The organism is Bacillus sp. BHET2 (genome assembly GCF_005938125.1).
Lineage (GTDB): Bacteria > Bacillota > Bacilli > Bacillales > Bacillaceae_B > Rossellomorea.
On sequence record NZ_VCQN01000004.1, the window covers coordinates 1 to 57,671 of the forward strand.

The 57,671-nt window shown below is 41.3% G+C and carries 46 protein-coding genes, 1 rRNA gene, 1 pseudogene and 2 riboswitches; of the genes and pseudogenes, 39 read left to right on the plus strand and 9 right to left on the minus strand.

Annotation, left to right across the window (positions count from 1 at the left end):
- The 4 genes from rrf to FGG79_RS15225 all read left to right on the plus strand — a co-directional run bounded on the left by rrf (position 1) and on the right by FGG79_RS15225 (position 3,049).
- Positions 1–116 (plus strand): 5S ribosomal RNA (gene rrf / locus FGG79_RS15210).
- 801 nt (positions 117–917) lie between these two features.
- A complete protein-coding gene (locus tag FGG79_RS15215; RefSeq protein WP_171050966.1) occupies positions 918–1,748 on the plus strand; it encodes a tyrosine-type recombinase/integrase in 831 nt (276 codons plus the stop codon).
- A 37-nt stretch (positions 1,749–1,785) separates the two neighbouring features.
- Complete coding sequence (locus tag FGG79_RS15220) at positions 1,786–1,986, plus strand: hypothetical protein (RefSeq protein ID WP_138779854.1); 201 nt, start codon at positions 1,786–1,788, stop codon at positions 1,984–1,986.
- 226 nt (positions 1,987–2,212) lie between these two features.
- Complete coding sequence (locus FGG79_RS15225; protein ID WP_138779856.1) at positions 2,213–3,049, plus strand: SGNH/GDSL hydrolase family protein; 837 nt, start codon at positions 2,213–2,215, stop codon at positions 3,047–3,049.
- A 65-nt stretch (positions 3,050–3,114) separates the two neighbouring features.
- On the opposite strand, the gene FGG79_RS22290 is transcribed toward FGG79_RS15225, so the two are convergent.
- Entirely contained in the window at positions 3,115–3,240 is a 126-nt protein-coding gene (locus FGG79_RS22290; protein WP_276607967.1) for a hypothetical protein, read from the minus strand.
- Positions 3,241–3,798: 558 nt separating this feature from the next.
- Here FGG79_RS22290 and FGG79_RS15230 point away from each other — a divergent pair.
- Both FGG79_RS15230 and FGG79_RS15235 read left to right on the plus strand, forming a co-directional pair.
- Positions 3,799–4,104, plus strand: coding sequence for a hypothetical protein (locus FGG79_RS15230; protein ID WP_138779858.1), 306 nt, complete (start codon positions 3,799–3,801; stop codon positions 4,102–4,104).
- Between the two features lie 105 nt (positions 4,105–4,209).
- Positions 4,210–4,758 carry a serine O-acetyltransferase gene (locus FGG79_RS15235; RefSeq protein WP_138779860.1) on the plus strand — a complete coding sequence of 183 codons (549 nt, stop codon included), beginning with the start codon at positions 4,210–4,212 and terminating at the stop codon, positions 4,756–4,758.
- A gap of 335 nt (positions 4,759–5,093) precedes the next feature.
- On the opposite strand, the gene FGG79_RS15240 is transcribed toward FGG79_RS15235, so the two are convergent.
- Together FGG79_RS15240 and galU are read right to left on the minus strand one after the other, a co-directional pair.
- Positions 5,094–6,428 (minus strand): UDP-glucose dehydrogenase family protein, encoded by a 1,335-nt coding sequence (locus FGG79_RS15240; RefSeq protein WP_138779862.1) that lies wholly within the window; start codon positions 6,426–6,428, stop codon positions 5,094–5,096.
- Positions 6,429–6,432: 4 nt separating this feature from the next.
- Positions 6,433–7,341 carry a UTP--glucose-1-phosphate uridylyltransferase GalU gene (gene galU, locus FGG79_RS15245; protein WP_138779864.1) on the minus strand — a complete coding sequence of 303 codons (909 nt, stop codon included), beginning with the start codon at positions 7,339–7,341 and terminating at the stop codon, positions 6,433–6,435.
- Between the two features lie 337 nt (positions 7,342–7,678).
- Here galU and FGG79_RS15250 point away from each other — a divergent pair, with 337 nt between their 5' ends.
- From FGG79_RS15250 to FGG79_RS15270, 5 genes are all read left to right on the plus strand, one after another.
- Positions 7,679–8,326 (plus strand): TasA family protein, encoded by a 648-nt coding sequence (locus FGG79_RS15250; RefSeq protein ID WP_138779866.1) that lies wholly within the window; start codon positions 7,679–7,681, stop codon positions 8,324–8,326.
- A gap of 99 nt (positions 8,327–8,425) precedes the next feature.
- Positions 8,426–9,286: an amyloid fiber anchoring/assembly protein TapA gene (tapA, locus tag FGG79_RS15255; protein WP_171050967.1), complete on the plus strand. Its 861-nt coding sequence runs from the start codon at positions 8,426–8,428 to the stop codon at positions 9,284–9,286.
- Positions 9,270–9,857: a signal peptidase I SipW gene (gene sipW, locus FGG79_RS15260; protein WP_138779870.1), complete on the plus strand. Its 588-nt coding sequence runs from the start codon at positions 9,270–9,272 to the stop codon at positions 9,855–9,857. The genes tapA and sipW overlap by 17 nt, the downstream gene beginning before the upstream one ends.
- 26 nt (positions 9,858–9,883) lie before the next feature.
- Entirely contained in the window at positions 9,884–10,510 is a 627-nt protein-coding gene (locus tag FGG79_RS15265) for a TasA family protein (RefSeq protein WP_138779872.1), read from the plus strand.
- Between the two features lie 99 nt (positions 10,511–10,609).
- A complete protein-coding gene (locus FGG79_RS15270) occupies positions 10,610–10,912 on the plus strand; it encodes a DUF5658 family protein (RefSeq protein ID WP_138779874.1) in 303 nt (100 codons plus the stop codon).
- A gap of 81 nt (positions 10,913–10,993) precedes the next feature.
- Here FGG79_RS15270 and FGG79_RS15275 read toward each other — a convergent pair whose 3' ends face one another.
- A complete protein-coding gene (locus FGG79_RS15275) occupies positions 10,994–12,358 on the minus strand; it encodes an FAD-binding oxidoreductase (protein ID WP_346764079.1) in 1,365 nt (454 codons plus the stop codon).
- 169 nt (positions 12,359–12,527) lie between these two features.
- Between FGG79_RS15275 and FGG79_RS15280 the strand changes: the two genes are divergently transcribed.
- From FGG79_RS15280 to FGG79_RS15330, 11 genes are all read left to right on the plus strand, one after another.
- Complete coding sequence (locus FGG79_RS15280; protein ID WP_138779876.1) at positions 12,528–13,196, plus strand: GntR family transcriptional regulator; 669 nt, start codon at positions 12,528–12,530, stop codon at positions 13,194–13,196.
- Entirely contained in the window at positions 13,193–14,203 is a 1,011-nt protein-coding gene (locus FGG79_RS15285) for a TRAP transporter substrate-binding protein (protein ID WP_138779878.1), read from the plus strand. Before FGG79_RS15280 ends, FGG79_RS15285 begins: the two co-directional genes overlap by 4 nt.
- A 61-nt stretch (positions 14,204–14,264) precedes the next feature.
- Positions 14,265–14,744 (plus strand): TRAP transporter small permease, encoded by a 480-nt coding sequence (locus FGG79_RS15290; RefSeq protein ID WP_138779880.1) that lies wholly within the window; start codon positions 14,265–14,267, stop codon positions 14,742–14,744.
- Positions 14,741–16,024 (plus strand): TRAP transporter large permease, encoded by a 1,284-nt coding sequence (locus tag FGG79_RS15295; RefSeq protein ID WP_138779882.1) that lies wholly within the window; start codon positions 14,741–14,743, stop codon positions 16,022–16,024. Before FGG79_RS15290 ends, FGG79_RS15295 begins: the two co-directional genes overlap by 4 nt.
- 25 nt (positions 16,025–16,049) lie before the next feature.
- The gene (locus FGG79_RS15300; RefSeq protein WP_138779884.1) at positions 16,050–17,225 is read left to right on the plus strand and encodes an aminotransferase class I/II-fold pyridoxal phosphate-dependent enzyme; all 1,176 of its coding nucleotides are present in this window, start codon (positions 16,050–16,052) and stop codon (positions 17,223–17,225) included.
- Positions 17,222–18,862 (plus strand): M20/M25/M40 family metallo-hydrolase, encoded by a 1,641-nt coding sequence (locus tag FGG79_RS15305; RefSeq protein ID WP_138779886.1) that lies wholly within the window; start codon positions 17,222–17,224, stop codon positions 18,860–18,862. Before FGG79_RS15300 ends, FGG79_RS15305 begins: the two co-directional genes overlap by 4 nt.
- 594 nt (positions 18,863–19,456) lie before the next feature.
- Positions 19,457–20,026: a competence protein ComK gene (locus FGG79_RS15310; protein WP_171050968.1), complete on the plus strand. Its 570-nt coding sequence runs from the start codon at positions 19,457–19,459 to the stop codon at positions 20,024–20,026.
- Between the two features lie 222 nt (positions 20,027–20,248).
- Entirely contained in the window at positions 20,249–21,148 is a 900-nt protein-coding gene (murQ, locus tag FGG79_RS15315; RefSeq protein ID WP_138779889.1) for an N-acetylmuramic acid 6-phosphate etherase, read from the plus strand.
- A 51-nt stretch (positions 21,149–21,199) separates the two neighbouring features.
- Positions 21,200–22,579, plus strand: coding sequence for a PTS transporter subunit EIIC (locus FGG79_RS15320; RefSeq protein WP_138780537.1), 1,380 nt, complete (start codon positions 21,200–21,202; stop codon positions 22,577–22,579).
- On the plus strand, positions 22,576–23,601 hold the full coding sequence (locus FGG79_RS15325; RefSeq protein ID WP_138779891.1) for a MupG family TIM beta-alpha barrel fold protein: 1,026 nt from the start codon (positions 22,576–22,578) through the stop codon (positions 23,599–23,601). Before FGG79_RS15320 ends, FGG79_RS15325 begins: the two co-directional genes overlap by 4 nt.
- A gap of 436 nt (positions 23,602–24,037) precedes the next feature.
- A riboswitch (cyclic di-GMP riboswitch) is annotated at positions 24,038–24,123 on the plus strand.
- Between the two features lie 475 nt (positions 24,124–24,598).
- Positions 24,599–25,723 (plus strand): sensor histidine kinase, encoded by a 1,125-nt coding sequence (locus FGG79_RS15330; RefSeq protein WP_138779893.1) that lies wholly within the window; start codon positions 24,599–24,601, stop codon positions 25,721–25,723.
- An 80-nt stretch (positions 25,724–25,803) separates the two neighbouring features.
- Here FGG79_RS15330 and FGG79_RS15335 read toward each other — a convergent pair whose 3' ends face one another.
- Positions 25,804–28,209: a putative bifunctional diguanylate cyclase/phosphodiesterase gene (locus FGG79_RS15335; RefSeq protein WP_138779895.1), complete on the minus strand. Its 2,406-nt coding sequence runs from the start codon at positions 28,207–28,209 to the stop codon at positions 25,804–25,806.
- Positions 28,210–28,621: 412 nt separating this feature from the next.
- Here FGG79_RS15335 and FGG79_RS15340 point away from each other — a divergent pair, with 412 nt between their 5' ends.
- The 8 genes from FGG79_RS15340 to FGG79_RS15375 all read left to right on the plus strand — a co-directional run bounded on the left by FGG79_RS15340 (position 28,622) and on the right by FGG79_RS15375 (position 36,922).
- Positions 28,622–30,001, plus strand: a complete 1,380-nt coding sequence (locus FGG79_RS15340; protein ID WP_138779897.1) for a Glu/Leu/Phe/Val family dehydrogenase — start codon at positions 28,622–28,624, stop codon at positions 29,999–30,001.
- Between the two features lie 150 nt (positions 30,002–30,151).
- Positions 30,152–30,724 carry a TetR/AcrR family transcriptional regulator gene (locus FGG79_RS15345; RefSeq protein WP_138779899.1) on the plus strand — a complete coding sequence of 191 codons (573 nt, stop codon included), beginning with the start codon at positions 30,152–30,154 and terminating at the stop codon, positions 30,722–30,724.
- A 72-nt stretch (positions 30,725–30,796) separates the two neighbouring features.
- A complete protein-coding gene (locus tag FGG79_RS15350) occupies positions 30,797–33,355 on the plus strand; it encodes a YhgE/Pip domain-containing protein (RefSeq protein WP_138779901.1) in 2,559 nt (852 codons plus the stop codon).
- Positions 33,356–33,454: 99 nt separating this feature from the next.
- Entirely contained in the window at positions 33,455–33,673 is a 219-nt protein-coding gene (locus FGG79_RS15355; RefSeq protein ID WP_138779903.1) for a DUF1659 domain-containing protein, read from the plus strand.
- A gap of 41 nt (positions 33,674–33,714) precedes the next feature.
- Entirely contained in the window at positions 33,715–33,933 is a 219-nt protein-coding gene (locus FGG79_RS15360; protein WP_138779905.1) for a DUF2922 domain-containing protein, read from the plus strand.
- 306 nt (positions 33,934–34,239) lie between these two features.
- A riboswitch (SAM riboswitch) is annotated at positions 34,240–34,345 on the plus strand.
- 71 nt (positions 34,346–34,416) lie between these two features.
- Complete coding sequence (locus FGG79_RS15365; protein ID WP_138779907.1) at positions 34,417–35,430, plus strand: methionine ABC transporter ATP-binding protein; 1,014 nt, start codon at positions 34,417–34,419, stop codon at positions 35,428–35,430.
- Entirely contained in the window at positions 35,420–36,085 is a 666-nt protein-coding gene (locus FGG79_RS15370; protein WP_138779909.1) for a methionine ABC transporter permease, read from the plus strand. The genes FGG79_RS15365 and FGG79_RS15370 overlap by 11 nt, the downstream gene beginning before the upstream one ends.
- Before the next feature lie 21 nt (positions 36,086–36,106).
- The gene (locus FGG79_RS15375; RefSeq protein WP_481747289.1) at positions 36,107–36,922 is read left to right on the plus strand and encodes a MetQ/NlpA family ABC transporter substrate-binding protein; all 816 of its coding nucleotides are present in this window, start codon (positions 36,107–36,109) and stop codon (positions 36,920–36,922) included.
- 105 nt (positions 36,923–37,027) lie between these two features.
- Here the strand turns inward: FGG79_RS15375 and FGG79_RS22295 are convergent, their stop codons facing one another.
- Entirely contained in the window at positions 37,028–38,185 is a 1,158-nt protein-coding gene (locus tag FGG79_RS22295) for an SEC-C metal-binding domain-containing protein (protein ID WP_276607968.1), read from the minus strand.
- Between the two features lie 234 nt (positions 38,186–38,419).
- Between FGG79_RS22295 and FGG79_RS15385 the strand changes: the two genes are divergently transcribed.
- A complete protein-coding gene (locus FGG79_RS15385) occupies positions 38,420–38,857 on the plus strand; it encodes a VanZ family protein (protein ID WP_171050969.1) in 438 nt (145 codons plus the stop codon).
- Positions 38,858–39,281: 424 nt separating this feature from the next.
- Positions 39,282–44,531: a 5'-nucleotidase C-terminal domain-containing protein gene (locus FGG79_RS15390; protein WP_240794317.1), complete on the plus strand. Its 5,250-nt coding sequence runs from the start codon at positions 39,282–39,284 to the stop codon at positions 44,529–44,531.
- Between the two features lie 62 nt (positions 44,532–44,593).
- Here the strand turns inward: FGG79_RS15390 and trhO are convergent, their stop codons facing one another.
- Entirely contained in the window at positions 44,594–45,559 is a 966-nt protein-coding gene (gene trhO / locus FGG79_RS15395; protein ID WP_138779918.1) for an oxygen-dependent tRNA uridine(34) hydroxylase TrhO, read from the minus strand.
- Between the two features lie 399 nt (positions 45,560–45,958).
- Between trhO and FGG79_RS15400 the strand changes: the two genes are divergently transcribed.
- From FGG79_RS15400 to FGG79_RS15415, 4 genes are read left to right on the plus strand one after another with little or no spacing between them, the layout of a single operon-like run.
- Positions 45,959–47,161: a M20 metallopeptidase family protein gene (locus tag FGG79_RS15400; RefSeq protein ID WP_138779920.1), complete on the plus strand. Its 1,203-nt coding sequence runs from the start codon at positions 45,959–45,961 to the stop codon at positions 47,159–47,161.
- A complete protein-coding gene (locus FGG79_RS15405) occupies positions 47,158–48,480 on the plus strand; it encodes an amidohydrolase (protein WP_138779922.1) in 1,323 nt (440 codons plus the stop codon). Before FGG79_RS15400 ends, FGG79_RS15405 begins: the two co-directional genes overlap by 4 nt.
- The gene (locus FGG79_RS15410) at positions 48,477–49,709 is read left to right on the plus strand and encodes a M20 family metallo-hydrolase (RefSeq protein ID WP_138779924.1); all 1,233 of its coding nucleotides are present in this window, start codon (positions 48,477–48,479) and stop codon (positions 49,707–49,709) included. Before FGG79_RS15405 ends, FGG79_RS15410 begins: the two co-directional genes overlap by 4 nt.
- 3 nt (positions 49,710–49,712) lie before the next feature.
- Positions 49,713–51,020, plus strand: a complete 1,308-nt coding sequence (locus FGG79_RS15415; RefSeq protein ID WP_138779926.1) for a hypothetical protein — start codon at positions 49,713–49,715, stop codon at positions 51,018–51,020.
- 55 nt (positions 51,021–51,075) lie between these two features.
- Here the strand turns inward: FGG79_RS15415 and FGG79_RS15420 are convergent.
- Positions 51,076–51,948: pseudogene (locus FGG79_RS15420) on the minus strand (IS3 family transposase); the annotation flags it as partial.
- Positions 51,906–52,469 (minus strand): helix-turn-helix domain-containing protein, encoded by a 564-nt coding sequence (locus tag FGG79_RS15425; RefSeq protein ID WP_060673416.1) that lies wholly within the window; start codon positions 52,467–52,469, stop codon positions 51,906–51,908. The gene FGG79_RS15425 and the pseudogene FGG79_RS15420, both read right to left, overlap by 43 nt.
- Positions 52,470–52,694: 225 nt before the next feature.
- On the opposite strand from FGG79_RS15425, the gene FGG79_RS15430 reads away from it, so the two are divergent.
- The 3 genes from FGG79_RS15430 (at position 52,695) to FGG79_RS15440 (ending at position 57,602) form a co-directional block, all read left to right on the plus strand.
- Positions 52,695–54,224 (plus strand): AbgT family transporter, encoded by a 1,530-nt coding sequence (locus tag FGG79_RS15430; RefSeq protein WP_138779930.1) that lies wholly within the window; start codon positions 52,695–52,697, stop codon positions 54,222–54,224.
- 169 nt (positions 54,225–54,393) lie between these two features.
- Positions 54,394–56,400 carry a penicillin-binding transpeptidase domain-containing protein gene (locus FGG79_RS15435; protein ID WP_171050970.1) on the plus strand — a complete coding sequence of 669 codons (2,007 nt, stop codon included), beginning with the start codon at positions 54,394–54,396 and terminating at the stop codon, positions 56,398–56,400.
- Between the two features lie 134 nt (positions 56,401–56,534).
- The gene (locus FGG79_RS15440) at positions 56,535–57,602 is read left to right on the plus strand and encodes an SDR family oxidoreductase (protein WP_138779934.1); all 1,068 of its coding nucleotides are present in this window, start codon (positions 56,535–56,537) and stop codon (positions 57,600–57,602) included.
- The last annotated feature ends 69 nt before the right edge of the window (positions 57,603–57,671 follow it).

Below are 57,671 nucleotides of genomic sequence, written 5' to 3' on the forward strand. Positions count from 1 at the left end.
CTGGTGATTATGGCGAAGAGGTCACACCCGTTCCCATGCCGAACACGGAAGTTAAGCTCTTCAGCGCCAATGGTAGTTGGGGGATCTCCCCCTGTGAGAGTAGGACGTCGCCAGGCAATATGTGAAAAGAGTAGCCCGCTTGGGTTACTCTTTTTTTTATTTTGTATATTGGATTTTTCGGATCGGTGCTGGGGAAAAAGGCGTGGTGCGGACTGGTTGGGGAATGACGCATAAAATGAAAAAATGACGCATAAACGGTTAAAAGTGACGCAATAAATCGTAAAATGACGCAAAAATGTTAAAAGTGACGCAAATAAGTCCCAAAACGACGCAATAATTTAAGATGGCCCGTTTTATTCTATGAATACAGCGAACCGTTCTATGAATCATTCCTTTCCCATACACATTTCCAATGAAAATCGCCTCTGAAAGCTCAATCTAAAGAAAAAAACAACGTATTCCATCGAAACACGAATAGGAATCAATCTAACAATTAGTAGAGTTACATAAACCAGAAGTATGTTCACTATTTCACAATTGAAAGGCAACCATTTCAAACACCTACCGCATATCATTCCAACTCCAAACCATCCTCCCACCCTTTACTTAGTTTTAAAGAAAAAGTCTCAATTAATTAATTAATTGTCTCCTACAAATTACAAAAGATCACACATAACAGGTTGCACTTTTCATCTCGATCGGTGCTTCCCGCCAATCAATAAGAAAAGACCAGTCCACTAAAACTACTCTTATCGTAAGATTATTATCTTCTCCATGAATAACCAAACCCTCGCAACAATCATAAGTCCTACAATAAATACATAAAAACCATATTACATATTCGGAGAAGTTGACTTCTTCATCTATAAGTTCTACGATATTACTAAATAGAGGTTTGATTCGAAAGGGTGGTACTCTTGCAAGGTTCTTCTAGTACTACGATTGATCAGTTTTTAACATGGCTTGAACATGAAGGAAAATCATCAAATACCATCTCGACATACCATCAAGAGCTAAACAAATTCGAGAAATGGCTACAGGATCATCATCATGAACTAGTAGACATTACTCAGAAGGATGTTCAGGACTATATAGAATTTTTAGAGGGAAATGGTAAGAGTCCTACTACGACGGACAAAGTTCTGGGAGTGATTCGAACATTTGCTAAATATTTAAAGAAACCTGATATTACATTTGATATAAAAATCATACATGGAAACAAAAAGGATGAAATTGAAACACTTTCTAAACAGGAGTGTGAAATCGTTTTATCGGAAGTGAGAGAAAGTGAAAATGAAAGAAACATAGCGATTGTATATATGCTGCTTCACACGGGAATTCGGGTATCAGAACTTTGTGCCCTGAATGTATCTGATATAGATTTTCAAACGAAACAGGTAAGCATTTTGGATACTCAAGGAGATAGACGGTTAATCCCTTTATCAGAGGAACTAAACGTTTATCTTTCTGACTATATGGAAGGCATTCAACCAAAAGAAGCTGTGTTCGTTTCAAAAACAAATGAACGTTTAACCGAGCGATCGGTGCAATATATGCTTAAGAAGTTTCAAATTAGTGCTCAAAAGCTGCGTCATACATTTTGTCAACATCTTATCGATCAGGGTGCCGGCATTGAAATCGTATCTAAGTTGGCAGGACATAGGGATATCAATGTAACAAAAAGGTATGCGAAGTCACGAGTACCAAAAACGGAATTTGAGAATGCGATTCGAAGAACTTTTTCTTAAAGTTCAAAGGAATATGTAATTAGAAGAGGTGCGAATGATGAATAAAGATGAAATAGCCTATAGAAGATGGATGGCCATACCTGTTCACACTCGGAAGAAACTAGAGGGAAACGTCTTTTGTCGAAACTGTGGTGTCACAACAATCGTTGATTATATTGTGGATTCTGAAAATCATAAAATCGTTTTGGTAGGCAAATGTGAAAAGTGTGGAGGAAGAGTGGCTAGGTTAATTGATTGATGAATGAATGGTAGAACCCCTTTATCTGATAAGAGATAAAGGGGTTTTTTGAAAAACTAAAAGAATAAATTTGAATCATGATCAGTTAGCATCCCTACTCTTTATAGGCAGTTCCTTACTTATTTTGTCGGAACTTTTGGGACAGTCATCTACATATTTATACAAAATATATAAGCCTGCTTCTGTATCATAGAGTTACTAAATGATAGGTTATGGGGGAGTCCAGGTGAAAAAGTTTCTGTTAATCGTTCTAGCCGTTATGACCATTTCTACCGTAATAGGAGGAAAATACCACTGGAATCAAAAGGTTAGTGCTGTTCAAACGAAGGTAAATGTAACGGAAGAAAAGAGTGATGAAGGTATAGTAGAAGAATCGAAATCTATAGAAAGTCAGAAGGTGGAAGCAGAGCCGGACAAAGATAGATTGGTAAAGCTTGATAAGGTGAATTTTTTACCAAAGGAACTGCAGCCTATCTTTCAAAAGGCAATAGAAGAACAGCGGCCTGTAAATCTTATGATCACCGGTTCTTCCTCCACTTCACACAAGGACGGAGCATGGCCTCAACTACTGGAAAGTAAATTACTCGATACATATGGGGATTCATTAATCCATGTAACGATTAAGGAAATCGGCGGCAAAACATCGCAACAAGTGGTGAAGGAGAGTATATATAAAAAAATGGTGAATATGAAACCTGACATTCTTTTGCTGGAACCTTTTTTACTCTATGACAATGGAGAAATCAGAATGTCTGAGAGACTTAAAAACATTTCAAAGATTATCAAGTCTTTCAAAAAAGCGAATCCGGACATGACGATCTTGATTCAGCCAGCGAATCCCATTTATGGAGCCTATTACTATACAGATGAAGAGAATGATTTAGAACGATATGCTAAACAAAATAACTATACTTATTTGGATCATTGGAAAGCATGGCCAGATTATAATAAGAGCGAGATTGAAGATTATCTTACTGAAGGAAATGTACCAAATGATAAAGGGAATGAGACTTGGGCTAAGTACTTGAAGGAGTATTTTGTAAGGGATGACGAAAAAGAGTAGTAACATAAATCTATAAATTTGTTAAGTCCTCATAGAATTGAGGGCTTTTTTAAAAATGCACCTTTTTAGGCTGTAAATTTAGATTCATGAAATTTTAGTTTCTTTTTTAATTGTTCCTTCATTTTTTCATCCAGACAACTTTGAATAAGGGTGAAGTAATAAGTAGCAAGAAGCTTATGAACCATTTTCATGACGTACCTCCATTCTTTATGATTATCATTCAAAGGGCAACGTTTGTTGGATGATTGTACTGGGAGTTACCCCCTATTCTCTCCTATATACTCTTCAAATTATATAGGGAATCGTATGTATCTTTCTTACAAAATTCGCCCGCTTTTTCTTTGCAATGATTCGGTTAAGAAGACTAACCATTTCTAATGGATTATTCGTTGGTTGTCATTTAAGAATAGAATGGGAGAATGGTAATGACACAGGGGGTAACGGTTGTCACAAAATGTCGAGGGATAATTAAGTTGAAAAGATGAGGTAGATGCCATTTTTTTTAATCAAACGTTTGTTTAAAGGAAAAATAATTACTAATAAACGATTGCATCTGGTTAAACGAATGTTTAATGCGTATAAAATTCCTACAAAAAGAACTTATTTCATCATTTTATTGTTAATCTTGAGGTATATATTCACATAATGTGCAAGGAGGGACATTTTGAGAAAGAAACATAAGAAGCTCTTAGTCATTACCAATAGACAGAATACAGTAAATTCTTGAACAGTATGAACAAGAATGGATTATGAGCGAGAAAACGATGAAAGTGAGTCAGGATTCTTTAGACTCTATCACATTTGAACTGAAGAAAGAGAGGAAGCTGATCATTGAGTTGACTTATGAGGAAACGTATAGGCAAAACGCAAAGGATTTCTTAAGAATGATGCTTGAGAATAATATAGAGTTAGAAGAGGAAGTTCATGCACTAAGGGCCTCTCCTTTTCATTCCTACAGGACACTTAACAGACAAATGGGAAATATTCATATGGGATTTATTCAAAGCTTTGGATTCCTCATTTCTTTTTATGAAGAATATTTAAAAGTGATGTGATTAATGTTTGTAATCAAAGATTTACAAAACCCTAATCTCCCTGAATTTATCAATTAATATCCCTCTAGTAAACTACGGAAAAGAATCCAGTTCAGGGGGAGAATTATGTTTACATTAATTAAGTCTGATTACAAAGCATATGGGTTATCATTTAAAGGATTAATCATGAGTATCTTTAATTTTTCTACATTTTGGCTGGTAGTTCTTTATCGAGTCTCGCATTACCTTCATAAAAAAAAGGTTCCCATTTTGCCTCGCGTATTCAGGTCGATTGGTGTTATTTTCTACGGTGCAGAGATTTCTCAAGGAGCCGAGATTGGTCCAGGTTTCAGGATTGCGCATTCCGTTGGAGTGGTGATTGGGACCCATGTGAAGGCGGGTGCACATTTAGAAGTGTTTCAAAATGTGACGATAGGTGGAAGGGATCAAGAACGTAATGGTCAGATCAAACCGATTATTGGAGATAATGTTACGATTTTTACCGGCGCAGTGGTTGCCGGTCCAGTTACCATTTGCGATAATGTGTCGGTGGGAGCGAATGCCGTTGTAACCGAGGACATTGCTTCCAACCTGGTGGTAGCAGGAGTTCCGGCAAAGGTTGTTGGTGAGGTACGCACTCCACATTCGCTGCGAAGTATGAATCGAGTTATTTAATCTGTTCTATTTAAGGAATAGACGGGGGCATAACTAAATCACTCCCTTCTTAAGGCGAACAATATTTGGATAAATAATCGTATTGAAATCTGTTAGTACACCATTGTTGATTTCCGTGCAATACTCCGCTTTCCTCGGGCGCCCGTGAGCCTCATCGTCACTGGCGCTCCTGCTTAGGTCTCACCTATACCGCTTTTCCCGCAGGAGTCTTCGTCTTACACTCCAATCAACAGCTAGAACAAGCTAAAAACAAATTAAAAATCCGAACGAATTCTAATGAAAGAATTCGTTCGGATTTTTCTTCGACTAAAATTCTTTTGTACCAGCCTCTATTTTTACACGTTTTTCTTTTCGATACAATGATTCACGACAGCAGGTCTTCCAATTGAGTAATAGTTCACTGTTGTCTTATTCGCTTCATCAAGAGAGAAACAATTACGTCCATCGAACACATTCGGTGTTTTCATCAGTTTGGCAATGGTAGAAAGTCTTAGGACTTTAAATTCTTCCCATTCGGTTGCGATGAAGAGCATTTCTTGATCTTCAATCGCTGCAAAGCAATCTTCAGAGTAGGTCACGGTATTGCCTAATATATGTTTTACTTTATCTTGAGCTACTGGGTCATATACTGTGACTTGAACTCCAATTTTCAGCAGGGCATGTATGATTTCTATGGAGGCGGCTTCACGAATATCATCTGTATTCGGTTTGAAGGAAAGCCCGAGTATTCCGGCTTTTTTTCCTTTCATCTCTTTTATATGCTCTTTGGCGAATTCAACAAGTTTCACCTGTTGCCTTGCATTGACGTGAATGACCGATTCAAGTAAGTCGAATTGGTGGTGGAGATTGCCCGCCATTTGAACAAGGGCATTGGTGTCTTTCGGAAAGCACGATCCACCATAACCAATCCCGGCATTGAGAAATTGGTGACCGATCCGTTTATCCATGCCCATCCCTTTCGCTACATCTTCCACATTTGCGCCAAGTTTCTCACAGAGATTCGCTATTTCATTAATAAAACTTATTTTAGTGGCTAAGAAAGCATTGGAGGAGTATTTGATCATTTCTGCACTTTCGATAGACGTCTGGAGAAATGGAACCCCGAATGGTGTAAGCATTTCTTGCAGTTTTAATGCGGCCTTATTATCCTCGGTTCCAAGAACGATTCGATCCCCATTGAACGTATCGTGTATAGCTGAACCTTCCCTGAGAAATTCAGGATTGGAAGCAATCATGAAGGGCACATTTTGTTTCAAATGGCTTGATATCCATACCTTAATCTTCTTATTTGTCCCAACAGGAATCGTGCTTTTAGTAACAATGATCGTATCCTCGTTCTGGATGAATGAACCTATTTTTTCGGAGGACTCTTGAATTGCAGAAAGATTGGCAGATCCGTCAGCACTGGGTGGAGTTCCTACAGCGATGATGATCACTTCAGCTTCTTTACAGGCAGTTTCGTAACATGTTGTAAAGGAAATGGCTTGATTTGCAAGATTGTGTTGCAGCATGTTTTTCAACCCAGGTTCATAGATTGGAGAAATTCCTTGTTTCAACTGATCTATTTTTTTATGATCGATATCCAGGCACATCACGTGGTGCCCAATTTCTGCAAGACATACACCTGTCACGAGTCCTACATATCCAACACCGATTACGGAAATCTTCATTGTTTCACTCCTTATTCAGTAGATGATTAAGATAATGAGTTACGTCCTGTTGAAGTTCAGGTCTTTTCATGGCAAATTCAATGGTGGCTTTAATAAATCCGAGTTTATCTCCTATATCATATCGAAGTCCATCAAAAACTTGTGCATAAACGGGGAATTCCTGACTGTACTGGTTGAGCGCATCTGTCAGTTGGTATTCTCCGCCTGCACCGACTTTTAACTGTTCTAAATGTGAAAAAATATCAGGAGTCAGGATATATCTTCCCATGATCGCTAAACGGGAGGGAGCTTCATCTTGATGCGGTTTTTCAACAAGTCCTGCAATAGGTGATGTGGGCTGATCTGCTTCTTCGTTTAGACCTGGACTTACAATTCCATACTTTGATACGTCTTCTGGATTTACTTCTTGTACACCAATAATCGGTGCTTTATAATAGTCAAATGCTTGAATCAATTGCTTCAAGCAAGGTACATCCGAATCGATGACATCGTCCCCCAACATAACAGCGAAGGGATCCTCCCCTATAAAGGCACGTGCACATAGTATGGCATGCCCTAATCCAAGAGGTTCCTTCTGTCTGATATAATGAATATTTGCGAGATTGGCAATCGATTGAACCTCTTCTAATGCCGTCCATTTTTGTTTTTTCTCCAATGTGGCTTCTAATTCGTAGGATTTATCAAAATGATCTTCAATACTTCGCTTTCCCCGTCCTGTAATAATGATAATATCCGTAATCCCGGATTGAACAGCCTCTTCAATAATATATTGGATGGTAGGTTTATCGACAATGGGAAGCATTTCCTTCGGTTGAGCTTTCGTTGCCGGAAGGAATCGTGTTCCTAGTCCTGCTGCTGGAATGATGGCTTTTTTCACCTGTTTCTGATTGTTTGAAAATACAAAATTCGTCATTCTATCAGCCTCCAAAATGTACATAGATTTATTTTATCAGAATACATCGTCAGATATTATGATGGATGTAGGAATTTACGCAGATTTAACATTGAGAAAGCACATGAATGAACGTTCTTAATAAAGATATTGTTCTCCTTGATAAAAAACAAAAGAATAAGAAATAGGAAGATAATTCGAGATAAAGAACAATAAATGTTCTTTTTAATGTAAAAACGACCATTTTTAACCATTTCCAAGCTGGGTATTCTATCATATACTTCGAATGTAGAGTTCGTTAAAAAGAACAAATGCTTTGATGCGAACTACATAGTTGAAAACGAGGAGGAATTTTTGGATGGGTATTAAACAAAAATTAGGTTTAGGTGTAGCTTCAGCGGTTTTAGGTGTATCACTAATTGGTGGAGGTACATATGCGTACTTTAGTGACACAGCCGTTCAAACGAATACTTTTGCGTCAGGGACGTTGGATTTAAGTGTTGATCCGACAGTGAATGTTCAGGTTGCAAACTTAAAACCAGGAGATTGGACAAATAAGACGTTTGATTTGAAAAATGATGGGACCCTAGATATTAAAAAAGTCCTTCTTCATACAGCGTATACGGTAACTAAAAATGATAATTCTTCAGTCACAAATGCATTAGCCAATCAATATGCAGATGCATTGGAAGTTGAATTTTTAGTTAACACTGGAGAATCCGGAATCCCTAATAACGTGGTTGTCTATAAAAAGTCATTATTAGAATTAAGAAATATGACTCCGGACGATCTTGCAAAGGAACTTGAGTTGGTAAAGGTAAGACATAGCTGGAAGTTAGCTTTAGTAGATGGTATTGAAGCGGGTGAAGGTCAAAATGCTACAGATGAATTTAAAGTGAAATTCAAATTCAAAGATTCCGGAGAGGCTCAAAACGAACTTCAAGATTTAAAATTAAATCTTCAATGGACATTTGAAGGTATTCAAGAGGATGGCGAAGAACGCTAAATGTTTTATGGGAGGGTGGAGAGTATTATGCCACCCTTTCTTTTAAATAAAACTAGATACATAGATTAATACATTGTTAATTGCAATGAAAAAAAGGATGTGATTCCCATTCGATTTAAGAGGCAGAGAAAGTTTAGGAACAACAAGAATATTAAGCTAGTGTTGGAACTCGTAGGTATCATATATCTATCGTTATTTACATTATCTTATTTGACCTCTCAAACGGGTGCATACTTTAATGATCAAGAACAATCAACTATTTTCATCAGCAGTGGGAAGTGGTTAGAGGAGTGGGATAAAAGTTCTCTTACTTTTACAAATAAACAATCTACACAAAAGGTAAGTGGATGTGGAAAAATAGAAATTTCAACAATAATAAAAAACGGTTCAAAAAACGATATGAAAGGTACTTCTGAATATGAAGTTTACTTCAGTCAAACAGGTAATCCTAAGGATGGAAAAAAAGTAGCTGAAGGGATGGTAGAATCACTTCAATCCAACCAATCAACTACATTGACATATAAAACAGATGTTACAGGGAATTATAAATTCAGGGCTTTTCAGCGTCCTGGCCATGGAAATAAGTATGATGAGCGCCACGATTTATGGAGTGAAACAATCACAGTTACATGCAAAGAGACAATACCAGACAAAAAAGAACAAGAGAAATCGATTGAACAACCTATAACGACTCCTGAGCCTACAATAAAGAAAGAAGAACGAAAGGCACCCGTCAAAGAACAAAGAACAGAACCTGAAAATCCGCCTGGTGAAAGTGAAAAACCAATCGAAACGAAAAAAGAAGAAAGCGATACTAAGGGAGAAGTAGTGACCAAAGAAAATAGTACACCGAAAACTGAAAATGTAGAAAAAAAAGAAACCCCTGTCAATGAGAAAAGTCAGGATGAGTCTGAAAAAACAGAGTCAGATGAAGGGCAGGTAAATGAAAATGAAAATTGACTTCAAAAAGTTTAAAAAATGGGTAAGTTTGAGTGTGACTGTCACTTTATATGCCGTTTTAATCATATTGGTATTTGTAGTTGTTTCCTCTAAAGCCTCTGGTGGAGAACCTCAAATATTCGGTCATGAAATAAAAGCAGTTCTTTCCGGATCCATGGAGCCTGGAATTAAAACCGGATCCATTATAGCTGTCAAACCTGGTGGGGATCTGACACGTTTTACTGAAGGAGATGTCATTACTTTTAAGAAAGAGGAAGGAGTATTGGTCACACATAGAATTGTTGATGTGGTAAAGACAAACGGTGGAGTCATGTATAAAACCAAAGGGGACAATAACGATGCAGCAGATATGGAACCTGTCTTATCTGAAAATGTTGTGGCGGAGTACACAGGAACCACGATCCCTTATATTGGTTACTTAATGAATTTTGCTAATTCCAAAAACGGTGCCTTCCTCTTCATCATCCCAGGCCTTTTACTCCTTTGTTATTCAGGTTTTGTCATCGGTAAAGCCCTATCACAGGTTGAAATAAAGAAAACATCAGATCCTATTGATAAAAATGTATCGTAAAGAATGTCTAGAAGGAAGTGGAGTCTATGGGTAATAAGCGATTCACCTTGTTAACAATAAGTGTGGTATTCCTGCTTGGATTCTTTGTTTTTTCAATGGAGAGGGTGCAAGCGGATCAAGAGGATGCCACGAATGAAGTGGATATTGCAACCTCACCAACTGGAGTATTTTTTCAAGTGGATAATATGAAACCAGGTGATTGGACAACAAAAACCATCAAGGTAAAGAATGAGGGATTGAAGGATTTTCAGTATACGATGTCATCGGAACTGAAATCCGGATCGGATCAATTATATAACGCGCTAATGATGACGGTGTCCGATACTAAAGGGGTCCTCTATGAGGGAAAGGTTTCTGGGTTCAAAGGGTTTGATGCCCGTAAACTAGCTAGTTCAGGGGAAGAAAATATGACCTTTAAGATCGATTTTCCTGAACATCTGGGGAATGAATTTCAAGGACTCATGTCAGAAGTGAAATTCACTTTTCAAGCGGAGGGTGTTATAGGGGAATCTCTTCCGGTAGGTGGAATTACACTTCCGAATACAGGCACAGCCATTTATAAACTATTATTATTAGGTGGATTGTTATTCTTCAGCGGACTTGGGGTTTATGTCTATCAATACCGGAGAAGAATGAATATGGTGAATGGTTAAGCCTTGATAAGGAGTTTATCAAGGCTTTCTTTTTTGGTTTTTTTCTGAGAAGTGGAGAAATCCTACTTATGAAATCTACAAATGGAAAGAGGTGAAAGTATGAAGAATCTATTCCTATGCTTGGCTCTTTTGAACTTGGTGGATGGAATCATATCCTATATCGGTCTTAAAGGTTCGTTTATGGAAGAAGGGAATCCGCTAATGAATGAGGTGTATAGGGTGAGCCCTATTCTATTTTTAGGTATAAAACTGCTATTATCTTTCATCCTGATCCTTGTTGTTGTTTATGATAAGATTCCGCGTCTTAAATGGGTAACGGTACTCACTTATATCATCAGTGTTATCTATTTCATTACTTTTTTCCTGCACGGAGTTTGGATGATCCAATCGATTTTGCAGTAGTATTCTTGACAGAATAGCCTTCAACATTTAATAAACTCTAAAGTGAAAATAAACTTTTCTAGAACCAAGATAGGATTGGAATTAATGAAATATTTTCCCTGGATTTAACCTTCCATGTGGATCTAATAATGATTTAATGGATTTCATCACCTCAACCCCAGGTCCATGTTCCAGTTCTTGATACTTCATCTTACCAAGCCCAACCCCATGCTCTCCAGTACAGGTTCCTCCAACTTCTATCGCTTTTAAAACGAGTTTTTCATTAATAGTATCAGCCTTTTCAACTTCGGTTACATCACTTGGGTCATAGACAATAATCGTATGGAAGTTACCATCTCCCACATGTCCGAAAACTCCTCCCACTAATCCACTTTTCTCTAATTGGTCACGGGCAAACACGACTAAGTCAGCTAGTTTTGAAATTGGCACACAAACGTCTGAGCCTGAAACTGCCGTGCCCTTGATATGTCTAAATGCGTAAGAGAGTTCGTGTCTGGCCCTCCATAACTCTGCCCGTTCTTTTGAGCTGCTGGCACGGGCCCAGTTCTCACATCCCATATCTTCCATGATTTCTTGAACAACAGTAGCTTCTTCCTCTGCCGAATTTCTTGTACCGGCAAATTCGAGGAATAAGGAATGCTGTTCAGGGAATTGGTACTCCCCATATGCATTCACTTGTTGAATGCTATTTGCATCGACCATTTCCATTCTCAAAACGGGAATACCGCTCATTAAGACAGCATGTGAAGCTTCAGCGCATGCTTTAGGGGAATCAAACGTACAGCGGGCTGCTATGATGTGTTCAGGAATTCCGTGTAACTTTAATGTGATTTCAGATATGATCCCTAAAGTCCCTTCTGAACCTACAAAAAGACTATTTAGGTGGTATCCACTTGATGATTTTTTTGCATTGCTTCCGGTTTTAATGATCTTTCCATCTGCTAACACCACTTCTAAGTTTAGAACCTGATCCTTCATCGACCCATATCGAACAGCTGTCGTGCCGCTTGCATTCGTAGCGGTCATCCCACCGACACTCGCATCAGCACCAGGGTCAATAGGAAAATAGAGTCCGTGTCGATTAATTTCTCTATTAAGTTCCAATCGAGTCATTCCAGGCTGAACGGTAACTGTTAGATCTTCCTGTTGTAAGGAGATTATCCGTTTCATTCGTTCAAAGTTCATGGAAATGCCCTTGCGGACGGGAATCGCTTGTCCATCTAAACCTGATCCAGTCCCAAATGGAGTAATCGGGATATCAAACCTGTTAGCTACCGTCAGTATATTCACAATATCTTGTTTACTTTCAGGAAAAACCACTATATCAGGTTCAATAGGAGAATGAAATGATTCATCTTTGCTGTGACGGAACCGATTCCCTTCACTAATACTGAGTTTTTCTTTACCAATACACGCTTGCAGTTCAATCATCCATGTTTCTCTCAATTACGTTCACATCCCAATAGTTAAAATATTCTAAATTTTGTATTTACAATTAGCCTAGCATAAATTATGATGTATGTATACGGTATACCACCTTCAAAGGTATGAGGTATACCACTATGAACTTTTACATCATGAACAAAAAAATAATGAAACGATAGGAGGGAGTGACTTGCAGAGGATCATCAAGAAAGAGACGTTAGCTGAGCAAGCATTCAATTTAATTAAGAAAGATATTATATCAGGGAAGCTCGCGCCTCATGAAGAACTTCCAGAGAAAAAGCTTGCTGAGGAGTTGGGCATCAGTAGAACACCGATACGAGAGGCTTTAAAGAGACTTACTGCGGAAGGTCTTGTTGTAATCTCCGATGCTAAGATGGCGACTGTTGCTTCGTTTACAGAAGAAGATGCATTGCAATTTCTTGAAATTCGCGAGTTATTGGAAGTGTATAATCTTGAGATTATCGTAGATAGACTTAAAGAAAGATTACTAGGTGAATTAAGAGATAACTTAACAGCTCAATGGGAAGCCATTAAGGAAGATTGCTATGAAGAGTTTATTGAACTTGATCGAGAATTTCATCTTCTATTAGCTAAAGAAAATCCAAATCCAAAGCTAAGAGATATGATACATACTTCAAACACAGGTGTGAATAGAGCCTTTCTGGTTTTATCGAACACTCTTAGGTTAAGCGCCAAAGAAGCATACGAGGAACATAACAGCATATATAAAGCCTTGCAATTAAAGCATGTTGAAACCGCCAAGAAAGAAATGTCTTCTCATATGAAAAATATTGAACGACGAATTCAAGGATATTATCAAGAGGAGGAAACAAATTGAAAAAATTCATTCCATTATTGTTCATCGCGATTCTCATGATTTCTGCATGTGGACGTCCTAGTACTTCATCTAGTGAAGGGGAAGAGGAAACCTACACGATTCGGATCGCTCACTTAGTACCAGAGGAACAATCCTCACATGTTGCAGCGGTCACGTTTAAAGAAAAATTGGAGAAAGAATCAAATGGTCGCATTAAAGTAGAACTTTATCCTAATGGTCAGCTATACGGCTCAGATCGTGAAGCGATTGAAGCCGTTCAATTAGGTAATATTGAAATGACGATTCCTGCCGTTGCCCCCCTTGCCTCATTCAATGAAAAATTCTTAGTATTTGATTTACCTTTCCTCTTCAATAGCAATGAAGCGGCCTATAAAGCACTTGATGGTGAACTAGGTCAGGAGTTGATGGCCGATTTAGAAAAGAATGATCTAAAAGGTTTAGTGTTTGGTGAAAATGGATTCCGCCACATGTCAAATAACGAAGGACCGATAGAGAGTCCTGAAGATGTGAAAGGTCTGAAGTTTAGAACTCTTGAAAATCCCCTTCATACCGACACGTTTAAAGCATTTGGAGCAAACGCATCTCCCTTCGCATTTGGAGAATTGTACACTGCACTACAACAAGGTACATACGATGCCATGGAATGTCCTGTCTCTCTCTATTATACGAACAAATTTTATGAAGTTCAGGACTATCTATCTTTAACAGGACATGTTTATGCAGCTACAGCCCTCATCATGAATAACGATTTCTATAATGAATTACCTGAAGATTTAAAAGAGTTAGTCAATGAAGCTTCGGAAGAATACCGTGACGAACAGCGCGGACTTGCTCAAAAACAAGATGTAGAGTTTTTGAACAAATTAAAAGAGAATGGTATGCAGGTAAATGAATTAACAAAAGAACAAAGAGATACATTCCGTGAAGCGGCTTCATCTGTTTACGATCAATACGTACCGAAAATCGGGGAAGATTTAGTCAACACGGCATTAGAAGCAAATAAATAATGGTGAAAATGGGAATCAGGGCTTACCCCTTGATTCCTCGTTTTTGAAAGGAGCAGCATTTATGAAAAAGAAATTCGAGTATCTAGAAGAATTCATTCTTGTCCTCACCTTAGCGTTTATGGTTGCCCTTATTTTCACACAAGTAGTTGGACGGTACCTCTTTTCTTCTGCTCCCAGTTGGACGGAGGAAATGGCTCGGTATATACATATTTTCCAGGTGTGGATAGGGGCTAGCTATGCAGTGAAAAAGAGACAGCATATTCGAATTGAAGCATTTATCGATCTCTTTAAAGGTACATCGAGAAAAATCCTTGAATCACTTGCCTTACTTGTTTGGTTTGGACTCGCAGTTTTTCTTGCTATATTTGGAACACAGCTTGTTCTTGCCAGTTTTCATAATGGACAAATTACACCAGCCATGCAAATTCCAATGTGGCTCCCTTTCTTAGCGATTCCGATCGGTGGAGCAGGGATGGCAATGCGTCTATTACAGCAATTTGTCATCATATGGCGCACGGATTATGGGGAGGTGAAGGCATGACAATCGCATTCCTCTTTGGCACCTTGGCTGTGTGTCTATTAATCGGTGTTCCAATCGCGATATCACTTGGAGTCTCGGCCTTGGTTGCCATTTATTTTGGCTCTACATTGCCTTTGGATATTATCACGCAAAAAGCCTTTACGTCATTGGATTCTTTTCCTTTGCTTGCCATTCCATTCTTTATGCTTGCCGGGATTTTGATGGGGAAAGGCGGCGTTTCACAGAGACTATTAAATCTGGCAACTGCAATGGTTGGCTGGATGGTTGGAGGACTCTCCATGGTAACCATAGTTTCTTGCATGTTCTTTGCAGCTATTTCCGGGTCAGGACCCGCCACTGTCGCAGCTATTGGGGGTTTTATGATTCCAGCTATGAAAGCACGTAATTATGGAGGAGGATATGCATCAGCGGTAGCCGCTTCAGCAGGCTCTATCGGGGTCATCATACCTCCAAGTATTCCGTTCGTATTATACGGCGTAATCGGAGGGGTATCTGTAGGAAATATGTTCTTAGCGGGTATCCTCCCTGGACTTATTATTGGGCTCGGGCTTATGTTGACTGCTTATGTAATTGCGAAAAAAAGGGATTATGCTCCTGAAGAGCAAGCAACTTTCCGTTTCAAAGATGTGTTGAAAGCTACAAATGATGCGAAATGGGCACTATTGATCCCAGTTATCATTTTGGGAGGGATATATGGAGGAGTCTTCTCTCCAACAGAAGCTGCTGTTGTTGCGGTAGTGTATTCATTGATTGTTGGATTATTTGTTTACAAAGAACTGACATGGCAGTCGGTGTTTGAGAGCTTCCGTGAAGCAGTCGTCATTAACGCCACTACTATGATCATTATCGGTCTTTCCGTATCCTTTGCTTATTTTATGACACTGGAACAGATCCCGAACGATATAGCTACATTCTTAACAGAGCTTTCTACGAACCCCATCATCATTTTGATAGCAATTAATATTCTCCTTTTGATTGTGGGTATGTTCATCGATACGATATCTGCTTTAGTCGTCCTGACACCCATTCTTTTACCGATTGTTGTAGCTGTAGGGGTTGACCCCGTCCACTTCGGTGTCATTCTTGTAGCGAATCTGGCCATCGGGTTTATTACACCGCCTCTAGGTGTCAATCTATTTGTGGCATCCAGTGTAGGAGGGGTCCAATTTGAGAAAATTGCTTGGGCGATTCTTCCGTTTCTTGTTTCTATGCTCATTTGTTTACTTGTTATCACATTTTTCCCACCACTTTCTCTCTGGCTACCAGGGTTTACGAAGTAGTGGTAAAAGGAAGGGGTAGAAGCATATGTCGATTACTATAAATGCACGGGCTCGAGGGTTAGTCATTCCGGGCATCCGTCAGTTTTCCAATCAGTTGGTTTTTTATCCAGATGCCGTCAATTTAACCATCGGACAGCCTGACTTTCCGACACCAGAACCTGTGAAAGAAGCGGGAATCAAGGCTATTGCTTCTAATCAAACGGGTTATTCACACAATTCAGGTTTACTAGAATTGCGTAGGGTGATTAGTGACTTCTTTGCAGATCAGTATGGGTTAGATTATAACCCGGAAACTGAAGTGATTGTGACAAATGGAGCGAGTGAAGCGATTGATTCAGTGTTTAGAACGATATTGGAAGAAGGCGATGAGGTCATTTTACCAGCACCACTTTACTCGGGATACGAACCGATTATTACGATGTGTGGTGCGAAGGTGGTTTACTTAGATACCTCTATGACTCAATTTAGACCATCTCCTGAAAAACTGGAAGCCCTGATCACTGATAAAACAAAAGCCATTCTTTTTAACTACCCTTCCAATCCCACAGGTGTCACACTAAGCAAGGAAGAGGTGGATGAGCTGGCAAGAGTATTAGAAAGGCATGAAGTCTTTGTTATTTCGGATGAGATTTATAGCGAAAATGCCTTTGAAGGTGTGCACCATTCCTTCGCTTCTTATACAGGTATGAAGGATCGGTTATTTCTTATACATGGTTTATCCAAATCTCATTCAATGACAGGATGGAGAATTGGATTTGTATTGGGACCTGAATCGATTATGGAACATGTTGTGAAGGTCCATATTTATAATGTGGTTTGTGCTTCTGTACCTGGACAATATGCTGCGATTGAAGCATTGTCGAATAACCGTCATGTACCAGGAGAAATGAATGTGGCTTATAAAAAGCGCAGGGATTTTGTTTATAAACGTTTAGTGGAAATGGGTTTTGATGTGGTTCTTCCAAAGGGAGCTTTTTATATTTTTCCTTCTATTAAACAATTCAATATATCCTCTTTGGAATTTGCTACTCGTTTATTGAAGGAAGGTGGAGTTGCGGTCGTGCCAGGCAGCACATTTACACAATTCGGAGAAGGGTATATTCGTATTTCGTTCGCTTATAGTATGGAAGTATTAGAAAAAGGGCTATGTCGCATGGATCATTGGCTGAATCAGCGCAAGATAAAGGAGGTTATATCATGAGACAATGGGGGACACCGGAGTCTTTACGAGCATTGCTGTGTGAATTGGTGAGTTGGCATAGTCGAACATTAACAGAGGGGGAAGTGGAATTTCCTGTTAACCTGTTTAAAAAAATGCAAGATATCCCATATTTCAAGGCAAACGCTGATATGCTTCAGCTGGGGGATGCCGATTTCGGCCGACAGTTCGTAACTGCTCTTTATAAGCATAAAGAGGCGACTAAAACGATTGTCATGATTAGTCATTTTGATACGGTGAGCACGGAAGAATACGGGGAACTCGAGGCACTGGCCTTTAATCCGGAGGGCTTAACGAGGGAACTGGAGCATTATATCAGTGAATTGCATCCTGAAGCCCAAAACGATCTCCGTTCAGGAGACTACCTGTGGGGACGGGGGATTATGGATATGAAAGCGGGGTTAGCCATTCATATGGCGTTGATTGAAAAGGCTGCCGATGAACTGTGGCCCGTTAACCTTGTGCTATTAACAGTACCGGATGAAGAGGTCAATTCGTCTGGAATGAGAGCAGCTGTCGTTGCTTTAAATGAACTCAAATCAGAACAAGATCTCACATATGACCTGTTCCTGAATGGGGAACCGGTCTTTTCTCAGAAACCGACTGATACGGCATATCACGTTTACTCAGGAACAATCGGGAAAATTATGCCGTCTGCACTCTTTTATGGTAGAGAAACGCATGTGGGTGAACCTTTGAGTGGAATGACTTCTTCCTTTATTGCTTCATTCTTAACGCGGAAAATGGAGTGGAATCCCCTATTTAGAGAAACAGATTATGGGGAATATACTCCACTTCCGATTACGCTTCAACAAGAGGATCTAAGACTGAATTATTCGGCTCAAACTCCTTATGGAACCGTCGCACTTTATAATGTGTTTACAATGAAACGAACGGCTGCAGATGTGATGAACCTTTTTGAAGAAGTAGCCGTTTCGGCAGCGAAGGAATGTAACGAATGGTACGCTCAACTATGCGAAAGAGAGGAGATTCCTTCGGTAGGAGAAGTTCGTGTTCTTCGCTATTCGGAATTAATCGATTATGCTGAAAAGAAGCTCGGTAAAGAATATTTAGAAGCATTGAAACATGACATTGGCAACAATCAAGGCGATGACCGGGAGAAATCTTTTCGAATCGCCGACACACTCTTAATCAACTGTCAGGAACTTACACCGGCTATTGTATTAATGTTTACGCCCCCATATTACCCAGCTGTAAATACGTCTGACCATCCTTTAGTATCGAGATGTATTCAAAAAGTAACAAAGGTAGCCGAAGAGCTGTTTCATTTGCCCGTTGAACAAGCCCATTACTTTAATGGAATTTCAGACCTTAGCTATGTGAACTATAAGGACGAAAATAAAGGCTGGGCGGTTTATGAAGATAATACCCCAGTCTGGGACACAACCTATAGCATCCCATTTAAGGAAATGCATAAGTTGGAAGGTCCCGTTTTAAACGTTGGCCCATTTGGGAAGGATGCACACAAACGAACGGAACGACTGCATATTGAAAGTGCATTTGTAAAGACACCGATTTTTGTAGAAGAAGTGATTAAAGAAGTGATTCGTTACGAAAGCAAGGGAGAGGTTGTTGGTGCTGATCTACAAGAAGGTTGATTTGTCATTTGTATAGAGGTTGAGACATAACTAAATCACTCCACTCTAAAGGCAACACTATCTGGATAAATCATCATATTAGCATCCGTTATTAGCTGTTAATTCCGTTCAAGACTTCGCTTTCCGCTGAATGGCAGGTGAGTGCCTATCGTTGAAGTTCACTTATTTGTGCATCTCAACTGTTCCGCTTTTCCCGCAGGAGTCTTCGTCTTGCATTCCAACCAACTACTAGAACAAGCTATTTTTAACAAAACCAATTTAAAAATCCGAGCTAATTCGAATTTTAATGAAAGAACATCGAAATAGCTCGGATTTTTCTTCGACTAAAATACTATTGCCCTAGCCTCTTTTTTGAATAAATGATCTTCTTTGACATTTAATAGAAAGAGAACCTTTACTTAGAGAGTAGTAGACGAAGTACCTTTTCGACATTATCCCCCAGGAAATAATCGATTTCCTTAAATTATGAGATTTTTCTCTAAAAAAACACAAATATAAATAGATATTTCCCATAATTAGTATATAATGGGAATTAAGTCTCATATTTAAGAAGATTCAGATAATCGAGACTTATGATTAAAGAGGAGAAGGATGGTGTTTGGATTGAAAGGTTCAGAAGTACTGGTTACTCGAAGGACAGTGGCGATCGGGCCAGCTTATGATGGGATTCATCAATCTGTCTTGTATGACTACTCGGGAAGAAAAATATTCAGCATGAAAGCCCCTATGGATATTTTAGAAGAGGCGTGCATGATTTACCGGTCCACCTATGATGGAAGGATTAAAGCCGTTCGGCATGCGTTCGACTACTTTAGAAAAACACCTCTTATGGTTTGCCCGCAACAATACATCTATGCGATACCCACTATTGCCCCAACCGATTATGATTGCATCTGGTTATTCTGCCAGCATATTGAATCATCCACAACTTCAGAAGGAAAAACCTATGTTCATTTTACAAATGGAGGGCAGTTAGAAATCAACTGTTCTGAGAAAGTATTCACGAAACAAAGGGAACGAGCTGCCGTCACCATGAATCATTTTTCAACCATCCCAACTATTTCAGCACGCAACCGAAGCGATACCGAACTCTATCTGCCAGGATTCCAATCTGGACTCATGGACTCAACAGAATTCGGCGAGGATACTTCCTTCGATCATTGAGGGACGTACCTCTACAAGTTGATAGTAAGAAAAACAGGAGTAGGAAGCTTGTTCCAACTCCTATTTGTCGTTGGCTCGATTTTTAGCAATAGAAAATTTCTTCCCGGGAGGTCTGATTTAAAATATTATTTCATACATTAAAAAATACAATTGAAATTTAATTTTAAAAATGGTATGAATATAGGTAATGAAAACGCATACAGATTTTTGGAGGAATGATGGATGAAAGACAATGTTTATGAATTATCGACTGAAAAGGTGAATCAAAATACGCTTGAAATCGATACAGCGAGTGCTGGCGAGATTCTACATATGATGAATGAAGAGGATCAGAAAGTAGCATCAGCGGTTAAGAGTGTGATCCCTGAAGTGGAGAAAGTAGTCGATGCAGTGGTGAAATCCATCTCGAGTGGAGGGAGATTGATCTACATGGGGGCCGGTACAAGTGGAAGGCTCGGGGTTCTTGATGCGGTGGAGTGCCCACCGACCTTCAGCGTGGGCAGTGACGTCGTTGTAGGCTTGATTGCAGGCGGGGAGAAGGCATTCGTGAAGGCCGTTGAAGGCGCCGAAGATGACGAAGGGCTAGGTGTATCTGATCTGAAAGAGATCGGTCTGACAACTGGGGATACTGTGGTTGGAATCGCAGCGAGCGGACGTACTCCCTATGTTATCGGAGGCTTACGATATGCAAGGGAAATAGGGGCGACGACAGTGGCGCTATCCTGTAATACAGGATCTAAAATCTCTGCTGAAGCGGAGATGGCGATCGAAGTGGATGCCGGCCCGGAAGCATTGACGGGATCTACACGATTAAAGGCAGGGACGGCACAGAAAATGGTCCTCAATATGATTTCAACAGCTGCTATGATCAAGCTGGGGAAAGCGTATGGAAACCTGATGGTCGATGTGAACATTAGCAATTATAAGCTTGAACAGCGGGCGATTGGAATCATCGAAAGCATTACTGGAGCTGACAAGGAAACTGCAGCCGTAACATTAAAGAAGGCGAATAATGAAGTGAAAACGTCGATTGTGATGATCACACTTGGTTGTGAGTACGAGGAAGCAAAAAGCCGGTTAGAGGATGCGGGCGGATATGTTCGTTTAGCCACTGAGAAATAGTCTTTTGATAAGGGAGACTTGATCTGCTTGTGAAAATAAATGGAGACGGCAATGAGAAAGGGGAAGGTGAATGTGACGAATCAGGAATTGGCTGGAGTACTTGTAGAGATGTTTGGCGGTGCTGGCAATATTGCAAGCTATGAAAACTGTATGACGAGACTGAGAGTGAAAGTATACGATGAGGATCTTTTGCAGAAAGCGGACATAAAGAAGACCGAAGGGGTATTGGGGTTTGTGGAGGATGAAACGTACCAGGTGATTTTGGGACCGGGGAAAGTCAATAAGGTTACGGAGGAATTCGGTAAGCTTGTTTCTGCAGGTTCAGGTGACTTTGATTTGAAGGCTCGTGCGGCAGAGCAAAAGGCCGATTTGAAGAAAAAGAATGCCACACCATTCAAGTTGCTTCTAAGACGTGTCGCGAATATATTCATTCCACTTATTCCTGCTTTGATTGCGTCAGGATTGATTACAGGATTCACGAAGTTCTTTGTACAGGCTGGTTGGTTAAATGGGGAATCCCAGCTTGTGATGATGCTGTCGATTATAGGTAGTGGACTATTCGGCTATCTCGGTATTCTTGTCGGGATGAATGCGGCGAAGGAATTCGGCGGCTCAGCGGCTCTTGGTGGCGTGGCCGGTATTTTGATCATCAACCCGGCGATTGGGGACGTGACGCTGTTTGGGGAAAATCTGCTTCCAGGCCGTGGTGGATTAATCGGGGTCTTGATTGCTGCGATTTTCATTGCTTTTGTTGAAAAGAATGTGCGCAAGGTGGTTCCTCAAGCAATCGATATCATTGTGACCCCAACGATTGCGTTACTGGTAACGGGTTTATTAACGTACACCGTGTTTATGCCGGTAGGTGGATTCATTTCAGATATCATTACAAACGGTCTTCTTTCACTGATTGATATGGGTGGAATCGTTGCCGGTTTCGTTCTCGGAGCGACCTTCCTACCTCTTGTTGTTACGGGCTTGCATCAAGGCTTGACTCCTGTTCATTTAGAGCTGATCAACACGATTGGCGACGATCCGCTTCTTCCAATCCTTGCGATGGGTGGAGCAGGTCAGGTTGGAGCGGCTTTTGCCATCTTTATGAAAACGAAGAAGAAAAAGTTAAAGAGAGCAATTGGCGGAGCACTTCCAGCCGGGATGCTCGGAATTGGTGAGCCATTGATCTTCGGTGTGACCCTGCCGTTAGGAAGACCATTCCTGACCGCATGTCTAGGTGCCGGATTCGGTGGGGCATTCCAAGCCTACTTCGATGTTGCAACGTTCGCCATCGGTGTATCTGGCTTACCGCTGATTTTCCTGGTGAACGCAGGTGAAATTCTCTATTATACTCTTGGACTATTGATTGCGTATGCAGCAGGGTTTGCCTTGACCTACCTGTTTGGATTTAAGGACGAGATGGCGAGTGAGTTTGAATGATCGGCATATCCGTCTATTTGTCTGATGAAGGAGCGGAGGAGAGCATTATTCGGGCTTCTTTAGCAGGCATCAAGCTTGCGTTTACATCGCTTCATATTCCTGAAGAATTAGGTGAGAGTCCTGAACGTGTAAGGGGGCTACTATCTCTTTTTAAAAGGGAGGGATTTGAAGTGTTCGCCGATGTATCGAAGTGTACGCCTGTCATGCTGGGGCTGAATCATTTTGAAGACCTGAAAGAATTGGGCGTCACCTCCTTGAGGCTGGATGATGGATTTTCAACGGATGATATGTTGGAATTGTCCCATCACTTTCAAATTGCCATCAATGCGAGTACCGTTGGGGAAAAAGAACTTCAGCATTGGATTAAGAGCGGGCTGGCAACAGAGAACATCATTGCCTGGCATAATTTTTATCCAAAGCCGGAAACAGGATTGGATAAGGATTATTTTCTGGAGAAGCAAGCCATTTTTGATGTGTTGGGTATTCCTGTTTATGCGTTTATACCGGGTGAAGAAAACAAGCGGGGACCTTTAAACCTGGGACTGCCTACTTTGGAAGATCATCGAGATCAAAGTCCTTATGTCAGTGCGGTTCAATTGAAAAGGTGGGGTGTGTTGGGAGTTTTCGTTGGAGATCCAGGTTGTTCTAAGGATTTACTTCTGAAACTGGTACGCTTTGATCAAAAAAAGATGATTGAGCTGACCTACGAAGGAAATGCTGAAATCGAAGGCGAGTATCAACTCAGACCGGATTCGGGTAGAGATGTGCTTCGAATGCTGGGTACAAGAACTGATAGCGATGTGCCGCCTATCAATAGCGTGGAGAGAAAAAAAGGTACTATTACCCAGGACAATGACCTGTACGGAAGATATAAAGGAGAACTACAAATTGTACGACAAAATCTAGAGAGAAACCCTGCTGTGAACGTAGTGGGCAGAATTTGTACAGAACACCTTAGTCTTATAGAGTTATTCCAACCTGGTCAAAGGATATCGATATGTAGGAAAGAGGAACTTCAGTAATTGAAGTTCCTCTTTATTTGAATAACAATCATAGTAGGATCAAATCTTACTAGAGGGGGAGTGAAATCAGAAATTAATATTTATTAAAGAACAATGTACAATTAAAATCGTTTAAATGAACGTCACCTATTGTTCGTTATAATAAAGATATCAACCTTAATTGAGAAATTTGTCGATAAGTATTTAGTCCTAAAAGATAGATTATTCTGATATTTATTCTATAATGTAAATATAAGTATTTTCTGTTAGTAGATAAATTTAATAATTTTAAGGGGGATTCAAATGCCGGGTTATTATATGAAAGAAATCTGGACACCGTTAAAGATAGTAGGAATAAAGATTTTTAGATCAGAAGAAAATAGCTTCTTTATGAAAGTCTTCCAAAAACCAAGGAAACGTATTTTCTAAAACCAGTATAATAAATACTTCTAAACGCGTACGATAAAGGCAAACCCATTGAAAAATGGTGACGCAAAGCTATAGGGGCTTCAGTCTACATGACGGTGCCAGCCAGTTACCGTGTACGCAATTATTTTTCATTTACTATTCTCCTATCTTCCCCTTCGGTACCACAACATCTTTCATTTGCTTCATTGCCTGATTATGTTCCACACTTCAATCATATTCTCTTTTTTGAATTAAATTTCATTTTAGGAGCATTACAACAAACCTTGGTGGATTATTTATAGCATTCATCCATTCAGAGAGAAAATTGAAAGTAGTAAAGGAAGCATATATTTTCCCAGTAATCCTCTACTTGAGCATTCCTCTGTAACTGACATCAGAAGTATTTAATCTTTGATCTCGAGGGCATTATTAATATAAATTAAAGAAAAGGACAATGAGAATCAAAATGCCGGGTGAAGTTAAAGGTACATTTCTTTTAACTAGATTTAGTGTTTTCCCTACAAATGACTACTATCCTAATCCTTTATTTCTGTTATGATAATATCAATGAATATTTAGATAATAACTGGAATGAAGGGGCGGGCATTCAATGACTAGTGCTTCCACTATGCTCATACAATATCTGGAGGATCATTCAGATGAATTTCTGCATAACTGGCGCAAGAATATTGTTATTTCAGATCAAGACCTTTACAAAGAAGAAGTGTTGAAAAATGGACTGAAGATGTTCCAATTGGTAAAGCGTGCTGTAGAAAAGCCTTTAAGTGAGGAGGAAATCACTTTTCTTGCTCATAAAACAGCGTTGGAGAGGGTCAATGCTAGTGTGAATATAAGTGAGTTTGTTTACAATGTGAATATAGGGAAGAGCATTATTATTAAATGGGTCAATAATTCTGGGATTGAACTTCGTGATTTACAGCCTATCATTGAAGAAATCAATGCTTTATTTGATCGTTTCTCCTACTTAGCTGTTAGAAAATATACGGAAATAAAAGAACAACACCTCCAGGAAAAAGAGCTTTATATTGACCAAACGCATAAAGAACGACTAACGATCCTTGGTCAGATGAGTTCAAGCTTCGTACATGAATTCAGGAATCCCCTAACCTCAATTATTGGGTTTACCAAACTCTTACAAAACGACTACCCAGATCTTCCATATCTTGATATCATGCAACATGAGCTGGAGCAATTGAATTATCGGATTTCACAATTCCTTCATGTATCAAGGAAAGATATAATCGAGAGTATTCGAGAGGAAATCATCCTGTCCAATCACTTGGAAGAAACGATTGAGTTCTTATATCCGAGCCTTCTGGATGGAGATGTCACAATTGATTTCACGTGTGAAACGGACATCAGGGTAATGGGGAATTCTGATGAACTAAGACAAGTGTTCCTAAACCTTATCATGAACTCGATTGATGCTCTGCAAGAAGTGGAAGGACATAGGCAAATCCACGTTTCATGCGAAGTGAAGGAAAGTAGGACTAACCTGCAAATTTCCAACAATGGTCCCCTCATCAAGGAAGAAACCATCGAAGCTATCTTTGAACCTTTCTACACGACAAAGGATCTTGGAACTGGGATTGGTCTTTATATTTGTAAGAAATTGATTGAAAAGCATGGAGGGGAGATTCGGTGTCAGTCGACTGATGAATGGACGACGTTTACGATCGGAATCCCAGTGGAGTCGAATGTGGTAGTTGAATAGAAACAGAGTAAAAAGGTTCCGATAACACTGTTATCGGAACCTTTTTACTCTTGAGTGTATCAGTAAACCATTCCATGAATTCACTCTGTCACTTCAGCTGTTATTCTCTGATTGATATAATCAATCAGTGTATCAGGGGGGAAAGGCTTACTGAAGTAGTACCCTTGTGCATACTCACACTGGAGGTCTCTAAGCCAGTTCAATTGAGATTCAGTCTCGACGCCTTCCGCTACAATCACCAATTGTAAATGCTTGGCCATGGCGTGAATAGCGGCCACTATCGCTTTATTAGATTCATTTTCATCCAATCCCATAATGAAGCTTCGGTCGATCTTTAACGTCTGAATTGAGAATTTTTGCAGGTAGCTTAGCGAACTGTATTCAATACCGAAGTCATCGATCGCAATGGAAACACCGATTTCTCGGAGTGCGTTCATTTTTGTCAGGGCTTCTTCCACATGGTGCATTGCGGTACTTTCCGTGATTTCAAGTTCGATTAGTGAAGGAGGAATCATGTGGGTATCCAGTACCTCCCTTACCACGTCGACAAACATTGCATCATGGAATTGTCTGGAGGAGACATTGATCGACACCTTGAACTCATAACCATTTATTAGCCAACTTTTGAGTTGTTTACATGCATCATTTAAAATGTGCCGTCCAAGAGGAATGATTAAACCTGTCTCTTCGGCTAAAGGAATAAAATCGGCTGGTGGGATTAAACCCTTTATTGGGTGGTTCCACCTGATCAAGGCCTCAACACCGACGATTTCGTTTGTGGTCAAGGAAAGCTGGGGCTGATAGTATAACTCAAATTCATCATTAATAAGCGCATTTCGCAAGTTTTCCTCCAGTTCAATAGGATTGATTCCCTTCTCTTCCAGCTGATCCGAAAACAGGAGTTGATACGCTCCCTCGCTTTTTTTCATCGTGTACATGGCGATGTCTGCCTTCTTTAAGAGGGTGGAAAGATCATGCCCATCATGAGGATAAAGTGAGATCCCAATGGAAGTCGATGTCATAATGTCATGTCCCCCAATGTCAAAAGGCGTTTCCAGACAGGTATGAATTGCTGTAGCCATCTTATGTATGTCACTCCTACCTTTGATAGAAGGAAGCAATACGATAAATTCATCTCCACTCATTCGAGCGATCAATCCTTTTTCGCCTAGAACATTCACGCATCTTTTCCCAACTTGGGAGATCAGTTCATCCCCGTATCCATGCCCCAGTGTATCGTTGACGATCTTAAAACGGTTGAGGTCGAGAAGCAGGATGGCCATCTGTTCATGCTTATCTTCGACCTTTTTTTCGAAAGCCTCATTAAAATACCGTCTGTTTGGTAATCCGGTCAATTCATCGTGATACGCGAGATACTGTATTTTCTCCTTGTCTTTCACGGCATCGGTTATATCTGACGCCAGTACGTGTGCACCTGTCACTTCACCCTCAAGATAGATTGGTACAACAATAACCTGAATGGACATGATGTGCCCATTACGATGGGGAAATTCCATTTCAAATTTCATGGCATTCCCTCTTAAGGATTGATGGAAGGCAGACTGCATTTGTTCGAGATCTTTCTCCATGACATAGGTAAGAAATCCCTTACCTATAATCTTGTCTACCGGGTACCCGGTCATTTCAGCCGCCCGTTCATTTGCTTCCACGATGATCGCATCCCGGTTATAGGTGAAGATGGCAGACAGGTTATTCTCGTATAAAGATTTATATTCCTGTTCCTTCTTATAGATTTTCTTCATCTGCTTCTTGTGCAAATCATTAGCCAGTTGGTCTGGAATAAACCAGAGAATAAGCAATATCGCCATTTCGATAATGAACGGAATAAGATGATTATTTTCAACGAGGGATAAGGACGCCCCATATTTAACAGGTGAAAGAAGGGAGTAAGCGGATAAATAAGTGACACCGGAAAATCCGAATCCCATCACAATGCTCCAAAATATGTGCTGCTTTCTTTTATATGAAGCAATCTCCTGATTATTAAGTTGTAGGAGCATCCTGAAAAAGGGGAAAGTCACTCCTAAGGTCATCAGGATCGTCAACGAAATGTACATGGGTTTAAACGTGACGAAAGGATAAATCAATCCAACATAAGTGGCGAAATTACCTACCGTCATAATAAGCGAGAATATGAACCCTCCTCTTAGAAAGTTAATCTTATCTGTATTTACATTCTGAAAAAGCTGAAGGGATAAAGAAATACTGACAAAACCAATCACGAAAAACACCGGCGCAAAATACATAAAACGCTGGACAAAGATATCATATGAAACCATTAAGGTGACTGAAGCATGGAGCAAGCAATAAAAAACGGTATAAGTGAATGAAGAGAGCAAGAGCTCTATTTTGCTCAAACTGTTACCGATCTTTTTAATGGCCTGCCTCAGCGCCAGATAACTGCATGCAGCCGATAATGTGATACTCATTAGTAGATTGATAGAGACCATCAAATAAATAGCCATTTATACCCCCGTCTAATTACCTATTAGCTTTATTATATCATTTCCCGACAAAATTTCCTGTTTTTATAGGGTGATTGTCTTATTTAGGTTTTACGACTAATATAGTCCCCTGTTTGGCTAAATAATGGAAGTTATAATTCGTTTCATATTAAAGTTCTTAGTGTAATATTCTTCCTAGCAAAATAGTATATTTGTGCTCTACTCCTGCGAATTCAAATATATTTTTCCCACTTAAGAAAAATGAAATAGAGCAGCTTAGAGCACACAGATCAGCAGTTGATTTTATTTATTGTTTTTTTTAAAAGGGTGCAAGAAACAAATTCATTTCTAATAGTCGTTTTTAACCACGACTAAAAGGGTAACCCTATACTATATACCAATATTTTCTTACTATTTATAGGAGGGACCCAATTTGATCAGCCAAACGAGAGATATTGTCCAAAGATCATTAGATGCACTATTAGAAGATCAGTCATTTTTACCAGATGTGAAAGGTGAGACAAGAAAGAAAGCGTTCACATCCTTGACGTCGATTCTGTCGACGCCGAATCATGTACATAAGTCGTATTTGAGGATTCCGCTGGGGGATGAGAAGGTGGTCCGTATTCCGGCTTTCCGTGTTCAGCATAATAATGCCCTTGGTCCCTACAAGGGCGGTATTCGTTTTCATGAAATGGTGAGTGAGGAGGAGGTTGAGAACCTGGCGTCCTTAATGACGCTGAAGAACGCCCTTCATGATGTCCCGTTTGGTGGAGGGAAAGGTGGAATCATCCTGAACCCCCGGAATTACTCTGAAAAGGAACTTCACCTGATTTCGAGGAAGTACGTGCAGTACTTCAGTGATATCCTCGGACCGGATAAGGACATTCCGGCACCGGACATGGGGTCGGGTGAACGGGAAATGGACTGGATGATGGCAGAGTACAAGAGCATTCGTCCGGGGACGCCTTATCGAGGGAGTTTCACAGGAAAGAGTGTCGTGAATGGAGGTTCCCTTGGTAGAAGGGAAGCGACGGGTAAAGGGGTATTCTATACATTCCGCTACCTGGTTCATGATTTCGTTAGGGAACAGAAAAGCCTGCTCACGAAGACGGATAATATTTTTGCCAAAACGGCCTTGGACTATGAAGACCGGCCGTTAACGATTGCTGTACAGGGGTTTGGTAATGTAGGCTCTGTCGCAGCACTTGAAGCCCATCAGTCCACCCATTTACAGAATAAAGTGGTAGCAGTGAGTGACCGGAATGTGACGTTGTACAATTCAGACGGACTTGATATTCCTTCTTTAGTGGAGTTCACGATGAATAATAAAGGAGATCTGCCGACTGAGGAAGGGCAGCTGGGTGAGCTTGGAGTAAAAGCTGAAATCCGTGCCCGTGATGAGGTACTCTTCCTGGATGTAGATGTTCTTATGTTAGCGGCACTAGAGGATCAGGTGCACAAGAATAACGTGGAAAAGGTGAAAGCGCGTATTATCGTAGAAGGAGCGAATGCACCGGTCACAACAGAGGCGGATACGTACTTAAGTGAAAAAGGGGTCATCATCATCCCGGATATCCTGGCCAATGCCGGTGGTGTCATCGTCTCCTACTTCGAATGGCTGCAAGGACGGGAAACCCAATTCTACACAGAGGAAGAAGTATTCAAGCTCCTCTTTGACAAGATGAAAGCCACCATGGACACCGTGCTGCCCCTATTCTTTGGCGACCCATTCCCACTCCGCCAAAACTGCTACATCCACTCCGTCATGAAACTATCGACGGTCCTATATCGACAAGGAAAACTTTATTAATTTTTGAGGGACGGACCTTTATTCCTAGGAGCTGGTACTAGGAATAAAGGTCCGTCCCTCGTTTATTTTGAAAGCTGATGTGGGACATGTTATAGTGGTGGTTAGTATGATTGAACGAAACACTCATTTGGTCAGGAGGTATGGTTTTGGATGGCTATTGATCGCAGGAAGTTGATTATTGAAGCGGCGACGAAATCGTTTTCTCTGTTTGGTTATAAGGCGACTACGATGGATCAAGTGGCAAAGGTTGCGAATGTAGGGAAAGGGACGATCTATACATTCTTTAAGAATAAGGATGAACTCTTTCAGGAGATTGTTTATTCTATGGTAAGAGAAATGAAAGATTCAGCTGAGCTTGTTATAAAGCCTGAAAATTCCTTTTATGATAATGTCCATCTAGCATTGGTGACGTTATTGGACTACAGGACCGATCATCAGTTGATGCTGAAGTTGATACAAGAAGAAAAGGAGATCGGCACTTTGGCTGTTCAGGAAATGCTGAATCATATAGAAGACGAATTAATTGGGTACGTGAGGAATAAGATTAACCGTGCAATGGAAAATGGACAGATCAAAGCATGTGATCCAGAGATCATTTCATTTATCTTATTGAAGGTGTATATTGCTCTGTTATCTGATTGGGAACGAAAGCACAAGTCGTTATCGTCTGAGAAAATTGCAACGATCATGAAAGATTATTTATTAAATGGATTATCTAAGTAGATGGTCCTTTCTTTTTTTGAACAGTTTTGACCGGTTGGTTAAGATAGTCATATATTCTAAGGAGTAGATACGATGAAAGCACTAACTTCACTGAAAGGTGAATTCCGAAACATTTTCACGAACAAGGCGTTATTGATTGCCGTCTTAGGGGTCTTGTTTATACCCGTACTTTATAGCGGGACATTTCTATGGGCATTCTGGGATCCCTACGGACAGGTAGATCAGCTTCCTGTAGCTGTCGTCAACAATGACAAGGGAGCCGATTTCAATGGAGAGGAACTGACAATCGGTCAGGACTTCGTAGATGACTTGAAAGAAAACGATACATTTGATTGGCGATTCGTTGATGACAAGAAAGCCGATCGGGGACTTGAAAATCAAGACTACTATTTAAAGATCGAGATTCCGGAAGATTTCTCTCAGAATGCCACCACCCTCGAGAATGTTCATCCTGAGAAATTGGAATTGATTTATACGGCTGATGAAGGATCAAACTATTTATCTTCTAAAATAGGAGATTCTGCTATTGAAAAGATCAAAGAAGAGGTTTCAGGAGCTGTAACCAAGACGTATGCCGAATCTATGTATGATCAAATCAAGGACGTCGCTGATGGATTAAACGAAGCGAGTGACGGCGCCGGAAAATTGAATGAGAAGCTTGGTGATGCAACGAATGGATCCGATGAGCTTCATGACGGGATCGATTCAGCACATGAAGGAGCAGGTAAACTCGCTGATGGACTAGGGGATGCCCAAGCTGGTGCTAATAAGCTCGGTGAAGGTGTCGGTTCTGTACAGCAGGGTGCGGAAGACTTGAGCAGTGGAATTAGCAGTGTAAATAGTGGCGCTCAGGAATTAAAAGAAAAACTACAGGCACTAGCAGGAAAGTCTGTCGCTTTCTCAACAGGTGTGGATACTGCCTACTCAGGCTCTAAGAGAATAGCTGATGGACTCCAATCCTTTGATACAGCCGTTAGTCAAATGCAGGACGGAAATCAAGAGCTTCTTGGCGGGGCCGAGAAATCCCAACAGGGTGCGAAAGATCTTTCAAACGGTCTTCACCAGTCATTGTCGGGATTACAGGAAATGAACGATAAGCTTCCTACATTGACTGAAGGGTCACAGGAAGTAGCGGCTGGGGCTCAAGAGCTTTCTGGGAAAGCAACCGATTTTCAAAGTGGAGCAGCCGAGACCAAAAAAGGATCTGATGATGTCAGTGGCGGACTTATGGATGCAACCGCCAATCTCGATGCATTGATTCAACAAGAGCAGGATCCAGATCAAAAAGAAAGGTTGAAATCATTAATGGCTTCTCTTACTGATCTGACTGACGGTAGTCAGGAAGTGAGCGGAGGACTGGCACAGATTTCAGAAAATGCATCTTTACTAGCTCAAAAATCTCAAGACTTATCATCAGGGGCCAAGAAAGTGAACCAAGGTCAGACAAACCTGATGGACGGGTTTAATGAAGTTACAAAAGGTCAAGCGACGCTTGCAAATGGATCGGATCTGCTAATGGCTGGCCAAGATAGGCTTGTCGCCGGTCTAACCACATTTGGAAATAAACTTTCAACAGCGAAACAGGGATTACAGGAACTTGAAAATGGAAGTTCCGCGTTAACGACAGGGCTAGGTAAGCTGGATGACGGAACAACGGCCTTGGAGGAAGGTTCAGCAAAGCTTGCGAACGGGTCCTCGGACCTTGCTGACGGAACAAGCCGTTTATCGTCAGGTTCAGATAAGCTTGTTAATGGAATTGGCGGCCTTTATGCAGGTTCGGATAAACTCTACAACGGACTTGGGGAACTTTCCAAAGGATCGAATGACCTATCATCCGGTCTTGGAAGGTTAACGGATGGTTCAATCGATTTAACTGATGGTCTGTATAAACTAACGGACGGATCATCAGAGCTTGAAACGGAGCTTGCAGATGGTGCAAAAGATGCCAACGACGTGAATGCCAATGAGGATATTTACGATATGTTTGCAAAACCGGTGACACTAACCGACGAGCCGATCCATGACGTACCAAACTATGGAACAGGGTTTACGCCTTATTTCTTATCGTTGAGTTTGTTCGTCGGAGCACTTGTGATCTCTATTGTCTTCCCTCTACGTGAACCTGCTGTGAAACCAAGCAGCGGTTTTGGCTGGTTCTTAGGGAAATTTGGCGTCCTTATGTTTGCAGGAGTGTTCCAAGCTCTACTAGCAGATACGATTTTACTGCTGGGACTTGGGCTGGAAGTAACGAGCATTCCGCTCTTTATCATGATGAGTATACTGGCGAGCTGGACATTCTTATCAATCGTTCAATTCCTGGTCACCACTCTTGATAACCCGGGTCGATTCCTTGGTATTATGATCCTGATCTTGCAGCTGACGAGCAGTGCAGGGACATACCCAATCGAATTGGTACCGGAACCGTTGCAGCATTTCACTAACTTTTTGCCAATGACCTATACGATATCTGCTTTCAGAGCGATTATATCTACAGGGGATTATGCGTTCATGTGGCATAATGTCTTGTTCACGCTCCTGTTCTTATTCATCGCAACTGGAGGAACGATTCTTTATCTCACATTCAGGTTCCGCAGTCTGCGCCAGAAACAATATCGTGAAATAGAAGCATAAACGAAAAACTCGGAGGTGATTCCCTTCGAGTTTTTTTATTTTACAGGTGTCCCTCCTGCTCTCTTTTTCCTATATAAAAGGTGAAAGGAGGTGAGGCACATGGCAACAGCGGATCTGAAATCGACGAGAATACGACTTGCGTACAATGACGGATTGGATGAGAAAGGGAAACCAAAGTTTGCGTACAAATCGTATAGTTACATCAACCCACTGGCGACAGCTGATGAAGTGAACAGCGCAGCGTTATCACTAGAAAGTCTTTCTTCAAAAGGATTATCCAACGTAGAAAAGCTGCAGAGCTTTGACATTAATGAATAATTTATGATTGACGGATCTTACCGGAAAGGAGGGAATGAAACATGGCAAAAGTGTTAGAACTGGAATTCAAAACTGAAACAGGGAAATCAGCAAAGCTATCAATCAATGACCCGATCGATCCGATTGACACAGTAGCAGTGAAGGCAGCGATGGACAATCTGATTGCCACCAATGTGTTCGGAAGTTCGAACGGAGCATTTGTAAGTGTGGAAGGAGCCCGCGTAGTTGAGCGCAATGTGACAGATTATGATGTGATGTAAGAAATGGAAAGTGTTCCTCTGTGGAAGGGGGACACTTTCTTTGCATTGATTCAATCGATTAGGATTTTATTTTCAAAACGGACCCATTTGTTTTCAAAAACCCGATTTTATTTTCAAGTTTCACCTATTTATTTTCAAATCCAGCGTTATATTCGAAAAAACCACATCCTCTCTAAAAATAATCATCCCCGGTATATTAATTAAGACAGCGCTTACATAAAAAATCAGCGAAATCCTCTATTGACTTCCCTTCCTATACCCAGTATTATCCTTTATAAGATAAAAATTTAGAAAATTACATACTTTCAATTATCCAGAGTGACCGAGGGATCAGGCCCTATGACGTCCAGCAACCTCCAGTATTGGAACGGTGCTAATTCCTGCAGAATGATTTCATTCTGAAAGATAAGTCGAGATAAACAGGCGATGCTTCTTTCAGTTGAAAGAGGCATTTTTTCATTGGACAAAAAAGGGGTGTGTGCATTGATCGAGATTCGGAATCTGGTGAAAACGTATAAATCAAAAAAGCAAACGGTGGTTGGTGTAGACAATGTATCTGTCAGCATCAAAAAGGGAGAGATCTTTGGAATTGTTGGATATAGTGGAGCGGGTAAGAGTTCCCTCATCCGCTGCCTGAATCTACTGGAAACACCGACCTCAGGTGAGATTATCATTGATGGGCAGGATTTCACGAAGCTCACATCCAAACAATTAAGACTCGCCCGTCAGAAAACAAGCATGATCTTTCAACATTTCCACCTGATTAAATCGAAAACGGTGTTCGACAATCTGGCTTTTGCCCTGAAAGCGGCTAGTGTACCGAAAGTGAAAGTCAAGCCAAGAGTCGTCGAGCTCCTTGAGATGGTAGGACTTTCAGATAAAGCGGACGCATATCCGGCCCAGCTTAGCGGTGGTCAAAAGCAGCGAGTCGGGATTGCAAGGGCCCTTGCGAACGACCCATCCGTATTATTATGCGATGAAGCCACGTCAGCGCTCGATCCAAATACAACAAAATCAATCTTGAAGCTATTGAAAAAAATCAATAAAGAGCTTGGTTTGACAATCGTCCTCATCACCCATGAGATGGAAGTGGTCAAAGAAATCTGTGACCGGATGGCCGTGATGCAGGACGGGAAAATCGTTGAAGAAGGGCCGGTGTATGATTTGTTCGCAGAACCGAAGCAGCCTTTAACGAAGCAATTCATTGAAACAATCCTTCAGTTTGAGTTACCACCTCATCTCGTAGAATCGAGAAAAGGAAAGCTCATCAAAATTCAATTTAAAGGGTCAATCGCAGAGGAAAGTGTTGTTTCTGAGGTGTTCCAGAGATACAAAGTTCGAGGGAATATCCTTCACGGGAAGATTGAATACATTCAAGACGTTCCCTTGGGCATTTTCATCATGGAGCTAATCGGGTCTCCTGACGAAATCGAAGCAGCAATTCAATATATCACGGCGAAGACGCAAAGCTTGGAGGTGCTAGAGGATGCTGCCTGATTCATTGATTACGATATTACCAGAATTGAATAAAGCTTTTTTTGAAACGGTGTATATGGTGGGCATTTCCCTTGCCGTAGCCATCGTAGTGGGAATGCCGTTGGGGATTCTATTATTTGTGACGGATAAAGGACTGTTTTTACAAAACGGTTTGATTAAAAAGATAGTGGGATTTGTGGTGAACATGGTCCGCTCAGTGCCATTCATTATTTTACTCGTAGCACTCTTACCATTGACAAAGCTTTTAACCGGGACCACGATTGGACCGACAGCAGCATCAGTCTCTCTTTCAGTCGCGGGCATTCCTTTTTTTGCAAGAATGATTGAAACGTCTTTGAGGGAAATCGACAAAGGGGTCATCGAAGCGTCGGTATCAGTGGGGGCGAGTCCATGGATGATCATCAAGGATGTACTGTTACCGGAAGCGCGTCCGGCAGTCATACAGGCAATCACGATTACAACGATCAGTTTAGTCGCTTATTCCGCCATGGCCGGCATCGTCGGCGGAGGCGGAGTCGGGGACTTGGCGATACGGTTCGGGTACTACCGATATGACAACACGGTGATGGTCACGACCGTCGTCATTTTAATTTGTTTCGTTCAGCTCATCCAATATACAGGTGATGTGTTTGCACGATTAGTGGATAAACGATAACGATTTTAGGAGGAATAAATAGTGAAAAAGTGGACTTTATTCGTAGCATTAGCGGTAACAATGAGCGTATTGGCAGCTTGTGGAGGAAATGAGGCAAGCTCGGAAGATAAAAAAGAAGTAACGATAGGGGCAACATCCGGTCCGTACAGTGATATGGTGACGAAAGCGATTAAGCCAGGCTTAGAAGAAAAAGGATACACGGTAGAAGTGAAGGAATTCAGTGATTATATCCAGCCAAATAACGCACTTGCACAGGGTGATTTGGACGCGAACCTGTTCCAGCATAAAATCTACATGGATACATTCGCGAAGCAGCATAACATGGATTTATCCGAAGTGATTGTTGTTCCAACTGCACCAATGGGGATCTACTCGCAGAAGTTTGATTCGATTAAAGACATCAAAGAAGGAAGTGCCATCGCGATTCCGAATGATCCGACTAACGCCGCACGGGCATTTCAAATTTTAGAAGATGCGAAACTGATCACGTTAAAACCAGACACAGATCCATTGACAGTATCAGAAAAAGACATTGCGGAAAACGTGAAAAACCTGCAGTTCAAACCAATCGAAGCGGCTCAGCTTCCAAGAGCAGTAGATAGTGTTGACCTATCAGCCGTTCCAGGGAACTATGCACTCGCTGCGGATATGGACTTGCTTGATGCGCTGCAACTGGAAAACATGCCTGATCAATATCGTAACCGAGTTGTCGTCAACACAAAAGACGTTGACTCACAACTCGCGAAAGACATCAAAGCCGTCGTCCAAGCAGACAATTTCGAAAAAACCATCGACCAAGAATTCAAAGGATTTGGTAAGCCGGAGTGGATGAAATAGAGAGACGAATCAGAGGGACGGACCTCAAAATTAGTAGTAACTGAAGATAAAAATGTGATAGGGACGGGCTTCCGCATGAAAATGCGGAGGTCCGTCCCTCACTCTTTATAGGCAGCACTTTTTGTGTTTTTTACCGCTTCCGCATGGACATGGGTCGTTACGTCCCACTTTTTCCCCGTTTTGGACGGGTTGTGAAACGAGAAATGGTTGCTCATCCATTGATTGGAGTTCTATTTCTTCGATGAGACGTTTCCACTCAGGGAGTTTTGGATGAGCAATGTCGTTCATGATGCAGTTTACGTATAGGGATTCTTCCAGACAAAGCATTCCTTCATCATAGCCTTCTTCTAGAAATGCTGAGATCTTTGGAATTGCATCTGTTGATAACTGCTGACATAAATAATCTGAGATCAGTGTTTTAGCGGTTATGTCATCTGTTTGATTAAATAAAGTTAAGAGTGCTTTTTCCGCTTCATCCGTTTTTATTCTTCCAAGTACGTCGAGTGTATAGAAATAGGTGTTGCCGTACAGTGCTACTTTTTCAACTTCACGTACGACCTCGGCAGTCCCTATTTTCACCAGTGCATTGGCTACTTCCTCCAGTACCAGATCTTCTTTTTCTTCGTCTTTGAAAAGGTTAACTAACTCAGATACCACACTTGCTTCACGGACTTCGCCAGCCATATAAACAGTGTATATTCCTTTGAAACTATTGAGTTTATTTGTCTCAATCTGTATTTCCGGACTTTCTCCAGTGCCGTCTTTCTTTACTAACTGCTGGATGATTCTCTTCCCATGGTCATAATAAACTTGGTTATATTCATGGGTATCCAAGTAAGCCATTATGTCCCCCAGTTCCTTGAATAGTTCCTTAACCGTCAAAGTAGGAAGCTTCACGATTTCTTTCAGTTGCTCCTGGTCCACAAATCGTTCTACTTCGTTTCTGTATGCAATCAATAATTCTGTATCGGCATTGGCTACTAATTGAGTATAGAATAGTCGATCGGTATCCTTTTTGCCCAGGCTCTTCAACCGGTTTAATACTTCTTTCATCCCGTTCTCATTCAGTGGCATGTACATCAAGTATGGAAGTACAGGAGAAGAGTATTCCGATACTTGGCCACGGTCGACGGCTTTCAAAGCAGTCATAAAGGTATCTCCTTCAACCAAATAGGAGCCTTCCAGCATCTCAATGGCATACCTCTGTACAAACGGATCCTCACTCAAGAAATACGGTTCGATTCTTTCAACAAAACGGTTCATTTAATCATCCTCTAGCATTATATTTTCCTTCAGTGTAATGGCTGGTGTGGAAAAAGGGAAGGGCGCAGATCTTCAAAGAAGATTTCCAGTAGAGGAATATCCCACTCTATTGGAAACTATGGATTTGAACTGCTTAATTGTGAGAAATTGTTGAAAATGACCTGTCGGAAAATAAGAAGGTGACCTATAATCCCACTCAGTATGGGCAAGAATGATGACCTAGGAGGGATTGTGTTGAATAAAATAGTGGTTGTGATATATATGGGGATTTTGTTTTGTCTAACCTGCACAGAAAGTCTGCATGAATTTGTCGAACATCAAGCTTTGACGTTCCAATGGACAGGAGACCCTGAATTGAAATCATTTATAAATTTTACAGATTATCCATTTAGCAACCCAAGCTATATAAAGCAAAAAGTAGGTCACGCTTTTTGTTTTTTTTGGTTGGCTTATTCATTTATATTGGTTTTGAGAAACCAATATATGATATTTTTCTGCTCAGTTTCATACGCTCTCTTCACAGAAAGTGCTCAGCTATTTTTTTCGAGAACTGGTTGTTTATTAGATGTGGGTTATGACACTGCAGGAATCCTTATGTTTTTTGTTGTTTACCGTATTTTACACTGGAGAGTAAGTCCCAAATCTACTTTACAGCCAAATAAAGTTCGTTAGAAATTTTGATAAGGCCGGATGAAATGTGAGTCCCGAATCTATTTTTTAACAAAACATGAATCTATTGTCTCATTTTTGTAAATTTTTTTATAATTCCTTAATCTTCGACAAAAAAGTGATATATTTAAAGAGTACTTTAGTTACAATATTCTACAGAATATGTACTAGGTGTAATCGAATATTGGGGGTGTTTGGAAATAGGTAGATTTTAATCTATTTATATTGTAAATCTACGTATTTTTGGCACGGATCATGACTTTCCAAGGGGATATAACATATACAAAAGTAAGCGCTTTCACTACTCTAGAAAGTTTTGGTGCCATAAAGGACTATTGGTAAGGTTCTTGAAATAAGAGGGAATATAGATATTTAGGCTTATTTCACAGGTGGAACAACAATTTGAGGAGGAATCAGGTTGAAGTTAATGAAAAAACAGTTGTTTATTATCACAACGATTTTAGCAATGCTTGTAAGCTATATTGTTCCAATGAGTTCAATGGCTTCTGCATCAGATTATTTAACGGTACAGGAAGCAATTGATAACAATACGGGTACAGGAACAGTTACGGGGTATATTGTAGCTCAAACCAAAAGTACCAACAGTTATGATTTTGAAGCTCCCTTTACAGCAGATACAAATTTGGCCATTGCAGACAGTGCAGATGAGACGGATCCTTCTAAGGTTCTTCCCGTTCAACTGCCATCTGCTTTCCGTCCAGACTTTGGGCTACTAACCAACCCAGACATAATTGGGAAAAAAGTCATTATTACTGGAAGTCTGGAACAATACTACTCAGTTCCAGGATTAAAATCTCCTACAGCAATGTCTTTTGAAGGTGAAGCTCCAGATGAGCCAACACCATATGAAGGCATCGAAGGCTTGCGGATCCACGATATTCAAGGTGAAGCACATGCATCACCCTACAATACAGAAAAAGTAAAAGGTGTAGAAGGGATCGTCACCCACGTGGTGGATGCGAGTAATTTCTACATGCAAGATGCCCAACCGGATGACAATGATAAGACATCTGAAGCTATACTTGTCTATAAGCCAGCTCATGGAGTGAAGCTTGGGGATAAAGTAACAGTGGATGGTCAGGTGAAAGAATGGGTATTAGATGGATATGACGAGAAACTACAAACAGACCTTGCGATGACTGAACTCAACGCACAGTATGGGAATGTGATTGTTGCTTCTAATAATAATGATCTTCCGGCAGCACAAGTGATGGGAGAAGATGAGAATCCTCCCACAGAAGTAGTCGATAACGATCAATTTGGTGAATTTGATCCTGAGCAGGATGGAATCGATTTTTACGAAAGCCTGGAGGGTATGAGAGTATCTCTTGAAAATCCTACCGTTACAGGTCCTCAGAAGTATGGGGAAGTACCAGTCATCACTGGGCAAGTAGATGGGAAAGCGTACACAAAAGAAGGTGCACCGCTATTAACACAAGAAAACCAAAACCCTGAAAGAATGTTTCTACTATTAGATAACCGTGATTTTGTTACAAAAACGGGTGACCAGTTTAATGGCACAGTGACGGGAGTAGTAAGTTACAGCTTTAGTAATTTTAAAATCCTTGTTAATGAAGATAGTCTTCCGGAATTAACGGAGCGTGAATTCACTCCGGAAGTGACAACGATTGAAAAAGCGGATGATAAATTAACCGTAGCAGGCTACAATATTGAAAACTTCGCAGCATCTGATACAGCTAAGCGAGATAAGCTTGCTAAATCCATGATGGAGAATTTAAAATCTCCTGACATCATCGGGTTAGTAGAAGTATTGGACGAAAGTGGCACCACCGATGATGGAGTTGTGAAGGCTGATGCTAACTACAAAGCATTAAGTGATGCCATTGCTAGTTTCGGTGGGCCAACTTATTCATGGACGGAAATTGCTCCTCAGGATAAAGAAGACGGCGGAGTACCTGGAGGGAATATCCGTGTTGGATTCCTATATAATCCAGACCGAGTGTCTTTGGCAGAAGGAACTAAAGGCGACGCAACGACAGCGGTAGCATATGACAATGGCTCCTTGACGTTGAATCCGGGAAGAATCGATCCGATGAACGCTGCATTTGATGACAGCCGCAAGCCTTTAGCAGCGCAATTCAACTTTAAAGGCGAAGACGTTATCGTTGTAAATAATCACTTTAACTCTAAAGGTGGAGACCAACCGGTATTCGGAAAAAACCAACCACCTGTATTGGGTAGTGAAGATCAACGTCTTCAAATCGCAGAAATTGTGAATTCATTCGTATCTGATATCCAAAATAAGAATGAAGATGCCAATGTAGTCGTGATGGGAGACTTAAACGACTTTGAATTCTCAGCTCCTTTACAAAAGCTGAAGGGAGAAGAGTTAACGAATCTTGTTGAAACACTTCCTGAGAATGAACGATACACGTATACGTACCAAGGGAATGCACAGGTATTGGATCATATGCTAGTTTCCAATCGTCTTGCTGCAGGTGCAGAATATGATATCGTCAACTTTAATTCTCCTTACATGGAAGAACATGGACGAGCGAGCGACCATGATGCTTATATTGGCCAATTTGACTTGTCGGCTAAAAGCAATGATGAGTTTGACCTTTCCATCATGCATACGAACGATACGCATGCCCATGTTGAAGGGTATCCACGACTGTTCACAGCTGTAAACAAGGTTCGTGCCGAAAAGGAAAATGCTTTATTATTAGACGCTGGGGATGTATTCTCTGGAACACTGTACTTCCGACAATATAAAGGTCTGGCAGATCTTTCGTTCATGAATGAACTTGGTTTTGATGCCATGACTCTTGGAAACCATGAATTTGATAAAGATTCTAAAACATTAGCAAACTTTATTAAAGAAATGAATTTCCCAATGGTGTCGTCGAATGTATCGGTTTCGGGTGATGCAGATTTAGAGCCGATTGTGAAAAATGAAATCGGTACTCCTGGTGAAGGTGGAAACATCTATCCTGCCATGATAAAAGAAGTGGACGGCGAAAAAGTAGGAATCTTCGGATTAACGACTCCTGATACAGCATTCATTTCAAATCCAGGAGAAAATGTTGAATTTGAGAATCCTGCTTCAAAAGCGGCCTCGACGATTGGAATGCTGAAAAATGAGGGAGTTAATAAAATCATAGCTCTTTCTCATCTGGGATATGCACAAGACTTAGAATTAGCAGAAGCGGTAGATGGTATTGACGTGATCGTAGGTGGTCACTCTCATACCGTACTGGAAGAACCTGTTGTGATTGAAAAAGAAGAACCGACAGTGATCGTGCAAGCTGGTGAGTATTTAAACTTACTTGGTTTGCTAGATGTCTCATTCAATGCTGACGGTGTCATTACGAAACACTCAGGTGAAGTGCTTGACCTTAAAGCTTATGAAGAAGATGCGGATGCTCTTGCAAAAGTAGAAGAATTCAAGGCACCTCTTGAAGAGTTGAAGAGTGAAGTGGTCGGCAACTCAGAAGTGGCACTGAACGGCGAGCGTGCCGATGCCCGAAGAAAAGAAACAAACTTAGGTAATTTAATTGCTGATGGAATGGTGGCAAGGGCCAATGAGTCCGTTGAAACATATATCGGTCTTCAAAATGGTGGTGGAATTCGTGCGTCAATCGACCCCGGTGAAATCACTCTTGGAGAAGTGTTAACGACAATGCCATTCGGGAATCAGCTTGTCACACTTGATTTAACTGGTCAGGAAATTGTAGATGCTCTTGAACACAGTGTATCAAGAGTAGAAGGACAAGACGCACCAGGAGAATTTCTACAAGTATCAGGAATCAAGTACAAATACGACGTAAACAAGCCAGCCGGAGAACGAGTATGGTTTGTAGAAGTGAAGACAAGTAATGGATTTGAAAAAATCGATTCGGATAAAATGTACTCAGTTGCCACCAACGCATTTACTGCAAATGGTGGAGATGGCTATACGATGTTCAAAAATGCTAAAGAAGAAGGACGCCAAACGGAATTGTTTGTAGCCGACTTTGAAGTATTCACTTCTTATCTTGAAAAGCACAATCCAGTTTCTCCGGAAGTGGAAGGACGCATTATTCAAGAGGCAGCACCAGAAGAGAATACAGATTTCAATTTATCGATTATGCACACGAACGATACTCACGCTCATGTGGAAGGATATCCACGTCTGTTTACAGCTGTAAAGGAAGTTCGTGAGGAGAAAGACAATACATTATTATTGGATGCTGGGGATGTGTTCTCAGGAACCCTTTACTTCCGTCAATATTCAGGTCTTGCAGACTTATGGTTCATGAATGAACTAGACTATGATGCTATGACTCTTGGAAACCATGAATTCGATAAAGACTCGAAAACATTAGCAAACTTTATTAAAGAAATGAACTTCCCGATGGTTTCTTCAAATGTTCAAGTGACAGGTGATGGAGACTTGGAACCATTGAAGAAGAAAGAAGTGGGGACTCCAGGTGAAGGTGGAAACATCTATCCTGCTATTATTAAAGAAGTAGACGGAGAAAAAGTAGGGATCTTCGGATTGACAACGCCGGAAACTGAATTTCTTTCAAATCCTGAAGAAAACGTTGTATTCGAGGATGCTGCTAAAAAAGCAACGGAAACAATAGACATGCTTGAAAAAGAAGGCGTCAATAAAATCATCGCCCTTTCTCATTTAGGCTATTCTCATGACCTGGAGCTTGCAGAAGCGGTTGATGGGATCGACGTAATCGTTGGAGGGCACTCCCACACAGTTTTAGAAGAGCCGGTAGTCATCGGTAAAGAAGAACCGACTCTTATCGTTCAAGCTGGCGAGTATTTAAACCTTCTTGGATTGTTAGATGTTACCTTCGATGCTGAAGGTGTCATCACAAGTCACGAAGGTGAAGTGCTTGACCTACAATCATACGAGGAGGATGCGGATGCACTTGCGAAAGTAAATGAATTCAAGGCTCCTCTGGAAGAAATCCAAAATGAAGTTGTAGGAAAAACGAAAGTAGCCTTAAATGGTGAACGGGCAGATGTTCGTACAAAAGAAACGAATCTAGGAAATTTAATTGCAGATGCCATGGTAGAAAAAGCAAATCAATCAATTAAAACCCATATTGGTCTTCAAAATGGTGGCGGAATCCGTGCATCCATTGATAAAGGGAAAATTACATTGGGTGAAGTATTAACGACGATGCCATTTGGAAATAATCTAGTAACCCTTGATTTAACTGGACAAGAGCTTATGGACGCTCTTGAGCACAGCGTAAGCGGAATTGAAACCGGAGAGGGCCGTTTCTTACAGGTATCCGGAATTAAGTACAAATACGACATCAACAAACCTATTGGAGAAAGAGTTTGGTCTGTAGAGGTGAAAACAGACAAAGGATTTAAAGAAATTAATACTGAGAAGAAGTACACTGTAGCAACAAATGCATTTACAGCTAATGGTGGAGATGGTTATTCCATGTTTAAAACAGCTAAAGATGATGGGCGTATGACAGAATTGTTCCAGGTGGACTACGAAGTATTCACTGACTACTTAGCTAAACATAAAAATGTTTCTCCAAAAGTAGAAGGAAGAATCATTCAAGAGGCACAACAGGATGATTCTGATGATGGAGATTGGCAAGATGACTTCTTTGACTTTATTAAGAAGTTGAAAAATTGGTTTTGTACGTTATTTGGGGTATGTGGAAGACCGTAATATTGAGGTATTAGAAATACAGAAAGCACCGGCTGAATTCAGCCGGTGCTTTTTTTGACTTATTAAATATTCGCTGTTTCCTTCTCACTCTCAATCACTGCCAAACGCTCTGCCACTTCTTCCTCCGTCAAACCATGCTCTTGAATGTAGCGGTTCTCAGGGCTCTTACGGCACTCGTCAGAGCAGCTTCTCATATATTTATACTCGTTTTCTTCAGAGCAAAGAATTTTTCGATTACAAGGTGGGTGAGCACAGTTTACGTAGCGCTCGCAAGGTTCGCCTGTGTAGAAGTCTTTTCCTACAACAACATGTTCTGTTTGGTTAACAGGAACACCGATGCGCTCGTCGAATACATATAACTGACCGTCCCACAGCTGACCTTTTACTTCAGCGTCCTGACCATAGGTAACGATTCCACCGTGAAGTTGCGCAACATCCTCGAAGCCTTCTTTCACTAACCAACCTGAGAATTTTTCACAACGGATACCACCTGTGCAATAAGTGATGATTTTCTTGCCTTCTAATTTATCTTTATTGTCCCGGACCCAATTCGGAAGATCGCGGAAGTTGGTGATATCCGGCTTTACGGCTCCTCTGAAGTGTCCAAGCTCATATTCATAGTCGTTACGTGCATCAAGAAGAATCGTATCTTCTTGTTGGATTTGTTCGAAGAAATCCTTTGGCTCAAGATACTTACCAGTGATTTCATTTGGATTGACATCATCTTCAAGACGAAGTGTCACAAGCTCTGGACGATGCTTTACTTTCAATTTTTTGAAAGCATGCTCATCTGCTTCATCAATCTTGAACACTGTGTCGGAGAAGTGAGGGTCTTGTCTCATCGCTTCTATATAAGCATCTGTCTGTTCAATCGTACCGGAGCATGTGCCGTTAATTCCTTCGGATGAAATGAGAATACGACCCATAAGACCAAGATCGGAGCACATTTGTTTATGCTGGGCCGTAACTTCTTCAGGATTCTCAATCGCTACATAGTTGTAATACAGTAGTACTCGATAATTTTTCATGTTTATTTCCACCTGTCGATATATATTTGCAAGATATAATCTTAGGATTCTGTTCCTTATTACTCTTACGATGTACTATTATAACAAATTTTTATGAAATTGCATTATGTATGGGTGATAAAAGATGGGGATTGTGAGGAAAAGGTGGTGGATATTGGGTTTGAAGGGTCTTCTGATTGATGGGAATTTAAGTTGATACTTGAGTGATATGTTCCATGTTGCGTTTATCGCACAAAAATCAATTCATTCTTCCAGCAAACAATTATTATTTCTGAGCATTTAATTAAAAACTTCCACTTTCACACAGGAGTTTCCACCGTAATAGCGAATGTATATATTAACGGTATTATTAAGGAACTTTTCCTTAAATAATCAATCGACCGAAAAAGGAGATTTTTCATGGAAGTTAAGCAGCTTGTTCAATCAGTAGAGAATGAAGTCATTGAATTACGAAGACATTTTCATCAACACCCGGAGGTAAGTGGGGAAGAGGTCAAAACATCTAACATGATTCAACAAACACTATCTGAAGCAGGTATCCCTTATAAAACAGGCTATGCCCAAACAGGAGTGCTGGGCATTATCCAAGGTGAAAAGCCTGGAGGGACGGTCGCCCTGAGAGCTGATATTGATGCTCTGCCTATCCAGGAGGAAAATGACCTTCCCTATAAATCGACCATAGCGAATAAAATGCATGCCTGCGGCCACGATGCTCATACGTCTATGCTCCTCGGTACCGGGAAGGTGTTAAATCAATTGAAGTCACAAATAGCAGGTACGATTCTTCTTGTCTTCCAACCGGCGGAAGAGAATGCTCCTGTTGGAGGCTCGCAGCAAATGATGGACGATGGCGTATTCGAAGAATTCACACCTGACGTCATTTTCGGTCAGCATGTGTGGCCTGATCTACCTGTTGGCGAAATCGGTATTCTTCATCATGAAATCATGGGTGCTTCAGACCGGTTTAAAATCAAAGTGAAAGGTTCCGGTGGACACGCCAGCATGCCTCATCAATCCAATGATGCCATTATTATTGCCAATAATCTCATCACTCAGCTTCAAACGATTGTGAGCCGGAACACAGACCCTATCGATTCTGCTGTCCTTACAATTGGAAAAATTGAAGGGGGCTACCGGTACAATGTCATCGCGGATGAAGTGACCCTTGAAGGAACGATTAGAACCTTCAAGCCGGAAGTGAAAGAGATGGTGAAGGGCCGTTTCTATTCAATCGTAGAAGGAGTCGGGAAGAGCTTCGATGCTCACATGGAGATTGATTATTTAGATGGATATCCGGCAACAGTCAATTCACCACAATGGGCAGATGAAGTAAAGCTTGCCGCTCAGAAGGTTCTTGGGGAGCATGCAACTCCTGTTGTTTCTCCGTCCCTTGGAGGGGAGGATTTCTCTCGTTTCCTCCAAAAATATCCCGGTGCATTTTACTGGCTGGGTACTTCAGTGAAGGACACAGAACCCCAATATCCACTCCATGACCCACGGTTTAAATTAGATGAAAGAGCACTAAACAAAGGGGTTCAAGTCATGGTTCAACTAACAATAGATACTTTGAATAAGCTCGAACACAAGGAGTCTTCCCTATGAGTTCAATCGACCGGTTTATTGACGAAATCGCTCCGACGTTAACAGCTTTTAGACGTACCTTTCATCAGCAACCGGAACTGGGATTTACCGAATATGTCACAACGTATCTGATTGGGAAAGAGTTGGTCAATCTCGGTTTCACGATTCACCTAGGAAAGGATGCATTGGATTCAAACCATCGAATGGGGGTTCCATCACAAGAATTCTTAGTCCCCCAGGAAGAACGTGCCATTCAAGAAGGCGTGGAGACGAGCTGGCTCGATAAAATGAAAGGCGGTCATACTGGAGTCGTGGCCACATTGGATACAGGAAAGCCCGGTCCCCACATGGCGTTCCGATTTGATATCGATGCGTTGCCAATTACTGAATCCGATGACCATGATCTTCACTTTCCGTCTTTAACTGGTTTTCACTCCAGAAATGATGGTGTGATGCATGCTTGCGGACATGATGGTCATGCCGCCATCGGTCTTGGTGTAGCAAACTTTCTATCTACCTACAAAGATCAGCTTTGTGGAAGGTTCACCCTTCTCTTTCAACCTGCTGAAGAAGGTGGACGGGGAGCAAAAGCGATGGTGAAAAAAGGCTGGCTCGATGACGTCGATTATTTCGCAAGCGGCCATATCGGTATTCGGGATTCAAAGCTTGGAAGGGTATATGCTACGACGAACTCTTTTTTAGCTTCATCTAAAATCAACGTCACATATAAAGGGAAAGCGGCCCACGCAGGCCTCGAGCCTGAAAAGGGGAAGAATGCTTTATTGGCTGCCGCCGCGGCAAGTATTCACCTCTATACGATTCCACGTCATTCTGATGGAGCGACCCGGATCAATGTAGGAAACCTCCAAGCCGGGGCTGGTCGAAACATCATTGCAGATGAAGCCCGGTTGGAATTGGAGACGAGGGGAGAGACGACCGCCATCAATCAATACATGCTGAAAGAAGCCCTGCGAATACTGCAAGCATCAGGGGACCTTTATGGTGTGGAAGCAGAAATCGATGTAGTGGGTGAGACGGTGGAAGCCGAGTGTAATCCCGAGTGGATTCAATGGTTGAAGGAAGCGGAGAAGGATAGTCCACTCATTTACGATGTCCGCGAATCCTTACCCTTAAAAGCATCAGAGGACGTGACCTACATGATCAACCAAGTACAACAGCAAGGAGGAAGTGCGACATTTATGGTCTTTGGAACCCCATTAGAAAACGGACACCATCATCACGAGTTTGATTTTGAGGAAGGGGTCCTGAAGGTGGCAGTAGATGCCCTCGCCCGCCTTATTCTAAAACTATCTCACCAAAAAGAGGAGGTTGTACTTTGAAAGAGTGGCTGGATACAACATTAAAGGCTTTAAATCTAGTGGAAACAATGGAGCAACCGAATGGATTTACGCGATTAGGATATTCAGAGGAAGAGCTTGTTTCTATGAATGAATTTCGGAACGTGGCAGAAGGTTTAGGATTATCCGTTCGAAGAGATCAGGCCGGCAACCTTTTTGCCAGGTGGGAAGGAGAAAGCGATCAAGTTGTCATGACAGGATCTCATCTCGATACAGTTGAAAACGGTGGAGGCTATGACGGAGCAGCGGGTGTTCTCTGCAGCCTTGGAGCTGTAAAAGCCCTAAAAGATCGAGGGTTCAAACCTCACCATTCCATTGAAGTAGTCTGCTTTGCCTCAGAAGAATCGGCTCGTTTCGGTGTTTCCACTATAGGCAGTAAAAGCGTGGCAGGAATTCTTGATAAATCAGTGGAACATGTAAAAGATCGACACGGAGTCAGCATAAAAGAAGCGGTGGAATCAACAGAATTAGACTGGGGTTCCATTGAAAGGGCTGAAAGACCCCTAAACGAAATCCTTTCTTTCATCGAACTACATATTGAACAGGGGACACAAGTGGAAGATCACGGGTCTCAATTCGGAATCGTCAGGGGAGTCGCTTGTCCAATCCGACTAAAGGTGAAGGTGGAAGGAATGGCAGGCCACACCGGAACGACTCCAATGGGGAAACGAACCGATGCCCTTGTTGCCCTTGCCCCACTTATTACATTCGTTTCCACAGAGGCAGAAAAGCTGTCCAATCAGTCCCTGAAGCCACTGGTTGCGACCGTCAGTACTATGGAGGTAAAACCAAATGTTATGAACGTCATCCCAGGCTATGTAGAAGCAGGAATCGATATTCGTTCCGTCGATGATGCCCTTAAGAGATCCATGGCCGATAAAATAATCGATCGATGCAGAAGCTTAGAGGACGAATTTAATGTTACAATCAAACTAGAAACTCTTGTGGATAATCCTTCTATTCTATTAGATGAAGAGCTGACGGCCAGAGTGAAACGTGCCGGGGAAGATCTCGGTTTCAAAACGTTTGAAATGGATAGCGGTGCAGGGCATGATGTCATGAATATGGCAGCCAAATGGCCGTCTGCATTAGTGTTCATTCCTTGTGATAAAGGAATCAGTCACCATCCACTGGAACATAGCTCGTTAGACGATTTAAATGCAGGAGTTGAGATTCTAGCCGAAGTGCTGCGGCAAGAAGCAGGTGAATAACAGTTGAAGATAAAGATCGGTGTCATTGGCCCGGATGATTCGATACAACGGATCAATCATGTGGCTACTCATTTTGGCAATATTGAACTTATGAATTTCCCCTATCATGAGGTGAATGAAATAGAAACAATTCTTGAGAAGAACCGGGGCTTAGTTGATCAATGGTTCTTTTCAGGACAATCCCCATTCTACTATGCGCTTGAAAAAGGATGGATCATGGAAAAGGAAGGAAGCTTTCCCCCTTTACATGGATCCAGCTTCTTTGGAGCATTATTAGAAGCGCAAATGAAAGAACAGATGCTCTTACAGAAGATCAGCATCGATACGATTTCAAAGAAGGAAATTGAAATAGCCGTACAATTCCACTCCTTCGATCAACTTGATATTTCAAGTTATCCGTATGAAGGGTACCGTAGTGCGGATGAGCTCGTAGACTATCACCGTTCCCTTTTTGAAAAAGGAGAAATCGAAGCTGCGATTACGTGTATTCAAAGTGTGCAAAAGAGCCTCACTGAATTGGGTATCCCATGCTACCGTGTCGTGCCGACGAATTTATCCATTCGGATGATTTTGCAGTATTTGTTAGAGAGGGCACAATCCAGAAAATATCGTAAATCCCAGATTGCCATCGTTGGAATCGAAGTCATCTATTCGACTCAGACATTGGACGAGTCCCATTTTTCATACAAGATGAAGCACCAGGAGCTGGATTTAAAGCGGAACCTCTTAGATATAGCCCAGAAGATCAATGGCTCCATGGTTCAATTGGGGGATGGATTATTCTTTGTCTATACAACGAGAGGCGAGCTTGATCTTCATGAGAAGGAGTCGATTTTCTCTAACCTGACTCAGGAAGTGAAGGCTCATACAGATTTGGATATTCGCGTGGGATTAGGATTCGGGGTGACTGTGTTAGAAGCAGAGCACCATGTCCGGCTTGCTTTTCAACACGCAAGAAAGCATGAAACTTCCATCGTTGTAAGTGTCAATGAGGATAAGACGGTAACGGAAATCCTTCCATCCTCTAAGGCGATTACGTACTCCATGAACAACTTGGGAGAGATGTGGGAGAAAGCCTTTAAAGGAGCTACCGTCAGCACTGCGATTGTGTCAAAAATCCTATCCCTTTCACGTCATTACGAGAAAGAAGAAATCACGTCCCAGGATCTTTCCCGCTGGTTAAAAAGCACCGAGCGTAATGGACGGAGAATCCTCACTGAAATGGAACGAATCGGAATCGTGAAAATAAGCGGTGAAGAACAAAGTGGCGGAAGAGGAAGACCGAAAAAATTATACAGATTTCAATTATAAGTTGAAATGAAAAGACCCTACTCAAGGTGCTAACCCCCAAAAGTTAGAGTTTTTATTATGCAGCTGATTGGCAGGATTGAGTTCGGTATTCCACTGGACTTAATCCTGCCAATTTTTCTTTTGATCGTTTGTGGTTGTACCAGTGGATATAGTCTTCAATCCGTTTTTTTAATTCTTCATAGCTCACTAATCGTTCCCCATAATACATTTCCTGTTTTAAAATGCCAAAGAAATTTTCCATGGAAGCATTGTCTGCGCAGGTCGCTTTTCGTGACATACTCTGAAATACTTTATTTTCTTTCAATGTCTTCACCCATTGGTTGTGTTGATAATGCCAGCCTTGATCAGAATGGATGGTGGTGCGATAGGTGGCGTGTTTTTTGACGATTTCGATCGTTTCTTTCAACGGTTCTATGACGAGATCTAATGTTGGTTTCTGCTTGATGTCAAACGCAAGAATTTCTCCATTATAAAGGTCTAGAATCGGATTCAAATACAATTTTCTATCTCCAAGACATTTGAATTCGGTAATATCGGTCACCAATTTTTGAAGGGGGACCGATGTGCTGAAACGTCGGTTTAATCGGTTTTTCACTACCTTCCCGACCTTTCCCTTATACGAATTATATTTACGGGATTTGCGCATGAATTTTACACACTTTAAACCTAGTTCTCTCATGATGCGATACACTTTTTTATGGTTAACTTGATGACCTGATTTCTTTAATTCTTTCGTAATCCGTTTATATCCATATCGTTCATGAGACTGCTTAAATTGGTCTGTGATGAGCTCTTTCAGTTTTGTTTCAGCACTCTCTTTCCCAACGTTTTTTACATGATAATGATAGGTTGCTTCAGGAATATCAACGACCACGAGAACATCCTTTAGTCGAAATCCTTCCTGTTTGATTTCGAGCGCCAGCTTTGCTTGTGCTTTTCGCGATAGGCAATCGTATTCTCCCGAAAAGCTTTCAACTTTTTTAGATACGTATTTTCTAGCCTCAGTAGCTCGTTCTCACGTTCTAATTCTTCTTCACGTGTTAACGTTGCTTCCTCTTTTTTATTGGATTTCTTGGGTTTCTTAGACATAGAAGGACGCCCCTTTGATCTTGTTTTCAGGCCTTCTACCCCTTGTTCGCGAAATACTTTCACCCATCGTGCAAGTAAGGCAGGGTTGGTCAAATTGAATTGCTTAACCGTTTCTGAATAAGAAGCACCTGTAGTTAAAGTGAATTTTACAGCATCTACTTTAAATTGAACAGAATACGCCCTATTCTTTCTTTTCCTTTTTACCCCCTTCATCCCCTGACTTTTATAGGTGCTCACCCAATTTTTTAATGGAGTAGAACTTGGCATATTATATTTTTTCGCCAATAATTTATAGCCAAGATTCCCATACAAATACTCGATCACAAGCTTTTCTTTAAATTCCTCACTATATTTAGCCATAAAAACACCCCCAAAAGTTAGTTTTCTACTCTAACTTTTGGGGGTCGGGTCCCAATCCAATTGAGTAGGGTCTTTTTCATTGTAAACTGACTAGAAATCCGTAAATTTAAAATTTTCTCATAAATATTAAAAAATAAAAAGGATTTCCCCGATAAATATCGAAATACTTATTAACGGAAGTAAAAAGGAATTATTCCTTAAAACATTTTATGAAGGAGTGACCTCATGACAAATCCAAATCTAGAACCGAATACACCGAGAAAAGAGAAGGGATTCCTTCGATTTTTAGGTGGAGTTGAAAAGGTAGGGAATAAACTCCCCGATCCCTTTATGTTATTCGTGTACTTATCTGTTTTTATTGTTTTATTCTCATGGTTTATTTCCAGTTTAGGCGTCACGGTTATACACCCGAAAAATGGGGAAGAGCTGGCGATCAAGAGTCTTGTATCCGGAGAGGGACTTCAATACATTCTGACCTCTATGCTTGATAACTTTACCGGCTTCGCGCCACTCGGTCTCGTGTTGGCTATGATGCTGGGGATTGGTTTGGCTGAAAAGGTTGGACTGCTTGAAACGGCGATCAAGAAAACGGTTTTAAATGCTCCAAAGGGATTAATTACATACGCAGTCATCATGGTAGGGATTATGGGGAACTTGGCGTCAGATGCTGCGTTTGTTATTATTCCGCCACTCGCGGCCATGATCTTCTATACAGTAGGAAGACATCCGTTGGCAGGACTTGCTGCAGGATTCTCCGGTGTAGGGGCAGGATTTACGGCTAACTTCATTATTACCGGAACAGATGCATTACTGGCCGGGATTTCAACAGAAGCGGCTAAAGCGTTCGAAGTCACCGTTACACCTGTGGACAATTGGTACTTCATGATTACTTCAGTCGTGTTCCTGACAGTTGTCGGAGCATTCGTGACTGAAAAGATCGTGGAGCCAAGACTTGGAACGTACAAAGGGAAAGTCGATAAAGTGTTGGAAGAAGAAAGTCCATTAGAAGGAAAAGCATTACTGAATGCTACATTAGCAGGACTCGCATTTATTCTGCTCTTGGTTGTTTCCATTGTATGGCCGAACTCGCCAATGCGAAATGAAGATGGTGGTATCATTCCATCAACCTTCCTATCCGGAATTATTCCCATTACCCTGTTCTTCTTTATTGTCATTGCGATCGCTTATGGGGTAACGGTAAAGAAAATCCAGTCAACGAGAGATATTCCGAAGTATATGACAGAAGCCATGAAAGACATGGGTGGATACATTGTCTTAATCTTTGCAGCTGCTCAGTTCATCGCCTATTTTGACTGGACCAATCTTGGAACATGGGTCGCAGTCAGTGGCGCGAATTTCTTAGAATCAATCAATATGACAGGGCTCGCAGGCATTATCGGTTTTGTTCTATTGACGGCATTGTTGAATCTATTAATCTTTAGTGGATCGGCACAATGGGCGCTTGAGGCACCAATTTTCATCCCGATGTTTGCCACACTTGGATATAACCCTGCGTTTGTTCAAGCAGCCTACCGGATTGCAGATTCATCCACGAATATCATTACACCGATGAATCCTTATATTATCGTCATCCTGGCCTTCATGCGGGAATACGATAAGAAAGCGGGACTCGGAACCTTGATTTCTCTGATGCTGCCTTATACGATTGCATTTTTATCAGTTTGGATCGTGCTGCTTCTGGCATTTGCGTTGTTGGGGATTCCGTTTGGTCCTGAAGTTGGGGTATATTTATAATATGAAAAAGTCCAGTTCATATGAGCTGGACTTTTTTCAGGTTTCACATATACCTTTTCGAAAATGGACATAGTCTTTGACAAGGAGTAATACATTAAATTTGTAAAAATGGATACAATTTGAAACAATGAAAATACAAAAAAATCAAATCAAGGGGTTGTCACTACATATGATAAAAAGAATCCTTCTGCTCTGTTTCTTTGCTACTCTCAGTCTACTGGTCGCAGGATGTCAGGAGAAACCTCAGCCTGATGATCGCCTGCAGGAATACGTGGATCTTTGGAATAAAGGAAAGTTTGATAGTATGTTCTCCGACTATGTAAATTCTTCTACCAAAGAAACATTCAAAAAAGAAGATTTCGTCACAAGATACAAAGATATCTATAAAGACTTAGAAGTGAAGGATGTAAAAGTATCCTTTGAAAAGCCTGATAAAGAAGTGGAGTGGGACAAAGAAACAAAAGCAGAATTCCCTATGACTATTTCATTTCAAACCTTGGCTGGTGAGGTTTCATATGAAAAAGAGATCACTTTAACTAAAGAGAAAAAGGATGAGGATGAAAACTGGTTCGTCGCTTGGGAGCCTTCGTTTATCCTTCCAGAGATGGAAAAGGGAGATAAAGTTGGCGTGGATAGCATTTCTGCCAAGCGCGGGGAAATCCTAGACCGGAATCAGCAGCCTCTTGCCATCAATGGGGAAGCATTCGAGCTTGGAATTGTTCCGAAAGAGTTCAATGACGGTGATTTAGACAAACTATCGAAATTGATTGATTTGTCATCCGAGTCCATTCAAAGCAAGCTGGATCAGAGCTGGGTGAAGCCTGAATTCTTCGTGCCTATTAAGAAGATTGCCCTATCAGAACGACCTTTAGCTCTAGAGGTGATTGAACTGGGAGGGCTTTACTCTAAACGGGTGCCGGCGAGGGAATACCCGTACGGAGAGGCTACAGCCCATCTGACTGGTTATATCGGAAAGCTGACGGCAGAGAAACTGGAAAAGCTTAAAGACAAAGGCTATACAGCTCAGTCCTTAATGGGTCTAAGCGGAGCAGAAGAAGTCTATGAAGATCAACTGCGAGGCAAAGACGGTAAGCAAATCTATCTGAAGAAACAAGAGTCAGAAGATCTTGTAACCGTAGTCGAGCAGCCAGTGGAGGATGGTAAGAACATTTCACTGACGATTGACGCGGAAATGCAAAAGAAGATATACGAGCAAATGAAGGATGAAGCAGGAACGGCTGCAGCCCTTAATCCACAAACAGGGGAAGCACTTGCTCTTGTCAGTACACCGGCCTATGATCCCAATGAGTTTGTATTAGGGATCAGTTCTGAAAAGTATAAAAAACTGGCGGACGATCCGACTAAGCCATTGCGAAATCGTATCCCCCTTGCCTATTCACCAGGCTCGACGATGAAGGGTATCACGGCTTCAGTCGGGCTGAAGTCAGGGAAGCTCGATCCAAATAAAATATATGATATCCAAGGGAAGACGTGGAAAAAGGATGAATCATGGGGGAATTATAAAGTTGTCCGTGTCTTTGCGAATGAGAGCAAGGTGGACCTGGAAAGTGCCCTTAAATTCTCTGATAATATTTATTTTGCCCGTGTAGGGATGGAAATGGGTACCGATACCTTTATTGCTGGATTGAAGGACTTCGGGTTTGGAGAGGATATTCCGTTCTCTTATCCAATGTACAAATCTCAAGTTTCTAACGATGGTAAAATCTCCAAAGAAGTCCAGTTAGCCGATTCAGCCTTTGGTCAGGGTGAGATACTGATGAGTATTGTACACCTGGCAAGTGCATACGGTGGGATCATCAACGATGGAAATATGATGAAACCTAGACTTCTGATGGATGAAGAACAGGAAGTATGGAAGAAAGATCTGCTGACGAAAGAACAAGCCGACATGATGAAAACCAATTTGCGCAAAGTCGTCACAGAAGGTATTGCCGGAAAAGCCAGTGTGGAAGGAAAAGCGATTGCTGGGAAGACCGGGACGGCAGAGATCAAGTCAGAACAGGGGACAACGGGAACAGAAAATGGATTATTTGTTTCCTATGATCAGAATGACCCGTCCATGGTCCTCGCGATGCTCCTTGAAGACGTACAGGATGCTGGCGGGAGTACCCATACGGTTCAAGTGGCAAAGAAGTTTTATGATAGTTGGAAATAATGGAAGGGAGGGGCTGATGCTCCTCTCTTTTTGTTATCATGTTCCAACACGCTTTTCCCAACGATTCCGCTTTCAATTTGTGGTATGATAAACGGAATAACCAACGTGGTTGAAATTCAACAGGAGTGATCAAATTGAATTTATTTTTAACGGGATCGACAGGCTTTCTGGGAGGAAGGCTCATCAAGAACCTTTTACAATATAAGCAAAACGAAGTCTATATTTTAGTCAGAAATGTAGAAAAGGCAGAGAGATTAAGAGATTCTTTCTTCGTGGATGAACAAAAGAGAATTCATATTTTTCAAGGGGATATTATCCTTCCGAATGCCGGACTGACTAAGGATGATCGGGAGTGGCTAACGGGTAAGATCGATGCTGTGTATCACCTGGCAGCTCTTGTGAAATTTGATCAAGATTTGCGTGATGAACTATTCGCAGCGAATTACGACGGGACGAAGCATATACTTGAACTGGCAACACGTCTTCAAGTGAAGAAGTTTTACTATGTGAGTACGGCTTACACTGTAGGGAAGCTTCCTAAAGGGGTAGAAGAGCTGTATCCAACAGACGGGGAGTTCCATAACCCATATGAGGAAAGTAAGGTGAAATCGGAACATCTTGTTGCTTCCTATAGAAATCAGATGGATGTGTCTATTTTCCGACCAGCGATCATCGTGGGTGATTCCAAAACCGGTGAAGCTGATTCCCAGTTTACGTTGTATGGATTCATGCGCGCTCTCGGAGTGTTCAAGCGTAAGACGGCGAGGCGTGGAGGAGAAGAACGTAGCTACAGACTAGTTGCTGCCAAGAACGGTACATCGAATCTCGTTCCAGTAGACTATGTAGCAGACATTTTAAGCCTGGCTCCTGACAGAGCTCAGCCGGACAAAATCTATCATATTACCAATCCGAATCCGCCAGAAAATATCGAGTTGTTAAATATGCTCAAAGACGCACTCGAATTTAAAAACTTATCGGTTTTTGAAAACACGGGTGAATATGAATTGGATGAAGAAGAGGTAAAGCTTAATAGCTTGATTGAGGTGTTCAAGGTGTACCTTGCTGGTGCACTGACGTTTGATGATCGCAATACTCAAAAGTTGATTGAAGGTACGGGGATCGCTCATTTGGATATGACGGAAGAGACGATTGAGATGATTATTCGGGCAGGTTGTCAGGGAGAAGGAAAAGTGAGAATGTAACTAGTGATCAGAGGTGACTTGCCTCTGATTTTTTTATGGGTCTATGACGATGTTGACAATAAACAAATT

Excerpts from the sequence above, each read along its gene's own strand:
- FGG79_RS15220 (WP_138779854.1), top strand. The coding sequence starts at position 1,786 with ATGAATAAAGATGAAATAGCCTATAGAAGATGGATGGCCATACCTGTT.
- FGG79_RS22290 (WP_276607967.1), bottom strand. The coding sequence starts at position 3,240 with ATGAAAATGGTTCATAAGCTTCTTGCTACTTATTACTTCACCCTTATT.
- FGG79_RS15230 (WP_138779858.1), top strand. The coding sequence starts at position 3,799 with ATGAGCGAGAAAACGATGAAAGTGAGTCAGGATTCTTTAGACTCTATC.
- FGG79_RS15235 (WP_138779860.1), top strand. The coding sequence starts at position 4,210 with ATGTTTACATTAATTAAGTCTGATTACAAAGCATATGGGTTATCATTT.
- FGG79_RS15240 (WP_138779862.1), bottom strand. The coding sequence starts at position 6,428 with ATGAAGATTTCCGTAATCGGTGTTGGATATGTAGGACTCGTGACAGGT.
- galU (WP_138779864.1), bottom strand. The coding sequence starts at position 7,341 with ATGACGAATTTTGTATTTTCAAACAATCAGAAACAGGTGAAAAAAGCC.
- FGG79_RS15250 (WP_138779866.1), top strand. The coding sequence starts at position 7,679 with ATGGGTATTAAACAAAAATTAGGTTTAGGTGTAGCTTCAGCGGTTTTA.
- sipW (WP_138779870.1), top strand. The coding sequence starts at position 9,270 with ATGAAAATGAAAATTGACTTCAAAAAGTTTAAAAAATGGGTAAGTTTG.
- FGG79_RS15265 (WP_138779872.1), top strand. The coding sequence starts at position 9,884 with ATGGGTAATAAGCGATTCACCTTGTTAACAATAAGTGTGGTATTCCTG.
- FGG79_RS15270 (WP_138779874.1), top strand. The coding sequence starts at position 10,610 with ATGAAGAATCTATTCCTATGCTTGGCTCTTTTGAACTTGGTGGATGGA.
- FGG79_RS15290 (WP_138779880.1), top strand. The coding sequence starts at position 14,265 with ATGAAAAAGAAATTCGAGTATCTAGAAGAATTCATTCTTGTCCTCACC.
- FGG79_RS15295 (WP_138779882.1), top strand. The coding sequence starts at position 14,741 with ATGACAATCGCATTCCTCTTTGGCACCTTGGCTGTGTGTCTATTAATC.
- FGG79_RS15300 (WP_138779884.1), top strand. The coding sequence starts at position 16,050 with ATGTCGATTACTATAAATGCACGGGCTCGAGGGTTAGTCATTCCGGGC.
- FGG79_RS15305 (WP_138779886.1), top strand. The coding sequence starts at position 17,222 with ATGAGACAATGGGGGACACCGGAGTCTTTACGAGCATTGCTGTGTGAA.
- murQ (WP_138779889.1), top strand. The coding sequence starts at position 20,249 with ATGAAAGACAATGTTTATGAATTATCGACTGAAAAGGTGAATCAAAAT.
- FGG79_RS15320 (WP_138780537.1), top strand. The coding sequence starts at position 21,200 with ATGAGAAAGGGGAAGGTGAATGTGACGAATCAGGAATTGGCTGGAGTA.
- FGG79_RS15325 (WP_138779891.1), top strand. The coding sequence starts at position 22,576 with ATGATCGGCATATCCGTCTATTTGTCTGATGAAGGAGCGGAGGAGAGC.
- FGG79_RS15330 (WP_138779893.1), top strand. The coding sequence starts at position 24,599 with ATGACTAGTGCTTCCACTATGCTCATACAATATCTGGAGGATCATTCA.
- FGG79_RS15335 (WP_138779895.1), bottom strand. The coding sequence starts at position 28,209 with ATGGCTATTTATTTGATGGTCTCTATCAATCTACTAATGAGTATCACA.
- FGG79_RS15345 (WP_138779899.1), top strand. The coding sequence starts at position 30,152 with ATGGCTATTGATCGCAGGAAGTTGATTATTGAAGCGGCGACGAAATCG.
- FGG79_RS15350 (WP_138779901.1), top strand. The coding sequence starts at position 30,797 with ATGAAAGCACTAACTTCACTGAAAGGTGAATTCCGAAACATTTTCACG.
- FGG79_RS15355 (WP_138779903.1), top strand. The coding sequence starts at position 33,455 with ATGGCAACAGCGGATCTGAAATCGACGAGAATACGACTTGCGTACAAT.
- FGG79_RS15360 (WP_138779905.1), top strand. The coding sequence starts at position 33,715 with ATGGCAAAAGTGTTAGAACTGGAATTCAAAACTGAAACAGGGAAATCA.
- FGG79_RS15370 (WP_138779909.1), top strand. The coding sequence starts at position 35,420 with ATGCTGCCTGATTCATTGATTACGATATTACCAGAATTGAATAAAGCT.
- FGG79_RS22295 (WP_276607968.1), bottom strand. The coding sequence starts at position 38,185 with ATGAACCGTTTTGTTGAAAGAATCGAACCGTATTTCTTGAGTGAGGAT.
- FGG79_RS15390 (WP_240794317.1), top strand. The coding sequence starts at position 39,282 with ATGAAAAAACAGTTGTTTATTATCACAACGATTTTAGCAATGCTTGTA.
- trhO (WP_138779918.1), bottom strand. The coding sequence starts at position 45,559 with ATGAAAAATTATCGAGTACTACTGTATTACAACTATGTAGCGATTGAG.
- FGG79_RS15400 (WP_138779920.1), top strand. The coding sequence starts at position 45,959 with ATGGAAGTTAAGCAGCTTGTTCAATCAGTAGAGAATGAAGTCATTGAA.
- FGG79_RS15405 (WP_138779922.1), top strand. The coding sequence starts at position 47,158 with ATGAGTTCAATCGACCGGTTTATTGACGAAATCGCTCCGACGTTAACA.
- FGG79_RS15425 (WP_060673416.1), bottom strand. The coding sequence starts at position 52,469 with ATGGCTAAATATAGTGAGGAATTTAAAGAAAAGCTTGTGATCGAGTAT.
- FGG79_RS15430 (WP_138779930.1), top strand. The coding sequence starts at position 52,695 with ATGACAAATCCAAATCTAGAACCGAATACACCGAGAAAAGAGAAGGGA.
- FGG79_RS15435 (WP_171050970.1), top strand. The coding sequence starts at position 54,394 with ATGATAAAAAGAATCCTTCTGCTCTGTTTCTTTGCTACTCTCAGTCTA.